55 protein-coding genes and 1 pseudogene (1 of these 56 cut by a window edge) are annotated in these 55,828 nt (G+C 62.7%); 31 read left to right on the top strand and 25 right to left on the bottom strand.

Features of this window, described 5'->3' with window-relative positions; translation table 11 throughout:
* Positions 1-216 carry the 3' portion of a hypothetical protein gene (locus KBY81_RS01275; RefSeq protein WP_254975319.1) on the top strand. 63 nt of this gene lie to the left of the window's left edge, so only the last 216 of its 279 coding nucleotides appear in the window; its start codon lies off the left edge, out of view; the stop codon is at positions 214-216.
* A 385-nt stretch (positions 217-601) separates the two neighbouring features.
* Positions 602-3,190 carry a DEAD/DEAH box helicase gene (locus tag KBY81_RS01270; RefSeq protein ID WP_315858457.1) on the top strand — a complete coding sequence of 863 codons (2,589 nt, stop codon included), beginning with the start codon at positions 602-604 and terminating at the stop codon, positions 3,188-3,190.
* A 374-nt stretch (positions 3,191-3,564) separates the two neighbouring features.
* Here the strand turns inward: KBY81_RS01270 and KBY81_RS01265 are convergent, their stop codons facing one another.
* A complete protein-coding gene (locus KBY81_RS01265) occupies positions 3,565-3,822 on the bottom strand; it encodes a hypothetical protein (protein WP_254975317.1) in 258 nt (85 codons plus the stop codon).
* A 527-nt stretch (positions 3,823-4,349) separates the two neighbouring features.
* Between KBY81_RS01265 and KBY81_RS01260 the strand changes: the two genes are divergently transcribed.
* Both KBY81_RS01260 and KBY81_RS16675 read left to right on the top strand, forming a co-directional pair.
* The gene (locus KBY81_RS01260; RefSeq protein WP_254975315.1) at positions 4,350-5,036 is read left to right on the top strand and encodes a thermonuclease family protein; all 687 of its coding nucleotides are present in this window, start codon (positions 4,350-4,352) and stop codon (positions 5,034-5,036) included.
* 272 nt (positions 5,037-5,308) lie between these two features.
* Complete coding sequence (locus KBY81_RS16675; protein ID WP_396103643.1) at positions 5,309-5,518, top strand: excalibur calcium-binding domain-containing protein; 210 nt, start codon at positions 5,309-5,311, stop codon at positions 5,516-5,518.
* 212 nt (positions 5,519-5,730) lie between these two features.
* Here the strand turns inward: KBY81_RS16675 and KBY81_RS01255 are convergent, their stop codons facing one another.
* Positions 5,731-6,900, bottom strand: a complete 1,170-nt coding sequence (locus tag KBY81_RS01255; protein ID WP_254975314.1) for a hypothetical protein — start codon at positions 6,898-6,900, stop codon at positions 5,731-5,733.
* Between the two features lie 409 nt (positions 6,901-7,309).
* Between KBY81_RS01255 and KBY81_RS01250 the strand changes: the two genes are divergently transcribed.
* Positions 7,310-7,456: a hypothetical protein gene (locus tag KBY81_RS01250; RefSeq protein ID WP_254975312.1), complete on the top strand. Its 147-nt coding sequence runs from the start codon at positions 7,310-7,312 to the stop codon at positions 7,454-7,456.
* A 287-nt stretch (positions 7,457-7,743) separates the two neighbouring features.
* Positions 7,744-8,373, top strand: a complete 630-nt coding sequence (locus KBY81_RS01245; RefSeq protein WP_254975310.1) for a hypothetical protein — start codon at positions 7,744-7,746, stop codon at positions 8,371-8,373.
* Positions 8,374-8,804: 431 nt separating this feature from the next.
* Here the strand turns inward: KBY81_RS01245 and KBY81_RS01240 are convergent, their stop codons facing one another.
* On the bottom strand, positions 8,805-9,296 hold the full coding sequence (locus KBY81_RS01240) for a hypothetical protein (protein WP_254975309.1): 492 nt from the start codon (positions 9,294-9,296) through the stop codon (positions 8,805-8,807).
* 873 nt (positions 9,297-10,169) lie between these two features.
* The gene (gene msrA, locus KBY81_RS01235) at positions 10,170-10,877 is read right to left on the bottom strand and encodes a peptide-methionine (S)-S-oxide reductase MsrA (protein WP_254975307.1); all 708 of its coding nucleotides are present in this window, start codon (positions 10,875-10,877) and stop codon (positions 10,170-10,172) included.
* Positions 10,878-11,514: 637 nt separating this feature from the next.
* Here msrA and KBY81_RS01230 point away from each other — a divergent pair.
* Positions 11,515-12,483 (top strand): diguanylate cyclase, encoded by a 969-nt coding sequence (locus KBY81_RS01230; RefSeq protein ID WP_254975305.1) that lies wholly within the window; start codon positions 11,515-11,517, stop codon positions 12,481-12,483.
* A gap of 135 nt (positions 12,484-12,618) precedes the next feature.
* Here KBY81_RS01230 and KBY81_RS01225 read toward each other — a convergent pair whose 3' ends face one another.
* From KBY81_RS01225 to KBY81_RS01215, 3 genes are all read right to left on the bottom strand, one after another.
* Positions 12,619-13,347, bottom strand: a complete 729-nt coding sequence (locus KBY81_RS01225) for a tRNA-dependent cyclodipeptide synthase (protein ID WP_254975303.1) — start codon at positions 13,345-13,347, stop codon at positions 12,619-12,621.
* Positions 13,348-13,495: 148 nt separating this feature from the next.
* Positions 13,496-14,197 carry a DUF4079 domain-containing protein gene (locus tag KBY81_RS01220; RefSeq protein WP_254975301.1) on the bottom strand — a complete coding sequence of 234 codons (702 nt, stop codon included), beginning with the start codon at positions 14,195-14,197 and terminating at the stop codon, positions 13,496-13,498.
* A gap of 3 nt (positions 14,198-14,200) precedes the next feature.
* Positions 14,201-14,677, bottom strand: coding sequence for a DM13 domain-containing protein (locus tag KBY81_RS01215; RefSeq protein WP_254975300.1), 477 nt, complete (start codon positions 14,675-14,677; stop codon positions 14,201-14,203).
* Positions 14,678-14,885: 208 nt separating this feature from the next.
* Here KBY81_RS01215 and KBY81_RS01210 point away from each other — a divergent pair, with 208 nt between their 5' ends.
* The gene (locus tag KBY81_RS01210) at positions 14,886-15,242 is read left to right on the top strand and encodes a cupin domain-containing protein (RefSeq protein ID WP_315858456.1); all 357 of its coding nucleotides are present in this window, start codon (positions 14,886-14,888) and stop codon (positions 15,240-15,242) included.
* Positions 15,243-15,737: 495 nt separating this feature from the next.
* On the opposite strand, the gene rppB is transcribed toward KBY81_RS01210, so the two are convergent.
* A complete protein-coding gene (gene rppB, locus KBY81_RS01205; protein WP_254975297.1) occupies positions 15,738-17,114 on the bottom strand; it encodes a two-component system sensor histidine kinase RppB in 1,377 nt (458 codons plus the stop codon).
* An 11-nt stretch (positions 17,115-17,125) separates the two neighbouring features.
* On the bottom strand, positions 17,126-17,830 hold the full coding sequence (gene rppA / locus KBY81_RS01200; RefSeq protein WP_254975295.1) for a two-component system response regulator RppA: 705 nt from the start codon (positions 17,828-17,830) through the stop codon (positions 17,126-17,128).
* A 123-nt stretch (positions 17,831-17,953) separates the two neighbouring features.
* Here rppA and KBY81_RS01195 point away from each other — a divergent pair, with 123 nt between their 5' ends.
* From KBY81_RS01195 to KBY81_RS01185, 3 genes are read left to right on the top strand one after another with little or no spacing between them, the layout of a single operon-like run.
* Entirely contained in the window at positions 17,954-18,547 is a 594-nt protein-coding gene (locus KBY81_RS01195; protein WP_254975294.1) for a hypothetical protein, read from the top strand.
* A 42-nt stretch (positions 18,548-18,589) separates the two neighbouring features.
* On the top strand, positions 18,590-21,730 hold the full coding sequence (locus KBY81_RS01190) for an efflux RND transporter permease subunit (protein ID WP_254975293.1): 3,141 nt from the start codon (positions 18,590-18,592) through the stop codon (positions 21,728-21,730).
* Positions 21,727-22,821: an EamA family transporter gene (locus KBY81_RS01185; RefSeq protein ID WP_315858455.1), complete on the top strand. Its 1,095-nt coding sequence runs from the start codon at positions 21,727-21,729 to the stop codon at positions 22,819-22,821. The genes KBY81_RS01190 and KBY81_RS01185 overlap by 4 nt, the downstream gene beginning before the upstream one ends.
* Positions 22,822-23,193: 372 nt before the next feature.
* On the opposite strand, the gene KBY81_RS01180 is transcribed toward KBY81_RS01185, so the two are convergent.
* Positions 23,194-24,117: a cation diffusion facilitator family transporter gene (locus tag KBY81_RS01180; protein WP_254975291.1), complete on the bottom strand. Its 924-nt coding sequence runs from the start codon at positions 24,115-24,117 to the stop codon at positions 23,194-23,196.
* A gap of 251 nt (positions 24,118-24,368) precedes the next feature.
* On the opposite strand from KBY81_RS01180, the gene KBY81_RS01175 reads away from it, so the two are divergent.
* Positions 24,369-25,289: an alpha/beta fold hydrolase gene (locus KBY81_RS01175; protein ID WP_254975290.1), complete on the top strand. Its 921-nt coding sequence runs from the start codon at positions 24,369-24,371 to the stop codon at positions 25,287-25,289.
* Positions 25,290-25,552: 263 nt separating this feature from the next.
* Here KBY81_RS01175 and KBY81_RS01170 read toward each other — a convergent pair whose 3' ends face one another.
* Positions 25,553-26,863, bottom strand: coding sequence for an Nramp family divalent metal transporter (locus tag KBY81_RS01170; RefSeq protein ID WP_254975289.1), 1,311 nt, complete (start codon positions 26,861-26,863; stop codon positions 25,553-25,555).
* An 89-nt stretch (positions 26,864-26,952) separates the two neighbouring features.
* The gene (locus KBY81_RS01165; RefSeq protein ID WP_261356991.1) at positions 26,953-27,906 is read right to left on the bottom strand and encodes a vitamin K epoxide reductase family protein; all 954 of its coding nucleotides are present in this window, start codon (positions 27,904-27,906) and stop codon (positions 26,953-26,955) included.
* A gap of 91 nt (positions 27,907-27,997) precedes the next feature.
* Here KBY81_RS01165 and cadR point away from each other — a divergent pair, with 91 nt between their 5' ends.
* Positions 27,998-28,414 carry a Cd(II)/Pb(II)-responsive transcriptional regulator gene (gene cadR, locus KBY81_RS01160; RefSeq protein WP_254975285.1) on the top strand — a complete coding sequence of 139 codons (417 nt, stop codon included), beginning with the start codon at positions 27,998-28,000 and terminating at the stop codon, positions 28,412-28,414.
* A 350-nt stretch (positions 28,415-28,764) separates the two neighbouring features.
* Here the strand turns inward: cadR and KBY81_RS01155 are convergent, their stop codons facing one another.
* The 4 genes from KBY81_RS01155 to KBY81_RS01140 form a co-directional block, all read right to left on the bottom strand.
* A complete protein-coding gene (locus tag KBY81_RS01155) occupies positions 28,765-30,867 on the bottom strand; it encodes a cation-translocating P-type ATPase (RefSeq protein WP_254975284.1) in 2,103 nt (700 codons plus the stop codon).
* A 197-nt stretch (positions 30,868-31,064) separates the two neighbouring features.
* The gene (locus KBY81_RS01150; protein ID WP_254975282.1) at positions 31,065-31,475 is read right to left on the bottom strand and encodes a hypothetical protein; all 411 of its coding nucleotides are present in this window, start codon (positions 31,473-31,475) and stop codon (positions 31,065-31,067) included.
* 73 nt (positions 31,476-31,548) lie between these two features.
* Positions 31,549-33,033: a multicopper oxidase family protein gene (locus KBY81_RS01145; RefSeq protein WP_254975280.1), complete on the bottom strand. Its 1,485-nt coding sequence runs from the start codon at positions 33,031-33,033 to the stop codon at positions 31,549-31,551.
* 10 nt (positions 33,034-33,043) lie between these two features.
* Positions 33,044-33,358, bottom strand: a complete 315-nt coding sequence (locus KBY81_RS01140) for a DUF411 domain-containing protein (protein ID WP_254975278.1) — start codon at positions 33,356-33,358, stop codon at positions 33,044-33,046.
* A gap of 343 nt (positions 33,359-33,701) precedes the next feature.
* Between KBY81_RS01140 and KBY81_RS01135 the strand changes: the two genes are divergently transcribed.
* The 5 genes and pseudogenes from KBY81_RS01135 (at position 33,702) to KBY81_RS01115 (ending at position 38,169) form a co-directional block, all read left to right on the top strand.
* The gene (locus KBY81_RS01135; RefSeq protein WP_396103642.1) at positions 33,702-34,439 is read left to right on the top strand and encodes a DUF305 domain-containing protein; all 738 of its coding nucleotides are present in this window, start codon (positions 33,702-33,704) and stop codon (positions 34,437-34,439) included.
* A gap of 55 nt (positions 34,440-34,494) precedes the next feature.
* On the top strand, positions 34,495-36,693 hold the full coding sequence (locus KBY81_RS01130) for a heavy metal translocating P-type ATPase (protein WP_254975276.1): 2,199 nt from the start codon (positions 34,495-34,497) through the stop codon (positions 36,691-36,693).
* Between the two features lie 44 nt (positions 36,694-36,737).
* Positions 36,738-36,989: a DUF2933 domain-containing protein gene (locus KBY81_RS01125; protein WP_254975275.1), complete on the top strand. Its 252-nt coding sequence runs from the start codon at positions 36,738-36,740 to the stop codon at positions 36,987-36,989.
* Positions 36,989-37,633, top strand: a pseudogene (locus KBY81_RS01120) (methyltransferase family protein). The gene KBY81_RS01125 and the pseudogene KBY81_RS01120 overlap by 1 nt, the downstream one beginning before the upstream one ends.
* Positions 37,634-37,701: 68 nt before the next feature.
* Positions 37,702-38,169, top strand: a complete 468-nt coding sequence (locus KBY81_RS01115; protein WP_254975273.1) for a hypothetical protein — start codon at positions 37,702-37,704, stop codon at positions 38,167-38,169.
* A 299-nt stretch (positions 38,170-38,468) separates the two neighbouring features.
* Here KBY81_RS01115 and KBY81_RS01110 read toward each other — a convergent pair whose 3' ends face one another.
* Genes KBY81_RS01110 through KBY81_RS01100 form a run of 3 tightly spaced genes read right to left on the bottom strand, consistent with a single transcriptional unit; the run spans position 38,469 to position 39,269 of the window.
* Positions 38,469-38,738 carry a hypothetical protein gene (locus KBY81_RS01110; RefSeq protein ID WP_254975363.1) on the bottom strand — a complete coding sequence of 90 codons (270 nt, stop codon included), beginning with the start codon at positions 38,736-38,738 and terminating at the stop codon, positions 38,469-38,471.
* A 14-nt stretch (positions 38,739-38,752) separates the two neighbouring features.
* Positions 38,753-39,007: a DUF3721 domain-containing protein gene (locus tag KBY81_RS01105; protein WP_197169814.1), complete on the bottom strand. Its 255-nt coding sequence runs from the start codon at positions 39,005-39,007 to the stop codon at positions 38,753-38,755.
* A 46-nt stretch (positions 39,008-39,053) separates the two neighbouring features.
* Positions 39,054-39,269: a DUF3721 domain-containing protein gene (locus KBY81_RS01100; RefSeq protein ID WP_254975272.1), complete on the bottom strand. Its 216-nt coding sequence runs from the start codon at positions 39,267-39,269 to the stop codon at positions 39,054-39,056.
* 64 nt (positions 39,270-39,333) lie between these two features.
* Between KBY81_RS01100 and KBY81_RS01095 the strand changes: the two genes are divergently transcribed.
* From KBY81_RS01095 to KBY81_RS01080, 4 genes are all read left to right on the top strand, one after another.
* Positions 39,334-39,750, top strand: a complete 417-nt coding sequence (locus KBY81_RS01095) for a heavy metal-responsive transcriptional regulator (protein ID WP_254975270.1) — start codon at positions 39,334-39,336, stop codon at positions 39,748-39,750.
* A 309-nt stretch (positions 39,751-40,059) separates the two neighbouring features.
* Positions 40,060-40,605, top strand: coding sequence for a DUF305 domain-containing protein (locus tag KBY81_RS01090; protein ID WP_254975269.1), 546 nt, complete (start codon positions 40,060-40,062; stop codon positions 40,603-40,605).
* Between the two features lie 18 nt (positions 40,606-40,623).
* Positions 40,624-41,016 (top strand): DUF302 domain-containing protein, encoded by a 393-nt coding sequence (locus KBY81_RS01085; RefSeq protein ID WP_254975268.1) that lies wholly within the window; start codon positions 40,624-40,626, stop codon positions 41,014-41,016.
* Between the two features lie 95 nt (positions 41,017-41,111).
* Entirely contained in the window at positions 41,112-41,609 is a 498-nt protein-coding gene (locus tag KBY81_RS01080; RefSeq protein ID WP_254975266.1) for a hypothetical protein, read from the top strand.
* Between the two features lie 192 nt (positions 41,610-41,801).
* Here KBY81_RS01080 and KBY81_RS01075 read toward each other — a convergent pair whose 3' ends face one another.
* Positions 41,802-41,984 (bottom strand): metallothionein, encoded by a 183-nt coding sequence (locus KBY81_RS01075; RefSeq protein WP_254975264.1) that lies wholly within the window; start codon positions 41,982-41,984, stop codon positions 41,802-41,804.
* Between the two features lie 326 nt (positions 41,985-42,310).
* Between KBY81_RS01075 and KBY81_RS01070 the strand changes: the two genes are divergently transcribed.
* From KBY81_RS01070 to KBY81_RS01055, 4 genes are all read left to right on the top strand, one after another.
* Complete coding sequence (locus tag KBY81_RS01070) at positions 42,311-42,781, top strand: hypothetical protein (protein ID WP_254975263.1); 471 nt, start codon at positions 42,311-42,313, stop codon at positions 42,779-42,781.
* A gap of 15 nt (positions 42,782-42,796) precedes the next feature.
* On the top strand, positions 42,797-43,624 hold the full coding sequence (locus tag KBY81_RS01065) for a trans-aconitate 2-methyltransferase (protein WP_254975260.1): 828 nt from the start codon (positions 42,797-42,799) through the stop codon (positions 43,622-43,624).
* Between the two features lie 86 nt (positions 43,625-43,710).
* Positions 43,711-44,340 (top strand): thermonuclease family protein, encoded by a 630-nt coding sequence (locus tag KBY81_RS01060; RefSeq protein WP_254975257.1) that lies wholly within the window; start codon positions 43,711-43,713, stop codon positions 44,338-44,340.
* A gap of 80 nt (positions 44,341-44,420) precedes the next feature.
* Positions 44,421-44,798: an AbrB family transcriptional regulator gene (locus KBY81_RS01055; protein WP_254975255.1), complete on the top strand. Its 378-nt coding sequence runs from the start codon at positions 44,421-44,423 to the stop codon at positions 44,796-44,798.
* Between the two features lie 201 nt (positions 44,799-44,999).
* Here KBY81_RS01055 and KBY81_RS01050 read toward each other — a convergent pair whose 3' ends face one another.
* Both KBY81_RS01050 and KBY81_RS01045 read right to left on the bottom strand, forming a co-directional pair.
* Positions 45,000-45,833, bottom strand: a complete 834-nt coding sequence (locus KBY81_RS01050; protein WP_254975253.1) for a hypothetical protein — start codon at positions 45,831-45,833, stop codon at positions 45,000-45,002.
* 722 nt (positions 45,834-46,555) lie between these two features.
* Positions 46,556-47,221: a Fe2+-dependent dioxygenase gene (locus KBY81_RS01045; RefSeq protein WP_106220990.1), complete on the bottom strand. Its 666-nt coding sequence runs from the start codon at positions 47,219-47,221 to the stop codon at positions 46,556-46,558.
* A gap of 54 nt (positions 47,222-47,275) precedes the next feature.
* Between KBY81_RS01045 and KBY81_RS01040 the strand changes: the two genes are divergently transcribed.
* From KBY81_RS01040 to KBY81_RS01030, 3 genes are read left to right on the top strand one after another with little or no spacing between them, the layout of a single operon-like run.
* Positions 47,276-47,512, top strand: coding sequence for a hypothetical protein (locus tag KBY81_RS01040; RefSeq protein WP_254975252.1), 237 nt, complete (start codon positions 47,276-47,278; stop codon positions 47,510-47,512).
* A 42-nt stretch (positions 47,513-47,554) separates the two neighbouring features.
* On the top strand, positions 47,555-48,829 hold the full coding sequence (locus KBY81_RS01035) for a hemolysin family protein (RefSeq protein ID WP_106220985.1): 1,275 nt from the start codon (positions 47,555-47,557) through the stop codon (positions 48,827-48,829).
* 35 nt (positions 48,830-48,864) lie between these two features.
* Positions 48,865-49,857 carry a Gfo/Idh/MocA family protein gene (locus KBY81_RS01030; RefSeq protein ID WP_015109659.1) on the top strand — a complete coding sequence of 331 codons (993 nt, stop codon included), beginning with the start codon at positions 48,865-48,867 and terminating at the stop codon, positions 49,855-49,857.
* Here KBY81_RS01030 and KBY81_RS01025 read toward each other — a convergent pair.
* Entirely contained in the window at positions 49,854-53,105 is a 3,252-nt protein-coding gene (locus KBY81_RS01025; protein WP_219904200.1) for a glycoside hydrolase family 15 protein, read from the bottom strand. The genes KBY81_RS01030 and KBY81_RS01025 overlap by 4 nt on opposite strands.
* 82 nt (positions 53,106-53,187) lie before the next feature.
* On the opposite strand from KBY81_RS01025, the gene KBY81_RS01020 reads away from it, so the two are divergent.
* Complete coding sequence (locus tag KBY81_RS01020) at positions 53,188-53,916, top strand: WecB/TagA/CpsF family glycosyltransferase (protein WP_254975251.1); 729 nt, start codon at positions 53,188-53,190, stop codon at positions 53,914-53,916.
* Positions 53,917-53,943: 27 nt separating this feature from the next.
* Here KBY81_RS01020 and KBY81_RS01015 read toward each other — a convergent pair whose 3' ends face one another.
* Together KBY81_RS01015 and tgt are read right to left on the bottom strand one after the other, a co-directional pair.
* Entirely contained in the window at positions 53,944-54,102 is a 159-nt protein-coding gene (locus tag KBY81_RS01015; RefSeq protein ID WP_106220981.1) for a photosystem II reaction center protein K, read from the bottom strand.
* Between the two features lie 33 nt (positions 54,103-54,135).
* Positions 54,136-55,257 (bottom strand): tRNA guanosine(34) transglycosylase Tgt, encoded by a 1,122-nt coding sequence (gene tgt / locus KBY81_RS01010; RefSeq protein WP_106220979.1) that lies wholly within the window; start codon positions 55,255-55,257, stop codon positions 54,136-54,138.
* A gap of 92 nt (positions 55,258-55,349) precedes the next feature.
* On the opposite strand from tgt, the gene KBY81_RS01005 reads away from it, so the two are divergent.
* The coding region (locus tag KBY81_RS01005; protein ID WP_254975250.1) for an adenosylcobinamide-GDP ribazoletransferase at positions 55,350-55,828 on the top strand (479 nt) is incomplete at its 3' end.

Genomic DNA, 55,828 nt, shown 5'->3' with positions numbered 1-55,828 from the left:
ATCAGCGGACCATTGCTCGATTGCATTGGTCAGACGGCTGCGGCGATCGAGCGAGCCGAGAACGAGTCAATCCACTCAAGTCAGGGCTATGAATCTGTCCAAAAGTTAAGAGTTCTGCATCAAAATAAGCAGTTGACACCTCTCAGCCCACATCCCAATGAACTAATGGAGAGCAAGATAGAGTCACAAGGGAGACGCCACCTAGAAGATGTGTAGAGGGCGAGGACCAAGCTGCCTTTCCATTGCAGGTTATGATCGAGTTAAAGTTCTCAAGGCATGATTTACTAATCTGCCATACTGCTCTGCTTGCCAGCCTGGAGCAGAGCGCCAGTAGATAGGAGTGCGATGTCTAGCAGCTAGCGCATCCGATATGTCTGTAATCTAAGCTAAATTCACTCGATAAGACTTCTGCAGGATGATAATGCTTGCATTCTGCTTCGCTGACTCCGCAGGGATTGAATTCAGAGATGAGGAAAGCAGAAGCACCAACCAGTAGGACTTATGTGCAATTAGAAAGACTACCCCTGGGGACGCCAACGTCTCCAGCCTGAATACAAGGACTTCTATGCTAGCATCTTAAGAGCTGATTCGACAAGCTACAATGGCATTTAACACGAAGAGGCGAGTCGCAAAATCGTATGACACACACGAAGCGTTGTTTCGCGATCGAAGGAACAGAATGGTGCAGGGTCTACTATCTCATCAATCTGATATCTTGCGCAAGTATCAGAATGAAGCATTAGAGAAGCCGAATGTTGCTATAGAACTTCCTACTGGAAGCGGTAAGACGCTTGTTGGTCTGCTGATAGCAGAGTACAAGAGAATCACTAATGGAGAGAGGGTGTTATACCTGTGTCCCACTAAGCAATTGGTGCAACAAGTCTGCCTACAGTCGATGCAGAAGTATGGAATTCACGCCATCCCGTTTATTGGACGAAAGAAGGACTATGAGCAGTCTGCAAAGGCTTCGTATCTCAACGCGGAGACAATTGCAGTGGCACCATACAGTGCACTTTTTAACACCAATCCCTTCTTTGTAAATCCCCAGCTAATAGTACTAGATGACGCCCATGCGGCCGAGAACTATATCTCCATGAATTGGTCAGTCAATATCTCAAGGGTGAATGATGCTTATGTCTACGATCAACTGTTAGGAATAATCCTTCGCCATATGCCATCAACTGAGATGACTAGATTCAAATCCAGTGCTGAAGACATGGCCAAGTGGGTCGAAGTGATGCCAGGCCACCTTCAAGCAAGATCCCAGGAAGAGATATGTGAATTCCTTAATCAGCATCTTGGAAGAGAATCTGATCAGTACTATTCTTGGAGCCTGATTCAGTCGTATCTTCATGCATGCCAGATTTATATTAGCAACAAATCCATTCTCATTCGTCCTTTAATCCCGCCATCTCTAACTCATGCACCCTTCGCTGATGCAGCACAAAGAGTTTATATGTCAGCAACTCTTGGCCTCACTGGCGACTTAGAGCGAATTACGGGAATTGATACCTTTTATAGGATACCAATCCCTCATGGTTGGGACAAGCAAGGAATCGGACGTAGACTGTTTATGTTTCCAGAGCTAAGTCTGGAATCCAACCAAGCTGAAGTGCTTGTAAGGACGTTGGCTGAGCAGGCTGGAAGAGCAGTCGTTTTGACTCCAGATACCCCCCGAGTTGAGAAGTGGAAGAAGGTGTTCAATCGACATACAATCTTTACAGCTTCTGACATCGAAGACTCAATCGATAAATTTTGTGCTTCGCCACATGCAATCGCGATACTTGCTAACCGGTATGATGGTCTAGACTTTCTCGATGAGTCTTGCAGACTTCTCGTCTTAGATGGACTTCCTAAGGCAGTAAACCTACAAGAGTCTTTCCAGATCACACGAATGATGGCAGGAAATCTGTTCAAAGATCGGATTAGGACAAGAATTGTCCAAGCTGTCGGTAGATGTACGAGAAGCGCAACAGACTATGCGGCTGTTGTCGTTGTTGGCGAGGACTTTTTTGATTGGCTTGTGGTGAATGAAAAGTTATCTCTTTTTCATCCTGAGCTGCAGGGAGAGCTGAAATTCGGAATTCAACAGAAGGATGTCGATAGTGTAGATGAATTCTCGGAGAACATGGCCATGTTCCTCACGCATGGCGAAGACTGGGATCAAGCAGACGCTTACATTCTTGAAATGCGTGATGAGACGACTCAGGCGACTATCCCAGGTCAAGATAAGCTCTTATCAGCTGCAGTCAAAGAGGTTCGATATGCCTATACTTTGTGGGATGGGAACTACCGAAAAGCTCTAGAACTGGCTGAAGCCGTGGCAGATACTCTCACCGGAAACGAGCTAAAAGGGCTGAGAGGACAGTGGTACTACCAAGCAGCAGTGTGTGCGGACAAGCTTGTCACAGACTCTAATGCAACTGAGTATCACCAGAAGACAATTGATCTCTACAGACGCGCTGCTGCCTGTCTGCCAGCCCTAGCATGGCTACATGCTCGGATAATAGACCTTACCGGCAAGACTGACAATGAGATGAGTTCTGAAAAGTCATGTAGCTTTCTAGAAGCCAATATTGAGAGAATGGAAAATGTGTTTGCTGATAGGGGGTATTCATCTATTCGAAGGTTTGAGCAGGATATCAAAAGTATTGGTGACATGCTTAGGTCTACAGATAGTGACCAGTTTGAAGAGGCTCATCGTCTTCTTGGTGAGATTCTTGGTTTTCAGTCTGAGAATTCTACTGGGCATGCTGCGCCAGATCCTTGGTGGATCTCCACAGCCGAACTCTGCATTGTATTTGAAGACAAAAGTGATTCGAACCCTGATAATGCCGTCCCTGTTAATACTGTTCGCCAAGCCGTCTCTCATCCGAAATGGATCCGTGGCAATACATTTGTGAACAACACAGCGGCAATCTACTCATCATTAATAACTACACAACGAAAGATACATAGGGATGTCCCTACATATGCTGATGAACTGGGATATTGGCACATTGACGACTTTATTGATTTCTCAAGTGAGGTTTTCAATGTACTTCGAGATCTTCGAGCAAGTTTTGTTGGGATAGGGGACACCTCATGGAGAGATGTGGCTCGACAGCTCCTAAAAGAGAAATGCCTAGATCCTGTCTCAATAATCAATAGAGCAACGATGAGAAAACTTCGACAGGTGACAGTTGAATGAGTCTGTCGTTGACGGAATTATCATCGGCGTAATTCGAGTCGATAGTCGCGAATTCTAAGCCTGATAACTTTGCTGCCTCTTAGGTGTTTCATTTGACGAGTGCTCGACTGAGAAACTACTTCCAGGGACCCGATGGAGAAGAGGCGGATTTCGTGAGTTTAAGTCTCACAAGACAGGATGACTTGGTTTGAGCATGACTGGACAAACAAGCATGGCCTGTCTACCGCGAGCGCTGCAGACAAATTCCACGCTTCCAAGACTATGTGCCTGAGCCTGAGCAGCCCCACATGTTATGAGGATAAAATGCTGCAATCGGATATTTATCCTGAATGGTATGTACATGTGATTACTTGAACGGGCTGCTGATGAGCGCATCATCCCAGCACCACCTTCGAGTGAACCACGGTCTTCCGCTCACGCCCGAATTTCAGAAGAGGGAGCAGGCGCTTGCTCAAGATCGACCGCATCATCACCCTAGTTCTGCCGAAGTCGAAAAGCTGGGAACCCAAAGTGTAATGGCTCAGCATGGCGCCCATGCCGGATTTGAAGATCGTCAGAGAGTTCAGCTCGTCTTCCGCGTCCTTGATGGCGGCGGTATCCCTCAGTTCATTGCCGACGGAACTCCCGTTCACTACGGCTTTGAACTTGTTAATTATCCCTTCCTCCTACGCAACAGCATTCCGCTTGTTCGCCGTCACCACCGAAGATCCATTCCACCCCCGAGACCTTGGTAATGGAGCAAGCTATTGGGCGCCCCCGCCGTCCTAGGGGTAGAGCGACTCCTCAGCCCCGCCAGTGAAGACGGGGACATGTTCGCCGGTGAGGGTGTCTATGCGTTCGAGGGGCCAGCAACCGGCATCGAAGTGCCAGAGGTAGCGGGGCATGATGATGGAGAGGCTGCCTACAGGGTTCCCTGGGGCGGTCAAGTCAGCGAGAATGGCCTGAGCCAACTTCTGCACGATGCGCTTCCCAGTCCTGCTTGCAACGGCCTTGGCCACCCTCACTCTGGTTCCGCCACCAGCCGGCGCAAAGGTGGTCGCCGAAGGAAAGCCCAGTCCCGGCGGCTTCTATTGGCAGAAGGTTCATAAAAGCAATGGCAGCACCCAGTACCTCTGCCGCTCGACCAAGGATGCAGCGATCCAGAAGAACGCGAAGTGTGATGGGGCGAAAGCAGCAAAGCCATAGTCGCATCCTTGGTCTGTGTGCCGCGTGGCTGGTCCTGGCTGGCCCTGCTGCAGCGGCCACGGTGATCTCAGTCGGTGATGGCGACACTCTGAGGGTGGAGGACAGAGGGAAGAAGATCACGATCAGGCTGGCCTGCATTGATGCGCCAGAAACTGCTCAGGCCCCCTTCGGCATGGCCTCCCGCCGCCTACTTCAGGAGCTAGCTCCGATCGGGGCGAAAGTGCAGCTGGTCATCAAGGACCGTGACCGCTATGGGCGCACCGTGGCCGACATCCAGCGCAATGGGCAGAGCATCAACATGAGGATGGTTCGCGCCGGTCAGGCGTTCGCGTATCGCCAGTACCTCGCGAAATGTGATGCAGCCGCCTACCTCAAGGCCGAGCGCGAAGCAGAGAGGGCGAGCCTGGGTGTCTGGGCCGTGCCAGGTGGAATCAACCGTCCATGGGACTTCCGCCGAGGAAGGCGAAGCGGGAGCACATCCACCAGCAAGCCACAGGCTCCAGCACCTTTGGGGACGATGCAACCGAGAGCTACGCCATCAGCCAGCCGCTACCGGTGCAAGGAGATCGGTAGCTTTGCCAGGGCCCAGGAACTGCTGCGGCACGGCCACACCTACCTCGATCGTGATGGCGATGGGGTGGCATGCGAGGCGCTGCGCTGAGTTGGCAATCATGATCCAGGGCCCTATCGTCTCCAGGTGCCGGTCCAGTTCCTCACAGTCTGAGGTGAACTGGGCGGGTCAGGGCCTTTACGAGCGGCACCCGATGGTCAACTGCCTAGTACCCCCCCAGAGCGACAAAACGTAGCCGCCGTGCAGATTTGATCATACCTATCGAGCAGAGGGGAGCACGATCAGAATTTTCGTGACCAAATTAGGTTGATGAGTGACAATGACTAGGTCTATAATGCCGTTGGTAATTCGTTGCTACACAAATGATCAACACAAAGGTCGCAATCCAAGTCCTGCTAGGGGCACTTCTAGTTGGCTCTGGAACTGCTCTTGCCCAGAATTGCTCATCTTTTTCGAACTGCGCAGAGGCGGTTAGATCTTACAACGAGGGTAACACCAAGCTGGATCGCGATAAGGATGGCATTCCTTGTGAAAGCATCTGCGGAAGCAATGGCGAGAACATGCCACGTTGATTCGTTGCTTACACGATTTCGAGGCAATCCCTTTTCGAAGACTGCGAGAAGGGATTGCCCGATAACCTTTTCGCTCAGGAAGAGATATAGAGACTGAAGTAGTTGAACTCATTTGATGTGCTTGGGACGATCGGCGAAAAAGCCTGAGGGATTAGCTTCTTTTCAGACTCCCCAGAATAATCTGCTTGTGCTGCTTCCTGAATCAAAGCAAGTTAATCCAAAAGCTCTGCTTTGAATTCTCCCTCATCGGAGCTCCAGTAGTAGTCTTCATATGATATGCCAAACTGCTCAGCCAGGAATCGGCTGATCCTTTCTTCAGCCTTCATGCTCAGTGTCATCCATTCACGAGGCATTCGCTTGTATCCTAAGTACCTCATTATTTGGTGTGCCTGCTCAAGATCAAGACGAAAATAGTAGTCGTCTATGTCCCTCTCGCATGCCACTCTGACGCTTAGACTAATTTCGTTGTCACCATCACTGCTGGATGTGTAAAATGCTTGCTCAGCTCTAGGCTCTCTACTAGTGTTGTGCGCAATTGATGGGAGGTCTGTCATGTCAGATAGAACTTCCTCTGCAAGTTGCTCCCATGAAACCGCCATAGAGTTAAGGCTTCGACAGGCAACTTCTAAGAACACATGTTTTCTCTCAAGATCTTTTGCAATTGCTACGATACTTTGTTTGATTGTCTCGTCGGTCTGAATCGAAGGAGCAGGGTTAAGTTCAGATTCGAACTGTTCTGCAATGGCTAGCTCCTGCTTCATTTCATGGATTTGACTTTGCCGCGTTCGCTCGGCCTCCTTAATGCTGTTCCAATTGTCGCGATTGAGGAGAAAGATGATTAACGCTACCAAAAAAAGCAAGCATCCTAGAAGTCGAGATCCGAACAGTGAAACAAGTCCGGCAATCAAAAAACTGATAGTGACGGTCTTGGCTTGCTTTGCTGACTTGATCTTGGTAATCTCTCGTTGATAAGTCTGGATATACCCTCTGGCTTCGTCTATTGAGACAAACCTAGATGCCTCTTGAAGTCTTAACTCCGCAGTTCTTCTCAACTCAGGAGCATTGCCACGAAGCCAGTCGAGCTGACTCTTCGTTCGATCTGAAGCATTAGAAATATCAGCATTAAGTGCACCCCTCATTGATGAAGCACCCTTATATCTGACGGATCTCACCGCTGAACGTTGATTCCGAACCCATGCAGCGAGGCATCGCTTTTCTTCAGAAATGCCAGAAATGCATTGGTCGCTGTGGTCAATAACAATTATCGAGCAAGCACCAACCTTAAGCGCTTGGTGCCGATCCAAGGGTTTCTCAAGTCGAGACAACTCGTTGCTGGAAGAAAGCAATTCATTGAATGGAACAACTTGGAACGCATACCCCATAGGTGTGGACGTAAGACTGTGCTTGTCACATCTTACAATGTTTTCTTGGTGGACTTGTTGGCAGGGATCCTGGCGGGTTGTATTGAGTATAGTTTCACTGGATTGAGATATCAAGCGGAGAGGAGTTTATTCCTAACTCAAGATATTGCGTACAATTCCGATCATTGATAATCTGTGGTTATTCTAGAATTAGATCTAAGCAACGTTGGTGTCGAAGTCTGATTTAGGACCAAGTTTACAGTTGAGCCCTGCAGCGACCATTGGAAGCAGGACTCATTCAGGCGGCTCAGCGGGAGCTTGTGTTCACACAATCCAAATTCCTCAGCACTGAGGTGGTCTGATTTTTCTGGACAGGCTCCATAGTCAACCTGTGAGGCGGGGCACAGACACTGAATGGGGGCTCCCACCGATGAGGAAACGCCGCATCCATGGCCTCGAGTTCAAGGCCACACTCGCCATGGAGGCGATCAGTTGTCGAAAGACGCTCCAGGAGATCGCCGCCGACTGCGCGGAGCGCCTGAGTCAGGTGGGCCGGTGGATGAAGCTGGGCAAATAGACAACGCTTGGTCGTCTCCGGCAACCAGATTAGGCGATTGACCACGGCGATCGGTCAACCCTTCTCCATCCTCATCCCCGGCAAGCCTCGCTGGTCTGCCCCTTCCCCTCCCCTCCTCCTAGAGCATCAGGGGAGCCGTATAAGTGATTCGGACACAACAGATGGAACACACACTTCGCCAGCGTACTCAGAAATCCAGATTGTCTATCTCATCAGCCTGGGTAGGATGTGAGTGGCTAAAACCTACTGGAATGCAAATTTCATCACGAACGCGCAGGGATGCCTTGATGGCCAGCTTTTTCATGGCAATTGCATCTTGCTTGGTTTTCCCGAACCCCCTGTTGGCGTTGCCCGGGGAGACCGGCAGTGAAATCGTGCGCAATTGGCGCGCAGCCACACATATCCTGCCTCGACCTAATCTCGTTAGAAAGCTGACAGATGGCTATCCGGACTTTGAATCCACGGGCGCTGCTGCAGGCGGCCGTCTTACCTTCAGTGCATTCCTGAATAGCAGTGGAATCTCCGAAAGCGAAACCATTGACTACAGGCCGGACGCCTGTGAAACGGAGCCCTATCGCTGCTCAGGTCAAGTTGTTTTTCAGAAGAGTGGCAATAACTTGGGCCACCTCCTGATTGCCGAGGTCTTTGGACCAGAGGTGCTGGAGGACTTTCTTAGCTCAGAAGCACTTAGAATAATCAATGATCCTGGGTGGGCCTCAGGTGCCGTCAACGTCTTTTATGCAGGTAAGCGTTTTAACTATTCCACTTGGGTTCATAGCGAGCCTGGTAAGGTGAGGGCTATTTCCCACTTCACTGTTCTCAAGAAGAATGACGCCGAGCTCCGTCGACGCATCCGATTGGCCGAGACTTGCTCAAGTCCGAGCATGAGGAGCGACCCTCTCTGCAGCTCCCCTTGAGGCTGCCTTTGGTCCCACTTCCCCGAGCACCTGATCTCACATATCCCGTCAGCCGGGGAGGTGGGATTCATCCACACTCCAGCTTGGACAGGGGACGGACAAAGCCATTGCTCAGCCCTACCTGTAGTTCTCACCTCATTTCTGACAGGTGCACGATGTTGAGTCTTCACCATGAGGCAATGTATCCCCCTCTCGGAGAGTAGACATACATCGACCAGGGCGACATCCTGCCTGGCTCAAGGTTTGAGCCTTTGAGCTCCAGCTGGCTTCGGCTAGAATACTGGCACTATTTCAAGGTCCACATTGAGGTTTCGGGCGAAGTAGACAGGCTGAGTACCTGCATTAAGGCGCATTTATTGAGGTGCCGTCACTTCTGAGGCAGGAGGCAAGCATATCATTCACATGATCTAAGTGCGATATCGCTCTAACCGCTAAAAGCCGGCAGGCGCCTTTGGTATTGGTTTTTGGCGGAATTTCTCGATTATTACGACGTCGAAATAGAATGCGTCCTGACTGAGCCTTATCCTGATCGGACTCGATGCCACACCATTGCTGCATGTGTATGTGGGTAAAAGGCCGTTGCTTGTCATTCCCTCAACTTCTTCTTTCATCCTGAACTCTTGCCCTGTCGCATCTTTGACAAATCCAGCTGTGCAAAGTGGTGATGAACAAGGAACCTCTACTTCAATTCTTACCGTTGAGCCATTAGCGCATTTGAGAACCCAGTAGATGTCGTGAAGGGCCGCATCTAAAATCCTGCATTCATGGACTTTATCATTCGATGTCCGAATAAATGCTTTGCGGCCAATTAATGCGTCTTGCCGAAATGGTGGCCTGCCGGCCGGTTCACATGCGAATGCATTGTTCGGCAGGATCATCCCGGCAATAGCTGTAGCGAGAGGAAGGCGAAAGAAGGGTGTCATCCTTGATCAGTCTGCGTACGCTTGTCTCGACCTGGAACTAGCGTGACCCCGTCAATAGTCCAGTGCCTATGAGAGCTGGTGGGGTTGGCCAGGCCACGTTCCGTTGCTGGAGTATTTCCCAGAGCATACGACCCTAGTGCGCCGACTGTTGACTGTATGTGTTGTACCCGATTCCGTGCTGCTCTGAGCTGGACTGGCTTGTCTTTACAGTGACCATCGTTGCCAAGTGTGCAGTACATCGCCCTGTAAAGTGCGCTCCCGCTCAAAAGGTAGCTCCGCGCCCAAGCTCCGAGCCCATGGCCAAAGTCATTTTGTAGGCTATCAGCGGTCGCCAGAACCTCCAGGAGATCTCCTTTGCGCCAGCATGCACTTGATCCAGGTAAGGCAATGGAGGCGCCGGGCATTTAGGAAGCGTCCTGTCGCCCTCATGCGAGAGGTCCCGGACAGGTGGTTAACCACGGAGATCGACCCAGCCAGTCCCTTCCTCATCCCCAGTCAGCCACGCTTGCCACACTCCCCCGAGAATTCGATCCCATTGGCCCCGTCAAGCTGTGGGGGCTCAATCAATCACTCTCCGATTCGGACGAGGGCGGACAGGGTCCGGACAGGGCTACGTCTCCCCCCTCTTCCCAGTTCTCACCTCGCCCCGGACTCCCCGGACGGGGGGCACTCCCCACTATCAGACTTTTGATGAGTCACCTCGTCCCCTGCTCAGCAGCCAGCGAAGAGAGGTGGCAACCGCCGCTGTTCGGCGCGTCCGGGTGTCCGGCTCAAAGGTGGGCGGGAAGCTCCGTTCGCTGGCACCGGTGGATGGCCCCCCCCCCGAGGGCGAACTATTTCAACCACCATCTGCACCAGCATTCGGCAAACCGCCTATCGGTACAACCCAGGGAACTCCGCTTCAAGCCGGGCCAACTTGGGCTTGTCGTGAAAGACCACGTAGGGATGGGTCGGGTTCCGGGCCACGAAGTCCTGGTGGTAAGCCTCGGCGGGGGTAAAGCCTCGCCAAGTCTCCACCGTGGTGGCGATCGGCTCCGTGAAGACCCCGGAACGGTTCAACTGGGCGATGTAGCCCGCAGCCACCCGCCGTTGCTCGGGGTTGGTGGGGAAGATCGCCGAGCGGTACTGGCTACCCACGTCGGGTCCCTGGCGATTCAGCTGCGTGGGGTCGTGGGCCACCGCGAAGAACACCTTCAGCAACTGGCCATAGCTCACCCGGGCGGGGTGGTAGGTGATGCGTATGCCTTCGGCGTGGCCGGTGTTGCCGTTGCTCACTCGTTCGTAGTCGGCGGTGTCCGCCGTGCCGCCCGCGTAGCCGGTCACTACCTCCCTGACGCCTTTGACGTGCTCGAAGACCGCCTCCATGCCCCAGAAACACCCCCCAGCCAGCACCGCCGTGGCGGTTCCGGCAGGAGTGCCGGCAGGGCTCTCAGCCAGGACCGGATTGGGGAGGTCCCTCGCGGAGGCGGCCTGCAGCCGAGGTACTGCGGAGGCTGCCAGGAATCCAGCTGCCAGTAGACCGGCGGCGATCAGTCCCCCGGCGGCGGCTCTGCGGGCCAGGGGTGGGAGAGGAGAGGGCATCGAACGAGGGGCACACTTCCCAATACCGGTGGAGGCGGCCATTGGATGGGCTGAAACGACATGGGTACCGTTCAGTCCCCTCTTGCGGGCCTGGGCGAGCGCGCTATGGGGGATGGCGCCCTCTGGCAAGCCTGGATTCTTGCCAATGTGCTGGCTCTCTCACCACCCCGAGCACATCGCCCTGCGCCGGCTGCAATCCCACCAAGCAGTAGTTCAGCTGCCAAGATCCCGACACTCCCATAGCACAGATGCGGGTCGCTCCACAGCTGTGCTTTCTAGGCATTCTGATCCTCACCCCCTTGGCCGCCGCTGCCGCTACGTTGATGTCATTCGGAGATGGCGACACGCTGCCCGTGGAGGAAGCGGGGAGGAAGATCACCTTCCGTGTCGCCTGCATCGACGTCCCAGAGGTTGAGTAGGTATCCTAAGGCCAGAAGGGTCACGGTGGAAGCGGATGAGGTTACACCCCTTGCGATTCTGCAGCCATCCATCCATCGAGTATAGGGAGACTCTGTACAGCTGGTTGCACTAGACTCATGCAAACGTGGTCAACAGAATAAAAGTCTAGCTGGCTCGTTCAAGCCGGGTTCACCAGACATCCTTTAGAATAAGACCTTGAAGCTTCCTGGAGTTGAATATGAAATCCCCCGCTATTCCAATCGATGAACAAGAGCGCCTTTCTCAGCTGAGGTCGTTGGCAATTCTGGACACCTCCCCTGAAGAGAGATTCGACCGCGTCACCCGCATGGCGCGACGGCTGTTCGGTGTTCCGATCGCCTTGGTATCCCTTGTGGATGAGAACCGGCAGTGGTTCAAGTCCTGTTTCGGCTTGGATGTCAATGAAACCGACCGCCGGATCTCCTTCTGCGGTCACGCGATTCTCAACCAGGGGACGCTGCTTATCGAGGACACACTAAAGGATGAGCGATTCGCTGACAACCCTCTAGTGATAGGTGCGCCGCATATCCGCTTCTATGCAGGCCAACCCTTACACACCCTGAGTGGTCAAGCGATAGGTACGCTTTGCATCATTGATCGAGAGCCCCGCAGCTTCGGGCAAGACGACCTATCGATGCTCAAGGATTTAGCCGGAATGGTCGAACGCGAGTTCATGGCAGTGCAGTTGGCCATTTCGGACGAACTGACCCGCATCTCGAATCGCCGAGGGTTTCTGGCGCTCAGCAAGTACAGCCTGGAAATATGCAAGCGGCAGAGTTTCCCTGCCACGTTGGTCTTCTTTGATCTGGACGGGTTCAAGCATGTGAACGATAGCTACGGACATGCCGAAGGTGATCGCGTCCTCAAGGAGTTTGCAGATCAGATGCGGGAATCCTTCCGCACGTCGGATTTGTTCGCCCGACTTGGTGGTGACGAATTTGTTGCCTTGCTGACCAACGTCAATGCCGACGCGATTGATGTTCTCATCGAACGCTTCGACACTGCGCTTCAAGCGCGCTTCGCCGCGTTGGCCCTGCCCTACAGCATCGGGTTTTCCTATGGGCTTCTTTCTTATGAACCACTGAAGCATTCATCGATCGAAGACATGCTGCATGCGGCAGATAGTGCAATGTATGCGAACAAGAGAGGTAAGCGCGGTGGGCTGTAAGTTGCTTTGCTAATAGCTAACCATGCGTCAATGTGGACCGCACGGCCTTAGGCCTACTCATTGAGACGTCAGTATCCCGCTCCTGTTCTTGGGAGTCTCTGTTGGCTGGGCGTGATCTGCCACAGCCGGTGATGGTTATGCAGCCTCTCGACTAAGTGAACCCACCGGTTCCGCCAGCTGCTGAGCGATCACAAAATGCTGCCCAGTCGACGGTCCGATCGAGAAGTCACCTGAGAAGATCCGCTCGAATAGCCGGAGCGAGCGGTGGTACACAAACGTCGAGGTCTGGACGTCGAAGAGCTCAGGCCCGTAGAGGATGAGTGGCAGCTCTGCCATTAGATAGTCTACCGCACCCAAGCGCTGGTCATGGCTCGGTTCATGTCCCTCCCGGCGCCGATTCTGAAGAACGTCGTCCGTTGCGGCAAGGCACTCCAGTTGAAACTCCCGGTCGGTGGCGAAGGCGTTGCGGCAGCGTTGTTCAGACGCGGCATAACGATCGAGCCGCGCCACCTGAGTCCAGGGAAGCAGACCCAGGCGGTTGGCAACAGTGCCAACGGCTTCGCGGGCTCGACCAATCTTGTTGTTGAGGTGGCGCACTTGTCGGCTGGTCTTACGGGCGGCCACTTCAGGGACATAGCCGCCCGCCTCCAATGTCCACACCGTCGGGGTGTCGGGAACGAACACATCGACGCGATCGAAATGTTCGTTGGCCCAGGCCAGCAACTCGGTGAGTCGACCCTCACTGTAATAACTGGTGAATGGGCTCGTCCCGACGACGGCATGGAAGCGCTCGCCGCGATCGGGTAAGCATCGCGACAGATAGGACGTGTTGCGATGAAGGTTCCCATTGCTGTAGGAGCTCAAGACGCACCCCTCCCCGGGGCGCGGCCGAATGACCATGCCGCAGTCGGGGCACGGGTGGGACACAACGCAGGCCGAATGCGCGATGCTCGTTGCGATCTGGGTTCTGCATCGGGGACAGGCCAACTCCATGGTCAAAGACGTTTCCAAGTCAACGGGGTGCCGGCGGCGGACAGGTTCGTGCCGTGTAGTCGCAGGCATAGATCGTTGGTTTCTGCCAGCTGAGGGGAATCTCCAGCAGATCGCGAGGGCCGCTGATGCCCTGGGCCAGGAAGATCAGAGCGGCCAGGAGGTTGGCGCTGACGTGCAGGCGGCGCCAACGTAGGTGTTTGTGGATCTCCGGCCGGCAGGCCACAGAGAACAGCATCAGGCCGGTGAGCCCGATGCCGCCCCAGAAGTGCGACTGCCAGAAGGCCAGCTCGAACGGGTTGTCGCTGAGGCGGAACACCTCTGGCTGCATCCCCAGGGTGATCACCCCCGCCCAGCAGAGCAGGCCGAAGCTGGCCCGGTAGGCGGGCCGCTTCACCCGCCAGAGGGCCGCCAGGGCGATCCCCGATCCCACAAGCACCAGCAGCAACAGCCCCAGCCGTTGTCCCCCCCCTTCGAAGGCCGAAAGGGGATGCTTGGTGGCGATCACCACCGCTTCGGCGATCAGCACGATCGCCACCACCGAACCGGCCAACAGCTTGCCGAGATCGGCATGGTCCCGGCCCACCGTGGCGGGATGTTTGGCCTGGGTGAGGCGGCGATCCCGGGTCTGCTGCGCCAGGCGCAGCACCATGCCCAGCAAGGGGTAGACGAGCACTACAGCCAGGGCCGGATGGAGCAGCCAGAGCCAGTCGACGGTCTGCATGGCTCAGGGCTTCAGGGGGGCCCAGGCCATGGTGGCGTTGAACGCCTCACACCAGATCATCACCGAGCCCTGCTGGCTGAGGTCGATCGAGGCGGGGATTACGTAGCTCTGGGCGCCGGAGGCGGATTTGAGCGGGGCGAGCACCGTGTAGGTGCCGGCCTTGAGGGGGAAGCTGGGGGGATTGGTGCTGGCCAGGGGCATCGCCGAAGGGCTGAAGATCACTTTCAGGTCAGGGGCGGTTTCCTTGGTTTTGAAGTCGCCGCTCAGCACCAATAATTGCTTGCCAGCCTTGTTCACGATGGTGTAGCTGCCGCTGACGGGGGCCTCGGCCATGCGGAAGCTCTGCATAGCCACTGGTGCCGCTTGGGCGATCAGGGTGGGGACGGAGCCCTGCATGGCTTCGGTCCGCCCGGGCGTTGCGGAGGTGCCGAGGAGCGTCAGGGCCAGGGCGCCTGCCAGGGACATCGAAAGGGGCTTCATGGGGAACGGTTCGTGGGGAGCGGCGTGGTTGGGATCCCGATCGGATCCGCTCACGCTTGTTGTCAATACCCGCAAGCCGCTTGATCGGATTGGGTGCCTGCCTGTCTGACCTTTCCGGGCACGGACAGGCCATTCAAGAGAATCGTTGTAGGGTGATAAGCCGCTTTCACTCCATCGTCAGCTGTAAACCTCATGCAAGGGATTTGCCATGGCTAGCGGCCGTCTTTTCCATGCCTATGCATTCATGCAGCCGTCCGACGATGAGCCGATACGGTCGGTCATCACGGAAACGGCTGAAGCGGCGGTCGTCGCCTGGTATGTCAAGCCAGGCCAGCGAATCGCGGCCCACCTTCACCCTGCCGGTCAGGACACCTGGACGATTCTCTCCGGGCAGGGCGACTACCAGACGGATGCATCAGGTTCTTCCCTTGCAATCACAGCTGGGGATGTGGTCGTTGCCCCCAAAGGGTGTGTGCACGGCGTCAGCAACAACGGAAAAGAGCCACTCACTTTCATTTCAGTCGTTACCCCTGCAGATGCTGGCTTTGAACCAGTCCGTAACTAGCTGGCCTTGATTCCTCCATCCTGCTATTGCTCATCGCATGCATCGCCATACAACAATGTGAGAGCTGAATCACAGCCAGGGTTATCCTCAATGATCTTAACTCTGAGCAGGGGACAGCAGTTTGGTGGCGCTCTAATCGCTCCTGGAGGTTGTGGACCGCAACAACTCCGATCGGGTGATAGGAGTGACACGTCTTTCGTCCAAGTACGAGGCAACTTGCGCTCATCTAGCCAAAAGTGAACCTCCCGTTGCTGGCTGGGACGAGGGAGGACCTCTCATCACTGATCAATCATTGAGATCCCACCATCCATTAGGTAACCAGACTCTGCGCTCATTGGGCAAGAATCCAATAGGTCGCTATTGACGTGGCCATCATATATGCTATATTCTTTCGCTAATCAGTCTGCCCGTACAGTGCAAATATCGGAACTATTGGCACAGACGACTCATGTACTGCTGATGCAGTTCAGTTTGATCAAGCTTCACTTGGGCGCATCACCCAGACATGGGAAGTCTCACGGTGAAGACACTCCCGGAACCCGGCTTGGAAGCCACGAAGATTTCGCCGCGATGGCGACGGACGATCGCCGCCACGATGGAGAGCCCCAGGCCTGTCCCGCCCTGGCGACGGGATCGCCCTGGATCACTGCGGAAGAAACGATCAAAGACGCGCTGCTGATCCACTGGGTTGATGCCGATGCCGCTGTCCTGGACCTCCAACACCGCCTGGCCTCTCTCGCGCCTCAGGCTCAGCACCACCTCACCTCCTGACGGTGTGTACTGAATCGCGTTGAGCAGCAGGTTGGACACAAGCCGATAGAGGTCAGATTCCGTGCCCTGCACGGTGATGTCCTGCTCACCCCCCACCAGTTGCTGATCCAGCCCTGCCGCCGCCGCCGCCTCGCCGGTTTCTTCGATCAGGTCCCGCGCGATCTGCACCAGGGAGCAGGGCTCCGATGGCCCAGCCGCCTCAGGAGCATCCAAACGGGCGAGCAGCAGCAGATCGCTGATCAGACGGTTCAGCCGTTGCCCTTGCCGGTGGACCACCCCCAGCATCTCCCTGGTGGCAGGCTGGTCGGCCGGGGCCTGGGTGCTGTGGGCCTCCACCACGGCCAGCAGGTTGGCCACCGGTGCCCGCAATTCATGGGCCGCATCGGCGGTGAACTGCTCCTGCTGCCGGTAGGCCGCCAGCAGCGGCCGCATCGCCAGGCCGGAGAGCCACCAGCTGGCCAGGGCTGCCACCAGCAGGGCGAGCACCACGATCGTCTGGGTGGCCCACCAGAGCCGTTCCCTCTCCGTCTCCAGCCCGCGCAGGCTGCGGCCGATCTGCAGATAGCCCCAATCCAGCTCCGTCGGCTTCGCGCCCTGATGCGCCGGCGTGTGGGAACGGTGCAGGTGAATCGCATACTGCAGGAAGCGCTCACCGCCCTGCCCCGTCACCACCGACCAGACGGTGTCGGGTCGGGCCACCTTCGCCCTGGGTGCGTCACCCGGAGAGCCGGGGGAGTGGGCGATCAGCACGCCACGACGATCCAGCAGACGCACGTAGAAGCGCTCTGGATCGGTGATGCTGACGGCATGGCGCGGCAGCAGGGAGGGCGGACTCGGACAGGGCTCACCCACCAGACAGAGCCCGGGGAGCACCCTGGCCAGCTGAGGTGAGGGCCTGGCTTCCGGCGGCAGCAAGGGTTTGAGGCTGTCATGCAGGGTGCCGGCCAGGGTCTCCACCTCCCGCTGGACGGCCGTCCAGTTGGCGCGCATCAACAGGCCGAACAGCCCATAGCCGGCGCCGTAGAGGATCACCCCGATCACCGCAAGATAGACCGACGCCAGCCGCAGGCGGCTGCTGGGAATGGGACCGGGCCAGGCCATGGCGGAGGTGCCTATGGTTCCGGTTCCGGATCGAAGCGATACCCCTTGGAGTGCACGGTCTCGATGGGAGAGGGAAGCCCGTGGCTGGCGATCCGGCGCCGCAGCAGCCGCACCTGGGCCGCCACCACATTGCTGATCGGATCCTCGTCCAGCGACCAGAGCTGGGACCGCAGCCGCGCTCCGGGAATGATCTCCTGCGGATGCTCCATGAAAAAGGCCATGAGCTGGAGTTCCTTCGCGGACAGGTTGATCCTGGTGGTTTCCTCTCCCCGCTGAACGGTGAGGCAGCCCTGGGCCGGATCCAGCACATAGGGCCCGGAACTGAGCAGTGGCTCGCGGTAGTTGGGCTGGCGGCGTTGCAGCGCGCGGATCCTCGCCAGCAGTTCCTCCATCGCGAACGGCTTGCTCAGGTAGTCGTCGGCGCCGGCATCAAGGCCTTGCACCCGGTGGCTGGTGTCGGCCAGGGCAGTGAGCATCAGCACCGGCAGGGTCAGACCGGCCCCGCGCACCCGACGGCAGAGTTCCGGGCCTGAAAGACCCGGCAGCATCCAATCGACGATCAGCAGGTTGTAGGTGGCCAGCTCGCTGCGCAGCAGGCTCCAGGCCCCCAGACCCTCCGTCACGTGATCGACGACATGCTGCTCGGCCCTGAGCACCGTCTGGATCGCCCCGACCAGCTCCGCTTCGTCCTCCACCAACAGGATGCGCAGGGGCATGGGCCTGGGCCAGAAGTCAGACATTGCGGCTGATCCTAGGTAGCGCAAGCGGTTTCACCTGTTTTTCATCCCCACTGCGGCATCCTCTGCGGGTCCTTGTCCTGCCCTCGCGGCAGCAGCAGCATGCGCGCCCTTCTTCTGGCCACCAGCCTCAGCCTCGGAACCATGACCCTCGGCAGCCTGGCCCTCGGCGGACTCCATCCGGCCGTGGCCCATGTGGGCCATGGCGATGAGTTTCAGCAGCAGGGGAACGTGCGCCAGGTGAAGGCCAGCGCCGAGATCGATTCCATGCTGGGCATCACCACCGCCCCCGCCACCGAGGCCGGCGGTGTGGTCTCCATTCCCGTCGCCGCTGTGGTGGATGCGGACGGCAAGCCGCTGGCGTTCGTGAAAAGCGGCACCACCTACGACCCGGTGTTCCTCCAGACCGGCTCCAGCAAGGGCGATCAGATCGAAATCACCGACGGCAGCATCTCGCCGGGAGACAACGTGGTGACCCAGGGGGCCCTCTCGCTCTACGCCGAATCGAAGAAGAGCCAAACCGCCGTGGCCGCCAGTGGGGAAACCCCCGCCGCTGCTTCTGATGCCCCAGCCACCCCAGCCGTGGCCGCGCCCTCGGCCGCCGCAGGCCTCAACCCCCTGGTGATCGGGGCCGGTGCTGCGGTGGTGGTGGTGGGCGGTGTGGTCGTGGCCTCCCGCCTGGGGAAGAAGAACTGACACCCGAAGCCTGCGCATTCTACCGCCACTCAACCCATTCCCATGTTTGAAAGCCTGCTCAACCAGACGCTGCGCACCTCGATCGCCAAACGCTGGCTGGTGGTTGTGGTCGCCATCCTGATCACGCTCTGGGGCCTTTCGATCCTCAGCCGCATGCCCCTGGATGTCTTTCCCCAGTTCGCCCCACCCCAGGTGGATGTGCAGACCACCGCCGATGGTCTGGCACCAGAAGAGGTGGAACAACGCATCACCGTGCCGATCGAATCGGCCGTCAACGGACTGCCGGGAGTGGAAACCGTGCGCTCCTCCTCGAAGGTGGGGCTTTCGATGGTGCAGGTGATCTTCGATCAGAACGCCGACATCAACCGGGCACGCCAATCGGTGGCGGAACGCCTGCAGCAGATCGAGGCGGAGCTGCCCGCCAATGCCAGCGCGCCGGTCATCTCCCCGCTCGTGTCGCCACTGGGCACGATCCTGCAGTACGCCTTCACCTTGAAGGGCGGCGGCCCGACCACGCTGATGGAGCTGCGCCGGATCGTTGCCACCACCTTCAACAACCAGATTTTGGCGGTGCCCGGTGTCTCCCAGGTGACCCTCTATGGCGGTGAAGAAGCCCAGCAGCAGATCCAGATCAATCCCCAGCAACTGCAGGCCCGCAATGTGTCGCTGCAGGCCGTGGCTGAGGCGGCTGCAGCGGCAAGCTCCAATGCACCCGGCGGTTTTTTGATCGCGGGCGGGCAGGAGAAACTGATCCGCGCCAGCGGCCAGGCAAGCAGCCCTGAGGAACTCGCCGATTCCGTGGTGACAGGCAGCAAAGGCCAATCGCTCCGGCTCGTGGATGTCGCCACCGTGCGGCTGGCCAGCGCCCTCAAGCGCGGCGACGGCAGCTTCAACGGCAAGCCGGCGGTGGTGCTGATGATCAACAAGCAGCCCGACATCGACACCCCCAGAGTCACCCGTGAGGTGGAGGAGCGGATCGCCGCCCTCAGCAAGACCCTGCCGGCTGACATTCAGGTGACGCGCACGTTCCGGCAGGCCAGCTTCATTGACACGGCGATCAGGAACGTCAGCAGCTCCCTGATCGAAGGCATCGCGATCGTCTCGGTGGTGATGGTGCTGTTCCTGATGAACTGGCGCACCGCCGTCATCACCCTCAGTGCCATCCCCCTGTCGTTGCTGATCGGCCTGATGCTGATGCGCGCCTTTGGGCTGGAGATCAACACCATGACCCTCGGCGGGCTGGTGGTGGCGATCGGCTCGGTGGTCGACGATTCCATCGTGGACATGGAGAACTGCTACAGCGGCCTGCGCCGCAACCAGGTGGCCGCCCAGCCCAAGAATCCCCTGCAGGTGGTGTACGAAACCTCGGTGGAGGTGCGCCAACCAGTGATTCTCTCCACCGTCATCATCGTGGTGGTGTTCGCGCCGATCTTCAGCCTCACGGGCGTGGAAGGGCGGATCTTCGCGCCGATGGGGCTGGCTTACCTGCTGTCGATCGCCGCCTCCACCCTGGTGGCGCTCACCCTCTCGCCAGCGCTCTGCGGGATTCTGCTGGCGAACACGCGGCTCCCCGCCGAGAACACCTGGATCGCCACCTGGGTCGAGCGGGCCTACAGGCCAATGCTGGAGCGGGTGCTGGTCTCCCCCAGGCGGGTGCTGGCCGCTGCCCTGGCCGTGGTGGTGATGGCCTGCGCCATCCTCCCCAGCCTCGGGCGGGTGTTCCTGCCGGAGTTCCGCGAGAAGTCCCTGGTGAATTCGATGGTGCTTTATCCAGGCGTGTCGCTGGAGATGACCAACCGCGCCGGGCTGGCGTTGTCCAACACCCTCAAGGCCAATCCACTGTTTGAGTGGGTGCAGGTTCGTACCGGCCGGGCCCCGGGAGATGCCGATGGGGCAGGCGTCAACCTGGCCCATGTGGATGTGGAGTTGAGCGATGCGGCGATGAAGGATCGCCCTGCCGCCATCGCCGCACTCCGCCAAGCCTTTCTTCGCCTTCCAGGCGTGGCACCCAACATCGGCGGCTTCATCTCCCACCGCATGGATGAGGTTCTCTCGGGGGTGCGCAGCGCCATCGCCATCAAGATCTACGGGCCCGACCTGGCCGAACTGCGCCGGATCGGGGAGCAGGTGCGTGACGCCATCGAACCGATCCAGGGGGTGGTGGATCTGCAGCTCGAACCCCAGTTGCCCATCCAGCAGGTGCAGATCGCTTTCGATCGCAAGGCCGCCACCGCCAACGGACTGACGATGCAGCAACTCGCTGATGCGGTGGAGATCGCCCTCAACGGCAAGACGGTGGGCCAGGTGGTGAGCAACGGCACCGATCGCACCGATGTGGTGGTGATGCTGCCCGAGCAATCCCGTAACAGCCTCGATGCCCTGCGCGCCATTCCGATCTCAACCCCCGCCGGCACCATGCTGCCGCTGGGATCCCTGGCCCGGATTGACAACGGAGTGGGCGCCAATGTGGTCAACCGGGAGGATGTGTCTCGCTTGATCGTGGTGTCCGCCAACGTCAGTGGCCGGCCACTGGGAACGGTCGTCGGCGACATCCAAAAGACGATCGACACCAAGATCAAGGTGCCCAGCGGCTACTTGATCCGCTACGGCGGGCAGTTCGAATCAGAGGAGCGGGCCACCGCCAACCTGGTGCTCTACAGCTTGCTGGCCACGGTGGTGATTGCCGTGTTGATGTTCGTGTCCGTCAAATCTCTGCCGGCCACGGTCGCCATCCTGATCAACCTGCCCCTGGCCCTAGTCGGTGGCCTGGTGGCCATCCTGCTCACCGGCGGTGTGCTTTCGGTGGCCTCCCTGATCGGCTTCATCACCCTGTTCGGGGTGGCGGTCCGCAATGGCCTGCTGCTGGTGGACAACTACAACCGCCGCCACGCCGAAGGGCTGGAGCTCAAGGAGGTGATCCGCGCCGGCAGCCTCCAGCGCCTCAATGCGATCCTGATGACAGCACTCACCTCGGCTCTGGGCATGCTGCCGCTGGCCCTGGCCTTCGGGGCGGGCAACGAGATTCTGCAGCCCCTGGCGATTGTGGTGCTCGGTGGTTTGCTCACCTGCACCAGCCTCACCCTGCTGGTGCTCCCCGCCCTCTATGCCAGTTTCGGACGCTGGTTGCTTCCCCGGCTCCGCAAGCCTGCGCGAGGCTTGAAGCCATTGGCGGCGATCCTGTGACGAGAGTGAGGGGTAACCCACAGCGGCAGGGGCTGATCGCTGGCCTGCTGGCCGCGGTGTTCTTCGGCCTCAGCGCTCCCTTGATCAGCTTCGTCAGCCAAGAAGGCTCGCCGCTGATGATCGCGGCGCTGCTCTACGCCGGAGCTGCCTTCGCGCTGCTGATGGTGCGGGGGTTCCGTGGTCAGCAGCAGCAGGAGTCACCGGTGCAGCGCCGTGACCTTCCACCGCTGCTGGGGCTCACCGTTCTAGGGGGGATGGTTGGTCCGATCTGCCTGGTCCAGGGTCTCACCCTGCTTTCGGCGGGCTCCGCCTCGCTGCTGCTGAACCTGGAAGCAGTGTTCACGCTGCTGATCGCGGTGCTGATCGGCCGTGAGCACCTCGGCCGCAGGGGGCTGATCGCGGCCGTGTTGATCCTCTCCGGTGCCGTGCTGCTCACGGAGGGCTCTCTTCACGGAGCAACTCTGCAGGGCACCCTGCTGATCGCCGGCGCCTGCCTGGCCTGGGGGATCGACAACAACCTGAGCCAGCGCCTGAGCCTGCGCGACCCCCTCCAGATCGCGATGCTGAAGGCGATCGGGGCCTCAACTCCCATGCTGCTGCTGGCCCTGGCGGCCGGCCAATCCCTGCCGGCCTGGCCCGTTCTTCTCGGACTGCTGGTGATCGGCGCGATGGGCTACGGCCTCTCGATCTGGCTTGATCTGCTGGCCCTACGCCATCTGGGTGCGGCGCGCGAATCCGTGGTGTTTTCAACGGCTCCGTTCGTAGGCGTCCTGTTCTCCGTAATGGTGCTGCGCGAGGCATTCACTAGCGGCATGGGGACGGCCTCAGCCCTGATGCTGCTCGGCGTTGCCGTTCTGCTCAAGGAAGACCATTCCCATTGGCATCGCCATGACGCCTTCAGCCATGCGCATCGTCACAGGCACGACCCGACCGGCGGAGACCCCCACCACAGCCACGACCACCCTCGGAATGACCAGCTCTCAAGCGATCCACAGCAGGCCTATTGGCATGCCCATGAGCATCAGCACGCACCGATTGAGCACGAGCATGCTCACGTCAGTGATGTTCATCACCGCCATGGTCATCGCTAGGGAGGCTGAGACGCATCGCTACTGCTGATACTGAGATTGATTGAACCATCTCAAGTGAGATTTTTACACGGCTTTATCATGGATCTTCAGGCCAAGTGTTGACATGAACCTGTGGGCGGCTTCTGTCCTTGTGGCGAAGTTAAGAATCAGCGCCAGAAGTTAAGCAGGAACCTTCTGAGTGCTGCTGAGGAGGGCCGCCCCCTCCCCCGCTGGTGTCTCGCCCAGAGCCCTCGGCGAAAAAGGGAGCCGTGAGGCCCATGGGGCTGGTCCTTTTGGGACTCAGATCACCGAGACGGTGCAGCCCCGGGTGCCCTGCAGCTTGCGGGCGATCGCGAAGGTGGCATGGACCCGAAGGGTGCATCTTCCACTGGTTCAGCAGTCGCCGGCTGTCTCCAGTTGCAGGGTGCTCTTCCGGATGCCCATCTCTGCCAGACGGCGGCGCGCCTGCTCAAGGAACTCGCCGGCGTCTGTGAACGTTGCCGCTCGACACAGAATGTGAGCGGTCAGCGCGGTCCGTGAGGTGCTCACCCCCCACACGTGTAACTCCTCCACCTCAACCACACCCGGGAGGTCAAGCAGGGCCTGGCGGATCCGATCAACATCGATGTGCCGTGGAGCGGCATCCAGATTGACGGCGATGGCCTCGGCCAGCAGGCCCTTGGCGCTCCAGATCACGGCCGCCCCCACACCAATGGCGGTGACTGCATCGAGCCAGAGCCAGCCGGTAACACCCACCAGCACGGCACTGACCAGCACCGCCACCGACACGGCGGCATCGGTGAGCAGATGCAGCACAGCGGCCCGCTGGTTGAGGTCGTGGTGGTGGTCCTGCCCGAACAGGCGAGCTGAGATGAGGTTGACCGCGATGCCGGCGGCGGCAGCCCAGGCGACCGGGCCAGCTACGAGGGGCACAGGATGCACCAGCCGTTGAATGGCTTCCACCACCACCACAACACCGGCAGAGAAAAGAAGAAGTCCATTCACCAGGGAAGCCATATGGGAACTGCGCCCGTAGCCATAGGTGAAGCGGCCGGAGGCGGGCCTTTGGCTGAGACGCTCAGCCCCCCAGCCAAGGAAGAGGCCCACCACGTCCCCCAGGTTGTGGAGGGCATCGCCGATCAGCGCCACTGAGCCAAAGCCAAAGCCGATCACCAACTGCAGGGCGGTGAGGCCACTGTTGAGCACGATGCTCCAGCGAAATGCCCCGGGGGCACTGCTGCGGTGACCATGATCGTCGTGGTGATCGTGAACGTGCACATGGTCGTGCCCGCTTTGGTTGCGGTGTCGATTACTCACGTTTATTCCTCTTGCTGGGCCGCCAGGTAGGCGGCGATCATGTCCTCCATCCCTTGCTGGGTGCGGCCATGGGGCCTCAGGCCCTTGGCGGCCCAGACCCGGTCCAGTTCCATCCGCAGAGCTTCTGGAATCCAGCAGGAGAGCATCACCTTCCCTGTCCGGCTGGAGGAGCAGCGACCTCGCTCTGGGGTCATCGCCTTAGTGTGTGAATGTGCACAATAGCCTTGATGAAGATAGCTTCCTCCTTGCCCATGGCCCAGGCTCCCCTTGGTCCCACCGAGGCTTCGGCGGAGGCGTCTCACGATCGGGATCTGACCTACGTCTGGTCCCATGAAGGCCAGACCATCCGCGTCGCCTACGGGATCTCAGGCGGCGATGGCCCTGCTTGGTTGCTACTACCCGCGCTGAGCACCATCTCCAGCCGCCAGGAGTGGCAGCCGTTCATCGAGGCGATCTGTGGCCGCTCTGGCGATGCCGACTCGTTACCCCGCCTGATCAGCGTGGACTGGCCGGGCTTCGGGGGGAGCGAGCGGCGGCGCCTTGCCTACGACGCTGATTTGCTGGCTGCCTTCCTTGTGGACTTCCGCCGCGACTGTTGCCCGGTGGATTGTGGTCTGCTGGCCGCTGGCCATGGAGCCGGCATCGCCCTACTGGCTGCCACACGCGGTCTGCAGACAAAGGAATGGGTCGTGGTTGCCCCCACTTGGCGCGGGCCGTTCCCCACCATGGCGGGGCGGCGGAGTCGGGCCTTCAACGCCATCCGTTTCCTGGTGGAAATACCCCTGATCGGTTCGCTGCTCTACCGCCTAAACACTTCTGCAGGAGTGCTGGGCTGGATGAGCCGGCGTCATGTGGATGTGGCCGGTCCGGGCCTGACGCAAGCTGGGTTGGAGGCACGGCAACGGATTGCCCGCCAGCCCGGTGCGCGCTTTGCCAGTGCTGCCTTCGTGACCGGGGGACTGGATCCGTTCGGTCGCCCCGATGGCTGGCTGATTGCGGCCTCCGCCCTGCAGCAACCCCTCACCGTGGTGATCGCTGATCAAACGCCACCGAAATCCCTGGCGGCGATGACAGCCCTGTCAGCGGTAGCCAGCCGGGTCCTCCATCTCCCCGGCCGGTTGGGATCCCATGAGGAATTTGGCCCAGACCTCGCCAAACTGCTCGAGTATTGAGCCATCGGACTTGGCTTGGATCTTCTGTCCCCTTTCAGGACTGATCAAGCGATGGAGCAGCTGATCGCTCAGCAACGCCAAGGCCAGCTGGCAGCCATCACTACCGCCGTCCTCTTCGGCTGCAGCGCCCCCCTAATCAGCACCCTCGCAGGGGAGGGTTCAGCCCTGAGCATCGCGGCGCTCCTGTACGCGGAAGCCACCCTCGGGCTTCTTGCTGTCCGCCGGCTGCGGCATGGGCCCTCGCAGAGGCTGCAGTCAACAGTTCAGCCGCCCCGCAGCACCGTGGTGAGCAACGAAAGGTTGATCATCACAATCACACTGGCGCACAGCCAGCCTGCTGCCTGAAGCCAGAGCGGCGCTCTGAGCTCGCCCATCAGACCGCGCCGCCCGCAGAACCACACCAGCGGGATCACCGCGAAGGGCAACTGCAGCGACAGCACCACCTGGCTCAGCACCAGCAGATTCGTGGTGGCCCGTTCCCCGAACAGGATCACCGTGGCCATCGCCGGGATCAGGGCCAGGCCTCGGGTGAGCAGCCGCCTTTTCCAGTCCGGCAGCCGGATCTGCAGGAACCCCTCCATGACGATCTGGCCGGCCATGGTGGCGGTGAGCGTCGAACTCTGGCCCGCCGCCAGCAGGGCCACGCCGAACAACACGCTCGCCAGCGAGGTGCCCAACATCGGCGTCAGCAACCGGTAGGCCTCGCTCAGGTCCGTCACCGGCTGCGGCAGTCGTCCGTAGAAGCTGCCGGCGGCCAGCACCAGGATCGAGACATTGATCAGAAAGGCCAGGCTGAGGGCGATCAGGGTGTCCAAGGTGCTGAAGGCCAGCGCCCTGCGCTGCGTCCCGCGGCCGCCGGCCCAGAGGCGGGTCTGCACCAGTGAGGAATGCAGATAGAGGTTGTGGGGCATCACCGTGGCCCCGAGAATGCCGGCGGCCAGAAACAACTGCTGGCCGTCCCTGAGGCTGGCGGCCTGGGGAAGAAAGCCCAGGCCCACCTGGCTCCAATTGGGCTGCAGCAAGAACATCTCCACCGCAAAGCAGCCGCCCACAAGGGCCACAAGGGCAATCACCAGGGCCTCCAGTCGGCGGATCCCGAAGCGCTGCAGCGCCAGCAGCAACAGGGTGTCGGCGGCCGTGAGGCCCACCCCCCAGGGCAAGGGAAGACCGAAAAGCAGCTGCAGGGCAATGGCGCTGCCCACCAGCTCGGCCAGGTCGCAGGCAATGATCGCCACCTCGGCCAGCAGCCACAGCGGAATCCGGCAGAACCGCGGCAGGAGCTGGCTGCAGGCCTGGGCCAGATCCAGCCGCGTCGCGATGCCCAGCCGGCAGCAGAGCGATTGGAGCACCATCGCCATCAGGCTGGAGAGCCCGATCACCCACAGCAGGCGATAGCCGAACTGGGAACCGGCCGCCAGATCGGTGGCCCAGTTGCCCGGATCCATGTAGCCGACGGCCACCAGGTACCCGGGTCCGAGCACCCGTAGGAACGTGCGCAGCGTGCCCAGGCCGGCAGGCACCTCCACGGCCTGCGTGTCGATGCGGGCGGCGGTGCCGAGCGGTGCATCAGGCATGAAGCGATGCCAGCGGAGCTGGAGGTTAGGGCGAGGGTGGCGTTGGTCCCTTATCGGGGAGTGGCTGGCCTGGCAGGGTGATTGCCTGCTCAGAAGTCGCGAGGACCCGTGTAGCCACTGAGATCGGCGAGGGTGTTCAGCGGCTTGACGCCCGAATCCATAACGCCCTTGATCTGCCAGCTGGGATAGCCCTGAACCCCCTGCTGCTTGCACAGCTGCGCCTGGGTGTTGGCACCGTCTTCGGCACATTCGATCACCTGGAGCTTGGCGGCAGCCTCCTTGCCGAAGGCCTCCTTCTGGTCATGGCAGTGGGGGCACCAGTACGCCGTGAACACCCGGGCACCGACGCTGCTCAGATGCTCCGCCAGGGCAATCTTGGCCGGCGAACTGGCGCTGACCACAGCTGGGGCCGCGCGCCCGCTTGCAGCGACAGGCTGGTCCGCCGAGGCCGCCCAGCCCAGCCCCATCAGACCGACAAGGAGGGCTGTCATCACTCCGCGAAAGATCAGCTGGCCGAGGTCGATCCAGCGACCTCCAACAAGGCTCAACAGGAACAGCGCCAGGCTGAGGGCGGCTGACACCACACAGAAGGTGCAGAAGGCCTTGATCTCGAAGACCAGGAGCCCCATGAGTACCAGGCTGAAGACGGCCATGCCGCAGCTGACGAGGAACAGAGACCACCAGTTGCCCTCCGAGGCAGGGGCCCGCCGACCCCCTCGCAGCAACGGCATCAGGGCCAGTAGGAGCACCGTGCCGTAGGCCAGGAATCCAAACAGAGATAGTGGCTGGCCCAGCAGCGTGCCCCAGGCGCTGCCGAGCACCTTGTCGCAGCCATCGCTACCGCCCGGACAGGACAGGCTGCCGATCCAACCCCAACGCTTGGCGGTGATCGAGCCGGTATCGATCATGCCGATCGTGGCGAGCACGGCCATGGTGAGGCGCACCCAGGGCCGGCCTGGCTCTTGGGCGGCCCGACGACTGGACAGGAGCTTGGATGGTGTAGCGCTGCTCACAGACTGAGAGAAGGGTGGAGATGCGGTCATTGAAAAGCCTGAAGTGGCTTCAGGGTCAAGGGCCTAGCGTTGCGCCAGGGAGGCTTGTCCGCCCGACTTGCCAACCCAAGGGGATGAATCCATGCAGATCGGCGAGTTGGCACGGTCCACCGGGGTCAAGATCGAAACCATCCGCTATTACGAACGCGAGCACTTGCTGCCGCTGCCACAGCGCACGGAAGGCAACTATCGCCTCTATTCGCCGCGGCATGTGGAGCAGTTGCGCTTCATCCGCTACTGCCGCAGCCTTGACATGAGCCTGGAGGAGGTGCGCCTCCTCATCGAGGCGCGGGACGCCCCAGCCGGAAGCTGTCTGACGGTGAATGCCCTGCTGGACGAGAAGATCGCCGAGGTCGATGCCCGCGTCAATGAGCTGCACAAACTACAGGATCAGCTGCGGCAGCTCAGAGGGCTCTGCCGGCAACCAGATCAGGGGGAGATCTGCGGTATTCTCGCCGAGCTTAATCGCTGCACCGAAAGCAGAAAGCCAGTCGTCTGAAAACCCGCAGTGGTTGATCAGAAGACTGGCGGAACTCAAAAACCTGGCGATGTCAATTCATGACGGGCTTGGATTCTTTACAACAAGCACATCCCCCATTGGCAGGCATGCCTCCCCCCATTTGATGTGGGACAGCTGCGAGAACTGCATTAGAATGCTGATTCCGCTCAGTAGTGGTCGATCTGGTGTGTTCGTTCGCGTGGCCAGGAGCGGCCATGGAGCCAAAGGCAATCCCAGCCAAAAGGAATATTGCCAGAGGAGTGATTTTCATCACACAGTCATTGAAGGACAACATCACCATACACCCTCCACTCGAGGGGAGAGTCAAGCCTGGGGAGATCCAGAGCTGCTTACCCGCGAAGGTTAAAGAGATTGGGTGTGCGGAGCAGCCGCAGGCCATTGGCGATCACGATCAGGCTGGTGCCCATGTCCGCGAAGACCGCCATCCACATCGTGGCATTTCCGGCCACGGTGAGCACAAGGAAAAGGGCCTTGATTCCCAGCGCCAGCGCGATGTTCTGGCGCAGGATTCGGAAGGTGCGTCGGGAGAGGGCGATCGTTTCCGGTACGCGCATCAGATCGTCGTTCATGATCACCACATCGGCCGCTTCGATGGCGATGTGGGTGCCCGCGGCCCCCATCGCGAAACCGATGTCCGCCTGGGCCAGGGCCGGGGCATCGTTGATGCCATCGCCGGCCATGGCCGCGAATCCATAGCGGGCCTGCAGATCGGCCACCGCCTCGAGCTTCTCCTGCGGCAGCAGGTTGCTCTTCACCTGCTCGATGCCGGCCACGGCCGCGATCGCACCGGCGGTGGCTGCGTTGTCGCCGGTGAGCATCACCGGGGTGACGCCCAGGGCCCGCAGGGCTTCCATGGCCGCCGCCGAGCTGGGCCGAACGGTGTCGGCGACGGCGATCAGGGCGAGCACGCCGCTGTCATCCGCGAGCAGGCTGAGGGAGCGGCCCTGGCGCTCATGGACCTGCATCGATGCTTCCAGTTCACTGGAGCAAAGCCCAATCTCCTCGATCCAGCGGTGGTTGGCCAGCATCAACGGCCGCCCCGCGATCACGCCGCGCACCCCCCTTCCGGGGAGGGCCTCGAAGGCCTCCACGGCCAGCCGCTCGCCATCAAGGCCTGACGCCACCGCCCGCGACACCGGATGGTCGGAGCGCTCCGCCAGGCTGCTGGCCCACTGTTTGAGAGTTCCAGCGTCTGCCCCTTCTTGCCGTGGGGAGAGGGCCACCAGCTGGGGCTGGCCCAGGGTGATCGTGCCGGTCTTGTCGAGGGCCAGCACCTTGATCTTGCGGGCCTCCTCGATGTACAGGCCGCCTTTGATGATGATGCCGCGGCGGGCGGCGGTGGCCAGGCCGCTCACCACCGTGACCGGTGTGGCGATCACCAGCGCACAGGGACAGGCGATCACCAACAGCACCAGGGCCTTGTAGATCGCCTGCATGGGGGTGAATCCCAGCAAGGGCGGCGCCAGCAGGGCAACGGCCAGGGCCACCACAAACACCGCCGGGGTGTAGCGGGCCGCGAAGCGATCCACGAAGCGCTGGATCGGGGCACGGGAGGCCTGGGCTTCCTCCACGGCCTGGATGATGCGCGCCAGGGTGCTGAGCGAGGCGGGCGCCGTCACCTGGATCTCCAGGGCGCCGCCCTGGTTGATCGTGCCCGCAAACACTTCATCACCAGGGCCTCTGTCAACCGGCAGGCTTTCGCCGGTGATTGGCGCCTGGTTGATCGCACTCTCGCCGCTGAGCACCGTGCCATCGAGCGGCAGGCGCTCACCCGGGCGGACGCGCACCACATCGCCGATGGCCACGGCACTGGCGGCCACGCGCTGCCAGCGGCCATCGCTCTGGCGGATCTCCGCCTCATCGGGGGCCAGGGCCATCAGGCTGGTGATCGCCTGGCGGGCCCGCTCCACGGCCCGCGCTTCGATCGCCTCGGCCACGGCATAGAGCGCCATCACCATGGCGGCTTCCGGGAAGCGGCCGATCAGGAAGGCGCCCGTGACCGCCACGCTCATCAGCGCATTGATGTTGAGCCGGCCCTGGCGCAGGGCGGCCAGGCCCTTGCGAAACACGGAGAAGCCCGCCAGGGCGATCGCGGCGATGGCGATCCCGATCTCCACCAGCTCATGGCCCGGGTAGGCGGGAACGACCAGATGCAGCAGCTCCGCCGTGAGCGCCAGTGCCAGGGAGCCCGCCAGGCGGAGCCGTTCAAGGCGCCGTTCGGCGCGGGTCTGGGCGGCAGAAGGCCGGTGATCGGAGCTGATCGGCTCCGGGTTGAATCCCAGCCGGCGGATTGCGGCAAGGGCGGAGTTGAGCGCGGCCGTTTCGGCATCGATCGCCAGAACGCGCTCGGCCAGCAGGAACCTCAGGCCGCGGATGCCGTCGACACCTGCGAGGGCATGGCGGATCTCGGTTTCTTCGGTGGCGCAATCCATGGCGCTGATCCGAAACCGCGCTTCTCTGGCGCTTGCCAGCTCCGGCTGCGGCTCCATGGTGGCTCCAGCGTTCTGCCCGCTGGTTCCGCTGTTGCAGCAATGTTCCGCCATGGTCAGGTCATCCAGGCCCCATCAAACAGCCTGTAGTCACTCCAGGGTCAAGGGTGGGTAGGGGCTGTGTGTGCACAGGCTGTTGATCAACGCAGCTGGGGACACTCCTGATCCTGCATCTGCTGCATCAGCCCATCGGCTTGCCGGGCCAGCTTGGCTCCAGCGGCCGTGTAGAACCTGAATTGTTGGGTGTTAACGTAGAGAACCCGCTGGCTGCGCAGCAGCTGTTCTTCCGTCTTTTGGCGGCAGTCGAGCAGGGCCTGGTAGTTGATGGTCTGCTCGTTGCGGTCGTTGGCATTGGCCCCATCGGCCTGCTGGCTGAGGACCGGGCAGATCCGTTCTTGGGTGGTTCGAACCAGGGCGATTTCGGCCTTCATGGCCTGCTCGGCCAGGGCATGGCGTTGCTCCAGCAGGTTCCGGCACGCCTCCGCTTCAGCCGCCATCACTGGAGCTGTAAGCCAGCAGCAGGCCAGCGAGAGGGTCAGGACGTGGCGCATTCACGGATCAATTCGAGTCCTGTGTCTTTGGCGGCTATGGGCGTGATCATCATGGGCAGCGTCAGACCATCCACTACTCGATCTGCAGCACCCCCATCAGCCCCAGATCCTCGTGGTCGAGGTTGTGACAGTGATAGACGGTGCGCCCCGGGAAATCCCTGAATGTGACGCGGATCCGCACCTCTTCGCCCGCTTTCACCAGCACCGTGTCTTTCCAGCGTCGCTGAGATTCAGGACGACCCGTGCGGCTGATCACCTGGAAGGGATTGACGTGCAAGTGGAAGGGGTGATCCATCACGTCGTCGTTGACGATCAGCCAGTCTTCCGTGCTCCCGAGGGCAACCCGAGTGTCGATGCGATCGGGATCGAAGGCCTGGCCATTGATCTGAAATCCCATGCCCATGCCGCCCATGGCCATGCCGCCACCGCCCATGGCGCCCATGTCGTGCTTCATCCCACCCATACCCGTTCCCATGGCATGGGCCATGACGAAACGGCGGGTGCGCTCCGGCTTCGGCAGGGCCGGCACAGGGATCAGGGCCTTCGGCAGAGGTAGTGGTGGCACCGTTCCGGCGTAGCTGAGGGTAGCCAGGGTCCGGGGAGCGTCCTCAGCTGCGGCCATCCCCATGTGGCCACTGCGCTGGTAGGGCAGGTTGAGCAGCCTGTAGCTGCCTGGGGTCTGGTTGCCTTGCACCAGCACATCGGCCCGCTCGCCGGGGGCCAGAAGCAGCTCATCGAGAGGCTCTGGGGTGGCGATCGCGCCGCCATCGGTGGCGATCAGAACCAGTGAGTGGCCCTCGAGGGCCACGCGGTACATCCGTGCATTGGAGGCATTGAGCAGGCGCAGCCGCAGCAGGCCGCCGCTGGGAATTGCCAGGCCTGGGTTGATCGCCCCGTTGACCGTCAGCAGGGGGCCTTCCCGGCCGAGCATGCGCCCCACGCCCATGGCGGCTTCCTGACCGGAGGCGCTGGCGAAATCCTTTAGCACCAGCACGGTTTCTTTGGCGGCCGCCACTTCCGGAATCCTGTCCAGATCGCCGCGTACCACCAGGGCGCTGCTGAGGCCGCCGAACACCTGATCGGCCGAGAGTCCGTGCTGGTGGGGGTGGACGTAGAACAGGCCGGCCGGGTGGTCTTTGGCGAGCGTGAACTCATAGTCGAAGGAGCCACCGGGCGGCACGCTCAAGAAGACGTTGTCGGCCGTGCCGGTGGGGGGGATGTGGAGCCCGTGGAAGTGGAGATTGGTGGGTTGCTTGAGTTCATTGCGCAGTCGCAGCCGCACCCGATCGCCGGCGTTCACCTCCAGCAGCGGACCGGGGGAGCGGCCGTTGTAGGTGACTAGCTCGGCGGGGCCACCGGGAACCATTCCAGGCGTGGCGCGGGCCACCAGCTCCAAATCAGCGAGGCCGCCACGGGAGGCCAACCGCGCCGCACCGGCCGGCTGGGCCCGGGCGGCGGAGCGCTGCACCCGGTCCCAGAGAACAGGACCGACCACGGCTGTGCCGAGGCCGGCGAGCCCCAGGCCCAGCACCTGACGGCGCCGAAGCGGAGTGGTCATGGTTGGTTCCTTATTTGGCGTGCTGGGAGAAGCTGCTGATGGCTCCGGTCCGCGTGAAGGCCATCACCGTGAACGCCTCTTTGCCGTAGGCCGATTCCATGCCTGGGGAGCCCAGGGGCATCCCCGGAAGGGCGAGGCCCGCCAGGGGCGGCCGTTTCTGCAGCAGCCGTTTCACATCAGCAGCAGGGACGTGACCCTCAAGGGCAAAACCGGCCACTTCGGCGGTGTGGCACGAGGCCAGGCGGGCGGGGACCCCCAGGCGTCGCTTGATCACGGCGACATCGGCCACCACGACATCGCGCACAGCGAAGCCATTGGCGCGCATGTGCTGTACCCAGCCTTTGCAGCACCCGCAGCTGGCGGATCGATAGGAGGTGACCGGCGTCAGGGCTGGAGCACTGGCGCGTGCCGCGAGCGAGCCGCCCCCTGAGACAACGGCAGCAACAGCGCCGACCCCCAGTAGCAGGCCCAGGAACCGCGAATGACCGCGGAAAGATGTCGGGTTCATGGCCTCTGATGCGGGGATGACTCCACCGTAGAACCTCCACTTAGGTGGAGAGTCAAGCCTGGGATGACCGGCTGCGGTCGTCGCAGATTTGCTGCGTCCTTGGCCCTTGACTCTCCTGCCTAGGGGAGACCATACGGTGAGGTGGTTCGACCCTTCCGCCATGCACCCATTCCGCTTCACCGCCACTTTGATCGGGCTCGCCTCTGCCCTCACCGTTGCGTCTCCTGCCCTCGCCCAGATGCCCGGTGGCATGAATCACGAAGGACACCAAGGCATGCCAGGGATGAAGGGCATGCCTGGAATGTCCGACCCTGCCGGATCGGCCCCGGCCCATGCAGGCCATGCCCATGACGTGGGACCTGCCGGCGCCACCTACGACCTGCGCTTCATCGATGGGATGGTGCAGCACCACACCGGTGCCCTGCGCATGAGTGAGTTCGTCTTCAACATCGGCCAACCCGGCGTGGGAGCCCTCGGCAAAACGATCTGGCGCGACCAGGCCAACGAAATCCGGGCCATGGGGCTGTGGCGCAAAGCCTGGTACCCCCAGGCGCCCGCCTACCCCGTGACCCTGGCCTCCGGAGGCGATCCCAACAGCCTCACCGGCCTGACCCGCATGAGCCAGTCCCAGATCGACGGCATGCGGATGATGGGCCAGATCCCCACCAAGGACAATCGGGTGGTGTGGTTCTTGGAGGGCATGCTCGAGCACCACGGCGGGGCGCTGATGATGGCCCACGACGCCCTGGCCAAGAGCACCAACCCCACGATCCGGCGCTTTGCCCAGGGAGTGATCCTGGCCCAGCGCGCCGAGATCATGGAACTGCGCCGGATGCTGGCGGTGGAGGGCTTACGCAAGCCGGAGTACCACAAATACGACGCTCTTTTTCGTCTTTGAGCAAAAACCTGGGTAGATCTTTCCTAACTAGCCCCACCGATCAGGAGCAGCCAGGATGAACGCGAAAACCGTCACCCAGACCCCTGGCCATTCCCACGGGAAGCCCGGAACCCACGGCCCGCCGCCCACCGGCGGCGGCAAGGGAATGGCCAAGGATCCCATCTGCGGCATGGTGGTTCCCAAGGCCACAGCCCTCAGCGCCCATCGCGGTGGCCGCGACTACTACTTCTGTAGCCAGACCTGCCTGCAGACCTTCCAGAATCCGGACCGTGAGCTGCGCGTGATGCGCCGTCGCGTCGGCTTCGTGATCGGTGGGGTGCTGGCGCTGGCGCTGTTCCGGGCCGGGGCCTTCATCGCCCTGGCCGCTGGGGTGAGTCTGGTGTCCTGGGCTCCAGTGTCCTTCCTGCCCTGGATGAGCTGGGGGAAGTGGCTGTTCGTGCTCGCCACCCCCGTGCAGTTCATCGGTGGCTGGTCGTTCTACACCGGCGCCTGGGCGGCCCTCAAGCGCCGCGCCCTCAACATGGACGTGCTGATCGCCCTGGGCACCTCCGTTGCCTACTTCTACAGCGTGGTGGTGGTCTTTGCGCCCACCTGGCTGCCGGTTGGCGTCAGTGAACGGGACGTCTATTTCGAAGTTTCGGCGGTGGTAATCGCCTTCGTGCTGATGGGCAAATACATGGAGGAGATCATCAAGAAACGCTCCTCTGCCGCCGTCCGCAAATTGCTCGATCTTCAGCCCGCCACGGCCACGGTGATCCGCGACGGCATGGAGATGACCGTGCCCGCCGATGCCATCGACACCGGCGAGACGGTGCTGGTGCGCCCGGGCGAGAAGATCCCCTCCGATGGGGTGGTGCTGGAGGGCAGCTCCTCGGTGGACGAATCCTTGCTCACCGGTGAATCCCTGCCAGTGGCCAAACAGGCCGGCGCCGAACTGATCGGCGGCACCGTGAATGGCAATGGCCTGCTCCGTTTTCAGGCCAGCCGGGTGGGATCCGACACCGCCCTGGCCCAGATCGTGCGCATCGTGGAAGAGGCCCAGGCCAGCACCGCCACGGTGCAGCGCCTGGCCGATCAGGTCACGGGCTGGTTTGTTCCAGCCGTGGTGCTGATCGCATTCGCGGCGTTTGCCCTCTGGACCCTGGCAGGGCAGTTCAGCAGTGGTCTGCTGGCCTTCATCGCCGTGCTGGTGATCTCCTGCCCCTGTGCCCTGGGCATCGCCACCCCAGCGGCCCTGATGGTGGGGGTGGGCAAGGGCGCGGAGCAGGGCATCCTGATCCGCAGCGGTGAGGTGCTGGAGCGGGCTGAGAAGCTCACCACCGTGGTCTTCGACAAGACAGGCACGCTCACCTTGGGCAAGCCGGTGCTCACCGATCTGGAGCCCCTGGCAAGCCAGTCAGAGCAGGAGATACTTCGGCTCGCGGGTTCTCTGGAGCATGGCTCGGAGCATCCCCTGGCAGCGGCGATTGCCGAGGCCGTTGCAGCGCGCCACCTGGAGCTGCTGACGCTGGAGCAGTTTGAGGCCCAGGTGGGCGAGGGCATCACCGCCAAAGAGGGCGGGGACGTCGTCTGGTTCGGCAACCGTTCCCTGGCGAGGCGCTTCCTGCCTCGGCTTCCCGAGCCTGTGGAAGGCCAGCTCGCTGGGCTCGAGGCCCAGGGGAAGACAGCCATGCTGCTGGGCCGCGCCGACCAGATCCTGGGGGTGATCGCCGTCGCTGACACGGTCAGGCCCGAGGCCGAGCAGGCCGTGGCCCTGCTGCGGCGCCGTGGGGTGCGGGTGATCATGCTCAGCGGCGACAACCGCACCACCGCAGAGGCGATTGCCGCCCAGGTGGGGATCACCGAGGTGATCGCCGAGGTGCAGCCTTCTGACAAGGCCGGAACGATCAAGTCCCTGCAGTTGGTGGAGCAGAATGTGGCCATGGTGGGTGATGGCGTCAATGACGCCCCGGCCCTGGCCACCGCCAACATCGGCATCGCCATCGGTTCCGGTTCGGATGTGGCCAAGGAAGCCGGTGACATCATCTTGATGGGCAACGACGTGCGGCTGGTCGTGACCGCCATCGGCCTGTCGCGGGCCACCATGCGCAAGATACGCCAGAACCTGTTCTGGGCCTTCATCTACAACGGGATCGGCATCCCGATTGCTGCCTTTGGTTGGCTCAATCCAATGATCGCCGGTGCGGCGATGGCCCTGAGTTCGCTCTCGGTGATCATCAACTCCTCGCTGTTGCGTCGCTACCGAGCGGCTTGATCATCGGTGCTTTTGTCCCGGTACGTCCCATTTAGCGAGATTCAATGGCTGATCCCACCTTCCTTTCCGGCTGGTTACCACGCCGGCGATCCCGGTGGGTGCTCTATGGCTTTCTCCTGGTGGCGGCCTTCTACTTGCTGCTGGAGCACACAGCGCACACCCTTGGTGCCCTTCCCTTCCTGGTGTTGCTGGCATGCCCGCTGATGCACCTCTTCATGGATGGCGGCCATGGGCACGGCCATCCCGGCGCCCCGGAGGGGCCGGACTCGCGATCGACCCCTACCCCCAAGCCGTGATGAACCAAAGTGACGCCCCGGCCTATGGCCTCTGGGGACTGGCGGTGGTGAATGGCGCTGTTTTCATCTTCTTTGCCTTCAGTTTCTTCTAGCCCAAGACGCCGCGTGACTGGCGCAGCTTTGGTGTATTCAGCACCTTCCTGGTGGCCTTGTTTGCCGAGATGTATGGGTTTCCACTGACGATTTACCTCCTTTCTGGCTGGCTTGGGAGTCGCTATCCATCCGTGAACTGGCTCTCCCATGATGTGGGGCATCTACTGGAAACGCTGCTTGGCTGGCGCGTGAATCCGCATTTCGGACCCTTCCATCTTGCTAGCTTCGTGCTGATCGGTGGTGGCTTCATGCTCATCGCCAGGGGCTGGGACACGCTTTATGCCGCCCAGCAGAAGCATGAACTGGTGACCACCGGCATCTATGCACGGCTTCGTCACCCCCAGTACCTGGGCTTCATTCTGGTGATGACAGGATTCCTTCTGCAATGGCCCACGTTGCTCACCCTGGCGATGTATCCAGTGCTTGTGGTGATGTACCTGCGCCTGGCAAAGCAAGAGGAGCGGGAGGCTGCGCGCGAGTTTGGAGATCGTTATCGGGCCTATCTTTCGGCTGTGCCAGCCTTTGTTCCATGGCGGCATCGCCATGGCTGAGAGGAGCCGCATCAGCGCATCGCATACAGCTTAATGGTTAAATGAATAGATTGGCGGAGAAAAGGCTTGTGTTCAAGAAAAGCAAACGAATTCTCGCTGCACCAGAAACAAACCTGTTTCTCTTTGCCTTTCTGCTCAATTTTGTCTACGAGGTTTGGCAGTCTCCCTTTTACGAGTTCTACGCAAGCCCATCATTAGGTGACAAAGTTATTGACTTGACCCACTGCGCCTTCGGCGATGGGGTCATCATTCTCTTCAGCAGTTGGGTTGTGAGCGCGTTGATGCGTTCACGGTACTGGGTGCTGACCTCAACCTGGAAGCTGACGCTCCTGTTTACCAGTGTCGGCCTTCTGATTACGCTTGTGATCCAAACCTATCGAGTCAATGTTTCCAAGGCCTATGGAGTGCCGGTGCTGGCAGTGCCCCTACTAGGCATGAGTGCACTTGCCGTCATTCAATGGATCGTCTTGCCTGCCATCATTCTCTACATGGCTCGCCGGAACATGTTGGGATATTCGGGGCAGAACTTGAACTAACTCATGGCATCTTTCGCAGCTCCTGCTTCCTCTTTTGATATTCGATGTGGTATTGCCTTTGATGGCGCAGATAATGTGCTCCCCATCAGTCGTTAAGTGTCTCCCAAAGCTGTTGGCATCACTTCACTTCCATCGACTCTGTGGCCTGATTACCAGAAGATTATCCGCCGCATTCCGGGCGGAGATGAATTCGATCTGATTCCAAGTATTTTGAAGTGATTGTGGGGGGATGGGCCCTCTGTTCTCATTACGTATCAGGCTCAGAATCCCCATTGATACCCTCCTCCTGAGGGGCCTGATCAAGTCGTCGGCGGCGCTTGCTTCGTGCCCTTGCGGCGGCCCAGCAGCAGTCCCATGCCGGAGCCGATCACGAACAGGGTGAGCAGCGCCAGGACCGAGGAGTACCAGGGCTGCAGATTGAGGAGGCCGAAGTTGCCCGTGTGCAGCTTCATCAGCCAGAAGGCCTCGATTCCCTGGGCCGATAGGGCGCCGTACAGGGAGCCTGAGAGCGCCGTGAGTAGCAGTGGCAGGGCTGCCAGGGGCACGAGGCTGCGGTGCACCCGGCGCATCAGGTGATGGTGCCTCACTCCTTATCCATTGCCTTGTGCAGATCCTGCATGTTGGCGCAGGGCATCCAGAGGGAGCCCATCGCAAAAGCCCCCTTGCACTTGAGTTCGGCGGCGCGTTTCTCCGCCTCCTGCTTGGTCTTGAACATGCCCTTCATGTGCGCTGCAGCGGGTGCGCTGACGAGCAGCGGAGCGAAGGTCGCCGCTACGAGGGCCGCCAGAAGAGCCCAACGGTTGGTCTGCTGGAAGGGGCCGGTGGAGTGCTGGGTCATTGAGATTGCGAGGGGATGGTCAGTGACAGAAAAGGGACCGTTGGAGTCACTTCTCCTTGGAGACGGCCTTCTCATAGACATCGAAGTTCTGGCAGGGCATCCATTCCTTGCCCATCGCAAAGGCGCCGCTGCACTTGAGTTCCTTGGCTCGCTTTTCGGCAGCGGCCTTGCTCGGGAACATGTCGTTGGCCTGGGCGCGGGCGGCACCGGGGGCCAGGGCAACCCCTGCGGAGAGGAGGAGAGCCAGAGCGATGGGGTTCACGGAATGCCGGACGGAAGAGCTCGATTCCACTGTAGAGTCTCCTCATGGCAGGAGAGTCAAGCCCATGGTCGCTGTTGGCATGAAGACCGGCATGAAGATCGGAGCGCTGGCCGGCCGCAGCGGCCTGCCGGTCAAGACCCTGCGCTACTACGAAGACCTGGGCCTGCTGCCGGCGATCGGCCGCAGCGAAGGCGGGTACCGCCTCTTCGCCGAGGAGAGCCTGCAACGCCTGGAGTTCATCCGCCGGCTCAAGACCCTCGGGCTCAGCCTGGAGGAGATCCTGGACTGCCTGGCGGTGCACGATGCCGGTGAGCTGCCTTGCGGCGACATCCAGGTCCAGCTGGGGCGCCAGGTCGAGCGGATCGATGGCCAGATCAAGGAGCTGCGGCAGCTCCGCAAGGAACTGCAGGGCCTGCTGGCGGGCTGGCAGAGCGATCCAGCCAAGGATGACGCGGTGATCTGCCCCAATCTTCACGTCTGAAGGCTGATCGTGACGTACGGCCCATACGCAACGAATGGGCACACCAATTCGATGAAGCCATGACCCGAATCCGCGTCCGACTCCCTCCTAAGTGCCCATGCTGAAGACAGGCACAAGCAAGGGAGAGAACTGATGGGCCATCACCATGCCGCGTTGGACCAGAAACGTTCGGCGGCGCTCAGGCTCGCGGCCGCTGCAGGGCTGGGAGCGCTCGTTCTGTCGCTGGAGGCTCTAGCGCGCTCAGTGCCGCCCCAGGTGCTGGCCCAAGACGGAAGCGGGATGGGAAGGGGACTAAGCGGTCCGGGGCGGATGGCCGCCCAGTCGATGGATCAGCACTTCATCGTGATGATGATTCCGCACCATGACGGGGCGATCGCCATGGCAGAACTCGCCCTCACCCGCGCGAAGCGACCTGAGATCAAAGAGCTGGCCAAGAGCATCAAAGCCAGTCAGACGAGTGAAAACACTCAGATGCGGACCTGGTACCGGCAGTGGTTCGGCGTGGACGTTCCCAGCTGGACGAGCGGAGGAGCCATGGGCATGGGCGGTTTGGGGATGGGCATGGGTATGGGCATGAGTGGTGGCATGGGTCCTGGCATGGGCATGGGCTGCTGCAGCGGAATGGGAATGATGGGCACCAGCCTGGCCGCCCTGAAGAACGCCCCTGATTTCGATCGTGCCTTCATCGAACAGATGATTCCCCACCACCGCATGGGCGTGATGATGGCCTCGATGGCCCAGACCAACAGCCAGCATCCGCATCTGCGCGAGCTGCAGCAGGCCATGGTTCGGGTGCAGAGCCAGGAGATCGAGCAGATGGCGCAGTGGTACCGCAACTGGTACGGAACGCCCTGACCTCTCATGAGATCTCCCATGGATCCGTTCTTCATTCGCGACACGCCGAAATCCTTCGAGGAGGCCAGTAACGCCCTCCAGGAGGCGGTGGTGGACCAGGGCTTCGGCATGCTGGCCGTGCATGATCTGGGCCACACCCTGCGCAGCAAAGGCCTGCCGTTCCCGGAGCAGTGCCGCATCTTCGAAGTGTGCAACCCCCAGCAGGCCGCTGCGGTGCTCAGCACCACGATGGCGCTCAACATGGCTCTGCCCTGCCGGATCTCCGTCTACACCGAAGCCGGCCAGACCCGCCTCGGGATGATCCGCCCTGAGGCGATGCTTGCGGGCCTCTCGGCCGATCCCTCCCTGCGGGAGGTGGCCCGAGCGGTGGAGACCTCCACCACGGCGATCATCGAGGCCGCTGCGGCTTAGCCGGGAAGCTCTGCAAAGGTGAGCCCACAGGCCACTCCATCCCTGGCCCCCCCGTCCTCCACTGAACCTGCCAAGGCATCACACAACCCAGCGAGGTGCAGGCGGGATCGATCAAGCGCGTCACCTTCCATAACGCCGAGAACGGCTTCTGCGTGCTGCGCATCAAGGCGCGCGGCCACCGCGACCTGGTGACAGTGGTGGGCCATGCCGCCGAGATCAGTGCCGGTGAATGGGTCACCGTGAGAGGCACCTGGGTGAACAGCCGCGAGCACGGCCAGCAGTTCAAAGCCTCCTTCCTCAGGACTTCCGCTTTAACCATCGCCGAGGGGATCGAGAAGTACCTGGGTTCGGGGATGATCCTCGGTATCGGCCCGACCCACGACGTTGACACCCTGGCGGCTGAGCCGGCGATCTTCCTACCCACTCTGCTCCGCGATGAGCGCCACAGGGAGGTAGCCAGAACCATCCCCTGGGCCTTGAGCTCACCCCCAGACAGAAGGCGCCGACCGGACGATCGAGCCACTCAGGCCCACCACCTCCACCAGCGTCTGCAGCCCGCTGATCTGGCGTGGCGGCCATCACAGAGAGGGTAGCGGTGGGAGCGGCCACAGCCGCAGACCATCACCGTGCTGGCTTGATCAAGCCGCAGCTCCCGTGACACCCAGCCAGTGCCGAGGTGGGCGCCATCGCAGATCCAGCCATGGCGGCTGCGGCCGCAGCTGCAGAGCTGGTGCACTCCCGCTGGCAGCTCCAGGGGAATCGGACCCGCAGAAGACGGAGCCGATTCAGCCATGGCCTTCGCAGCCACAGCCGGCGTGGCAGGGCTCACCGTTGGGGTGCCCTTTGGCGCAGACCTCGCTGCAGAACAGCAGGGCGCCCTTGCGGAACGGGCTGTCCGCCTGCACCGTGCAGTGGCAGCCCGGGCAGGCGCATTGCAGCGTGGAGGGTTCTACCAGGGTCGTGGTCATGGCCTCTCCTTGCTCTGTGCCGATGGGCCCAGTCTGGTGCACCCGGCGCCGGGGAGGAACGGCTTGCCGTACTGACAAGCCGGGCTGCTGGATCTATTAATGAATCAGAGGCCACGACCAGGGCAGCGCGAGCCCAGACCCTGCAACCGGCCCAAGGGCGCTCGATACGGGGCGCCCTACTCATTGGGGGCGTGGCCAGCCCTTCTGCAGCTGTGCTGAGATGCAGGACATTGGCTCTTCGCGATAAAGGTGTCCGGCTTTCCCGGCAGCGCCACGGTTGCACAGGTAGCCAGGCCTAGCGTTAAGGCCATACCGCCGGGTGGGCCATGGCCGTGGTGAACCGCTGCGCGGTGGGGATCTACCCCAGCGAGAAACTGCTTGCGTGGGCGCGGCAACACGAACTAGATGTCGATGCGGCTGGAGCCAGGGAACCCTGCCTGTATCTGATTCCCGACTACGAGACGGAAGAGGAGGCTGAGGCGATCCTCAAGGAGGTCTACGTGGCGATCTTCGAAGCCGAGCTCGACTATTGGCATCGCGACACCGGCACCTGGCCGGCGGAGCGCAGCTACGCGGAGTTCCGCAAATGGTTTGAGGTGCGCCTCTACCCCCTGATCCAGGACCTGGTGAGCGAGGAACTCACCGCCACCGAGGTGGATGAGGAGTTCATCGGTGAGCTGCACACGGCACTGGAGGGATTGCACTCATCCCCCCCCCCCTTGAGTCATCTGATTTCGTCATCTCGCCACGACGAGGGACTCCCGCGAGAGGCTGGGGTTGTCTGGCGTCACCCCTGAGGCTCTATGGATCCTGTGGCTGAGATCAAAAAAGCGATCGCCACCTATGCGGACAGGAGCGTGGAGCAGCGCAGTCGCTGGTACTCGCCGGCAGCTGAGGCCTATGCCGCCACCAGGCCCAGCTACCCGCAGCAACTGGTGAATGCGGTGGTGGCTCGATCGGGCTTGACGGCAGCATCCACGATGTTGGAGGTGGGCTGTGGACCGGGTACAGCCACGGTGTCCTTCGCGGAGCTGGGCTGCCGGATCGTGGCCATCGAGCCCAACCCGCAGTTCTGTCTGCTGGCTGAGGAGATCTGTCAGCAGTACCCGAACGTCGAAGTAGTGAAGACATCTCTGGAGGAGTGGGAACCTCAGCAGGAGCGGTTCGATGCCGTGCTGGCGGCCACCTCCTTTCACTGGATCCCGCCGGAGATCGCCTATCCGAAAGCAGCCGGTTCCTTGCGGGAGAACGGCTGGTTGATCCTGCTGTGGAACAAGGAGCTGCAGCCACCTCTGGCGACCCATGAGGCCCTGCGAGAGATCTATCGCCGCCATGCCCCTGAGTTGGAACGCCCCTACGAGGATGCCGCCACCGTGGCCGGGATTCTCACGGCCATGGGGCAACTCGTGATGGAGTCGCAGCTGTTTCATGGTGCCCAGCAGGGTCAATGGCTGGTGGAAAGCCTCCTGAACATTGACGACTACCTGACCCTGCTGACCACCTACTCCCCTTTTCTGGCCCTCGATCCGGATGTTCAGGCAGCCCTGACATCTGACTTGAAGCGAGCCCTGCAGCAGATCCACGGAGACACTGTGCCGCTGACTTACACCACGGCGTATCAGATGGCCCAAAGGGTCTGAGCACGAGCATCTGACGAGCGGCGATGACGTTCCCCCCCTTGCCGATATGCCTCCGCCTGGGCCAGACTCTTGGACTCGCCACTGGGTTGGCGGCAGTCCTCCTCCTGGGCTGCTCGATTCTGAGGCCTGGCCAGTCTGCGGATGGGCGCGCCACGGTGCTCTCGATCGATGACGGTGACACCATCCGCGTCCTGCAGGGCCAGCAGCGGATCACGGTGCGGCTGGCCTGCATTGATGCCCCCGAGATGGCCCAGGCTCCCTATGGCGCCCAATCCCGCGCCTACCTGCAAACGCGGCTGCGGATCGGTTCCCTGGTGACGCTGCTGCCGCAGACCGGGGAGCGCTATGGCCGCACGGTGGCGGAGGTGATCGGGGAGGTGAACCTCAACCTGGCGATGGTGGAGGACGGCCAGGCGTTCGCCTATCGCAAGTACCTGAGCCTGTGCAACGCTCAGGAGTATCTGGATGCTGAATACCGGGCCTCCCGCCACCGCTTTGGCGTCTGGCAGGTGCCTGGCGGCGTCACCCGCCCCTGGGACTTCCGCCGCGGCAGAACGTCGGGGCAATCAGGCAGCAGCAGCATGGCGATTCCTGGTGGCCGGATGGTTCGCTGCGGTGAGATCGGCTCCTTTGCCCGCGCCCAGGAGTTGTTGCGCCAAGGTCACACCTACCTGGATGGGAATGGTGATGGTGTGGCCTGCGAAAGCCTCTGCTGAAGGGGCGGACAACCGCACCTTGCTGCTCTAGCCGACATCAGCAGGTTCGTTATGGTCCAGCCAATCGATGCTGTACAAACATGGCCTTCACTGGATCTGAACTGCTCGCCAGAGTCAAGGAGCAGGGCGATGCCTCCAAGTCCGACCTGGTACGAGCTGCCGGCTACGTCAGCACCAAGAAAGATGGCAGCGAACGGCTGAACTTCACTGCCTTCTACGAGGCCCTGCTGGAGGCCAAGGGCGTCAGCCTTGGAGAAGGCAACGGCAACGGCAACGGGAAGGGAAAGGGTGGCCGCAGCCTCGGTTATGTGGCCACGGTGCACCGCAACGGCAACCTGCTGGTGGGCAAGGCCTACACTGCCATGCTCGATCTCAAGCCGGGCGATGAGTTTGAGATCAAGCTCGGTCGCAAGCAGATCCGGCTTGTGCCTGCTGGAGTGACGGAAGAAGACGAGTGAGAAGCAGCCAGTGATGGCTCAGTGACATCAGGCCGAGGTTCTCCCTGTGGATGCTTCACAGTGATCGCCGGTCAATTGAGACGTTGGAGAATTGGGCAACTCTGTATACCAACTAATCGTGTATCGCCACGGAGTAATTGGCATATTGAAGAGGAGATGCCCGGCATCGAGAATCTCTATTCCCCTGAATAGCTGGTGGAATCAGGATGCATCAGCTCTCTTGAGCCGCTGAAACATCCAGCCACAGCGTCTGCCACCACCACTACTGCCGCGCCCCACCACGTACCAATCCAGGTGTCCCTTCAGAGATTGTGGTTCAGTTCCTTCCTTCCAGCTATCAGCAGCTTTACGGCGGATGGTTGCTTCGTCATATCGAAGTTGTTCTGCTAGTTCCTTCGACGTGTATATTCTCGGTTCAAGATCAGGAGGTTTCCCCTGGGCTTGATTATTCGGTAAGGGAACGATCAGCCCGCTACTGAGTTTCTGGTGAGTGCCACTCGTTGTAGACAGTCCGAGCTCCCCCCGCAGAAAGCCAAGCACCATGAGATTGAATTGACGGCTTTTGTCTTGGTTGAGCTTGGACTTGTTCAGCTTCCACCAGGTGAGGATTCCGCCCAGTCCGTCTCGTGCATCGCATGGGATCTCCTCTTTCTCGACAAACTGTTTCAGCCGCTCCAGAAGCATTCGTTGATTGTTGTCAGCGTGGTTGTTCTCTAGCCACGTCGAGTGATCTTCCTGTGCCTCGGAGCCCAGCAATAGTGACGTGCTGGCCGAAGGGACCTGTTCGCAGTTCTCGTGTGATCCATTGTCTTCTGGGAGGCTCCATGGCAAGGACGAAATTCGGGACGGGAATAACGGGACGGCATGTATTTGCAACGGAACCTTCTGGCTGCTGATCGTCCCGAAATCACTGGGGGTCCAAAGGGCATCTGACGCGCCCAGTTTCAGTCTTATGCCCAGCGGTGGGAAATTGGGAATACTGATCGGATCGATTCGCCTGAGTGTCTCTCTACTGACTTCAACGACACGCTCCACTCCACTGGACTGTGACCGCAGGAACTCAATTAATATTTGGGACGGATTTAGACGCTCGGCGAGATGTGCCACTGCTTTCAGCTCCGCTTCTGCAAAGGATTGCAGAGTCTCTGACCCGCCTGCCTGTGCTCCAGCCCCCTTGATTCGCCCGTACGCAGCCTGGCTATTCCATCCGATCGCGGCTTCAGTGGCGATCGACTTGTCGATCCCTGGGTGGCACTTTGAAACTGGCGTGGCCTCACAGTCGCGTCTCGCCGGACCGCGGCTGGCGGCACCGTCTGGGGATTCATGCCTTTCGACTGCCGGCTGGGTTGAGCGGACCTCCTGGTTTTCCCAGGCTGGCCTGGAGAAAGGCCGGCGGCTCTGGGGTTGGCGGGCATTGCCGGTAGTCCGGTGTTCATTTGCTTCATGGCCAGTTGGGACTGGCTGCGGCGGGGCTCATTTGAGATGAATGATACAGAGATTTTCCGATCTGGTCCCTGGTGTTGCCACCAGCCACGGTGCCTACAGCCAGAAAATGGATCCACACCCCCTACCGGTGGGGGTACGAGGCGGTGAGACCGAGGCTTGCTCACCGTATGGAAGTGCACAATTGGGCCCGCGACCCACGGCCAGAAGGCATCCCGTAGGCACAACACCCCCGAGATCGATTGCACAGCAGCGTTTCCCGGCCTACTCATAATTCGCCTTAGGCGAGTTCGATCCTCGCGACCCCCATCCCCTCACTCACCCCACATCCGCAGCAGGTTGGTGTAGCTGCGGGTGAGCAGGTCGAAGATCTCGTCCTTGCCCTGCTTCTGGTAGAGGGCACGGCGGGCGGTATCGAGTTCGAACAGGAGTTCGCGCCGGTCGCTGCGGCGGACCCGGCTCTGGATCCAGCCCAGGGCCACCAGCCGCTCGCCCCGGGTCACGGGTTCCACCCGATGCAGCAGGGAGCTCGGATACACCAAGGCATGGCCGGCCGGCAGGCGCAGGGCGCTCTCGCCCCCCGGATCCTCCAGCACCAGCGCGCCGCCGTCGTACTGCTCGGGTTCGCTCAGGAACAGGGTGAAGGAGAGGTCGGAGCGGCCGCCGGCCATGAAGGCATTGTCGACGTGGCGGCCGTAGCCCTCACCGACGCCGCAGCGGCTGAAGCGCAGGCTGTGCAGACGCACCGGCAGGGCCGCCGCCTGCAGCAGCGGATGCTGCAGCAGGTGGTCGCTGAGGGCGGAAGCGAGGGTCTGGTTCAGGGAGGATGCCGGCTCCAGCTGGCGGTTGCGCTTCACCTCCCGGGCGTGCCATCCGGCCGTTTCGGCCCCGTCTCTCCAGGGGGCGTCCTCCGCCAGCAGGGCCAGGCGCAGCTCGCCGACCTGGCCGCTGCTCAGCAGAGGTTCAAGACGGAACTGCATCCTTCGGCACTCCGCTGCCCCAGAATTCTCGCCCCATCCATCACGGTGCAGGCCATGGCCCGATCGAGCATTGCCCTGTTCCTCGTCACCACCGGACTGATCACGGCCACCATGGGCTGTGCCCAGTCCCCCGGGTCGAAGGACCAGGAGGGCGGCGAGAACGGCGTCAGCGCACCGGCCCCGGAACGGCCGGCCGCCGGGGCACCGGAGGGGGCCGACAGGGACGGCGACCGGGATGGTGATAGTGACGCCGGCGAGGGAGGAGAGGGGGGTGAGGGCGGCGAAGGCTGAGCCGGGCGGCGGGGCCTAACCTTCAGCCACGACACCCCACCGATGCGCTTCCTGGTCCTGGCGATCCTGTTGGCCCTGCTGGCCTTCTTCGCTGCCGGGGAGCTTGCGCTGATCCGTCTCCGGCCCAGCCGCGTCCAGCAGCTCGAGGAGGCTGACGAGCCCGGCGCCCGTTCCGTCGCCCGGCTCCAGCACCGCATGCGCAGCGTCCTGGTGGCCACCCAGCTGGGCGTGGTGCTGGCGCTGCTGGCCATGGGCTGGCTGGCCAGGGGTCTGGCGGAGCAGGTGGCCGGCTGGATGGGCTCGGGGGAGCAGGCCTGGATCGATGCCGGGGTCTTCCTGGTGCTGGCCCTGCTGGCCACCCTCCTGGGCGGTCTGGTGCCCAAGGCCTGGGTGCTACACCGTCCCGAGGGCTCGGCCCTGCGGCTGGCACCCCTGCTGGAGTCGCTCACCCGCACCCTGGCACCGTTGCTGCTGCTGATCGAGCGCTTCAGCGGTGGTCTGCTGCGGCTGCTGGGGCTGCCGCGCAACTGGGATGAGCTGGTGCCGGTGCTGTCGGCCGGGGAGCTGGAGACACTGATCGAGAGCGGCAGTGTCACCGGCCTGATGCCCGACGAGCGCAGCATCCTTGAGGGGGTCTTCTCCCTGCGGGACACCCTGGTGCGGGAGGTGATGATGCCCCGCTCCGGCATGGTCACCCTGCCGCTGGATGTCACCTTCGCCCAGATGATGGAAGCGGTGCATGCCAGCCAGCACGCCCGCTTCCCGGTGATCGGCAGCTCCCTCGACGACGTGCGCGGCATGCTCGACCTGCGGCGGCTGGCCGAGCCGATCGCCCGGGGCCTCCTCCACCCCGATACGGCCCTGGCCCCCTGGATCCTGCCGGTGGCGCAGGTGCAGGAAAGTGCGTCCCTGGCGGATCTTCTGCCGCTGATCCGCAGCGGCCAGCCCCTGCTGGTGGTGGTGGATGAGCACGGCGGCACCGAGGGGCTGGTCACCGTGGCCGACCTCACCGGCGAGATCGTCGGCGAGGACGACAACCCCCTGGAAACGGCCCAGGACCTGCTGCCCCTCGTCGACGGCACCTGGTCGGCGGCCGGGGATCTGGAGATCGTCGAACTCAATCGCCAGCTGGGCCTGCAGCTGCCCGAAGCGGACGGCCACCACACCCTGGCCGGCTTCGTGCTGGAGCGGCTGCAGCACATCCCCTCCCCCGGGGAAGGGCTGCGCTGGCAGGGCGTCCGCATCGACGTGCTCACCATGGACGGCCCCCGCATCGAGCGGGTTCAGATCACCCTCGCCAGCACGGACGGAACCTGATCATCGATAATGCGCCCACCTGCTCTGCCCCTGCCATGAACCCAGTGCGCGTGGGTGTCATCGGCATCGGCAACATGGGCTGGCACCACGCCCGGGTGCTGAGCCTGCTGCGCGATGCCGAACTGGTGGGCGTCGCCGACCCCGATGAGGCCCGCGGTCGGCTGGCGGTGGAGCAGTTCGATTGCCGCTGGTTCCCCGCCTACGAGGAGCTGCTCGGCGAGGTGGAGGCCGTCTGCATTGCCGTACCCACCCTGCTGCACCACCGGGTCGGCATGGCCTGTCTGCAGGCGGGGGTGCACGTGCTGATCGAGAAGCCGATCGCGGCGACCCAGGAGGAGGCCGCCGACCTGATCGGCGCCGCGGAGGCGGCGGGCCGCCTGCTGCAGGTGGGCCACATCGAGCGGTTCAACCCCGCTTTCCGGGAGCTGCTGCGGGTGGTGGCCAACGAGGAGGTGGTGGTGCTTGAGGCACGGCGCCACAGCCCCAACGCCGACCGGGCCAATGACGTCTCGGTGGTGCTGGATCTGATGATCCACGACATCGACCTGGTGCTCGAGCTGGCCGCCTCCCCGGTGGTGCGGCTGGCGGCGGCCGGCGGCCGCAGCTCGGATGGCCCGATCGACTACGTCAATGCCACCCTCGGCTTCGCCAATGGCGTGGTGGCCAGCCTCACGGCCAGCAAGATGGCCCACCGCAAGATCCGCAGCCTGAGTGCCCACTGCCGCAGCAGCCTGATGGAGACGGATTTCCTCAACCGCAATCTGCGCATCCACCGCCGCTCCCACGAATCGGTCAGCGCCGACCACGGCGAGCTGCTCTACCGCAACGACGGCTTCATCGAAGAGGTGAGCACCACCTCGATCGAGCCCCTCTACGCCGAACTCGAGCACTTCCTCCAGTGCGTGCGCGGCCGGGAGACGCCGGCCGTGGATGGCCTGCAGGCCTCCCGGGCCCTGCAGCTGGCCGACCTGATCGAGCAGTGCGTCGAGCAGCCCAACCTCTGCATGGCCCTGGAAGCCCCGATCTAGACACCCGCCGCCGGGATCATCGCGGCAGGGGCCGCGTCCCTGTCGGCCAGCTCCTGCAGGGCCAGCAGCTGCCAGCGGCGGCAGTCGGCCGGGGAGGAGCGGTAGAAGAGATCCCAGGCCTCCGCCTTGTGGGGGCCGTAGGCCTCGCTCGGCACCTCGGGATGGCGCTGCTGCCAGCCCACCCGCACGGCGTGGCCGATCACCACGTCCAGGGCAAGATCGTCGTCGAACTGGACCTGGGGGTTGGCGGCCACGAAAGCCATCAGGGTGAGCAGGGTCTCGATGCAGAGCCGGCGGTACTCCGGCGCTTCGATCTTGCTGAGCAGGTGCTCCACCAGGATCGCGAAGTTCTTCTCCCCCGGCGTCTTCTCGCGCAGCAGGGGAGCGCTCTCCAGCCGGTTGCGCCGCTCCAGCTTGTCGCCGATCACCAGGCCCCGGCAATGGTGCAGCAGGTCCCAGATGCCGGGATAGAAGTCCTTCGGCACCCGCTGCAGGGCCCCGAGCCGCATGCGGTGCTGCAGCCAGCTGCCGTCCTTGGGCAGTTCCGCCAGGGGGTCGGGCACCTCCCAGCGCACCCGCCCGCGCAGGTGCAGCTGCTCCTTGCGCTGCAGGGAGGCGCGGGCGTGCTCCACGTCGGCCAGCACGGCCCGCAGCCGGCGGCGGATGGCATGGGGTGGCAGGGCGCAGAGGGCCTCGAAGGCCTCGCTGGGGCTGAGGTTGGCCTCCCCCGCCAGTTCGCCGGTGAGCAGCAGCAGGAACTGCCCGAGCTGCAGGGTGAGGCTGCCGCTGAGCAGATCCACGTCGGAGCGGGCCAGGGCGTCGATGGCCAGCAGCAGCTCCTGCTGCAGCATCCATTCCCGGCCGTCCTCACCGCTGAAGCGCCGCACCATCGCCGCGATCGCCAGGCTGCCCTCCGGATGGCTCAGCAGCGAATCGCGCGTGTAGTTGCGGCCCACCACCACCTGCTTCTGGCGCAGCAGCAGGTCGGTGAGGGCATCCTCCAGCTGGGGGTGCACCAGACCCATGGCACCGGCCGCCCGGCGCACCACGCTCCAGTCGGCGTCGGCCAGGCCGCGGCGGTAGACCTCCTCCAGCAGCACCATCAGCCGCACCCCGGGGCCGCTGCGCGGGCCCTGCAGGCGGGCATTGGGGCCGAGCCGGCGGCTCAGCAGCTCCAGCACCTCGGCCTGCTCCTCCAGGGAGCGGCTGGCCCAGAGCCTGTCCACCAGATGGGCCAGGGGCACGTCCTCCAGCTCCTGCTCCTGGCGGGCGGTGAGCGGCTGGTGGCTGGCGCTGGGCGGCAGCAGGGTGTGGCCGTCCGGCACCAGATCGCAGGCCGCCAGCGCCTGGGGCGGCAGGTCGACCAGGCTGGCCAGCGGCACCAGCTCCTCCAGCGACACCAGGCGTACCGGCACCGAGCCCAGCTGGCCCTGCTGCAGATCGCGGCCCAGGCTGAGGAAGGCGTCGGGGTCGCGGCGGAAGGGGCCGGCGGCGACCGGCACGAGCAGCACCGGGGCGCCGGAGCCCCGCCAGTGGCGCTGCAGCACCCGCACTTCGGTGGCCACCGTGTCCACCAGTACCTGGGCATCGTCGGCCAGATAGAAGGTGTCCTCCTCCAGGACCGCCGGCAGGAAGCCGATCAGCTCGCCGTCGTGGCGGTAGAGCCGGGCGGTGGCCTGGGTCTCCATACGCACCGGCGGGTGACCCGAAAGGCCCAGGCGGCCATTGGCGCCCACCGTCGCCAGACGCCGGGCCAGCTCGCGGGAACTGGCCACCCGCAGGGGGGCCGCCCCGTCCGAGGGCCGCCGCACCGGCAGGCCGGCCTCCGCGAGGGCCGCGGCAATGGCGTCGTCGGCCGGAGCCAGGGCCACCAGCACCTCCTCGGCCCCCGGCGGGCTGGGGTGGCGGCGCCCGCAGGGATCGAGATCCTCGGCGGTGATCAGGCCGTGCAGCAGCAGATCCGACAGCCAGGTGAGGCTCTGGGTCCAGAGCAGGGGGACGTTCTCGTTGGGGACACGGATCTGGGTGCCGGGCTGGCGCCGCTCGGCCTCGATCAGCCGCTCCGGCACCAGGTAGAGCTCCGGCAGCAGCGCCTCCCCGTCGACCGTCACGCTCAGCTCCTGGAGCTGCTCCCGCCAGCGGCGGGCTTCCTCCCAGCGGCCCTCGCAGCAGGCGGTGATCAGCTCGTAGGCCAGGAACAGGGGCCACTCGCACTCGATGTGCTCGAACTGGGCCAGTTCCTCCCGCTCGTAGTGGAGCCGGGTCACGTCCTCCAGCACCGTCTGGTGGCCGTCGCGCCGGAAGCGCTTGTAGCCGTAGGATCCGGCCAGCTCGCTGCGGATCTTCTCGCGGGTGCGCGCCACCAGCGCCGGATCCTCCACGGCCCAGGCGGGGTAGCCGATCACCGACAGGCAGGCGCTGTCGGCCTCCTTGCTGGCCGACTCCCGCGGCAGCAGGCCGCGCAGGGCACGCCGCAGCCGCACGATGGCGTCATGGGGGATGGTCAGGCAGCTGCTGCCGTCGCCGTGGGGGCCGTAGAGGTCCAGACCCACGAGGGTCTCCAGGGCGGCCTTCACCAGGCCGATCGAGCTGGCGTTCCGCTCCGGCTGGCCGTGGTTGCCCTTGTCGCCCCGCTCCCAGATGCCGTAGTCGGCCACCCGGTAGGCCCGGGCTACGTAGTAGACGAGGTTCTGGAGGAAATCGCGCTCGTGGCTGGTCTGCACGATCACCAGGCCCGAGCGGGTGAGCTGGGCGAGCTGCAGCAGGAACAGGGCCGTGGCGTCGAGCTGCAGATGGCCCCAGCCGTCGTCGGCCACCACCGGATCCCCCGTGGCGGTGTCGAACTTGGCGTGGATGGCGTCGAGGCGCTCGAGGCTGGTCTTGAAGCGCTCCACCTTCGCCGACTGGCGCATCATCGAGCGCATCAGCCCCCGCATCAGCTGCAGCACCCGCTGCTCCAGTTCGAAGCTGCGGCGGCAGGGTCCCGCCAGCCGCCGGTGGGCCAGGGACAGGCCCCAGACGCACTGGATGGAGTAGACGCAGTCCCGCACCCAGGCGTCGCCGTAGTTGCCGTGCACGGTGCTGGCGGTGCTGGCGGGCAGCAGACCGGTGATCGGATGCTGGCGCCGCAGGACGACGTGCTCGATGCCGCGGTCGAGCCGTTCGAGGAGCTCCCGCGCCTCCGCCGCGTCGGTGGGAGGGGCGGGCGGATCGCTCACGCCCCTGTCGCCATTGCTCGCCGTGCTCATGATGGTCGCGTCAGGACGGGGCGTGCCGGTGGCGGCGGCCGTGGAACCAGGCCATAGATTCTCCCCGCCGTCGTTGCTTCCCATGGCAGCCCTCGCGACCACGCCGGTCCGTGCCCGCGTCCTGGGCATCCCTGTGAATGTAAGCAACGACGTCTTCCGGGACGCCGTGGACCTGCACGCGGCCGGCGGCGGCCAGATCGTCACCCTCAATGCGGAGATGACCATGGCGGCCCGGGCGGACCCCGCCCTGGGGGCGGCGATCGAGGCGGCCCGGATGGTGATCCCCGATGGGGCCGGTGTGGTGTGGGCCCTGGGGCGCCAGTCGCACCGGGTGCGCCGCGCCCCGGGCATCGAGCTGGCCCGCCGCCTGCTCGACCATGCGGCCACCCATGGCTGGCGTGTGGCGCTGGTGGGGGCGAGTCCGGCGGTGATGGATCAGCTGCGCGACCGCCTGCTCCACGACCTTCCCGGGCTGAAGCTCGTCTTCAGCGTCCACGGCTACCAGAGCGCGGAGGCCTGGCCAGGGCTGGAGCGCCAGCTGCTGCAGTGCCGTCCCGATCTGGTGCTGGTGGCCCTGGGGGTGCCGCGCCAGGAGACCTGGATCCAGGCGATGCCCGAACCCCGCAGCGGCCTCTGGATGGGGGTGGGCGGCAGCTTCGACATCTGGGCCGGCACCAAAAAGCGGGCCCCCACCTGGATGGGGGCCCTGCATATCGAGTGGCTGTACCGCCTGATCAAGGAACCCAGCCGCTGGCGGCGGATGCTCTCACTGCCGGCCTTCGCCTGGGCGGTTCTGCGCGAGCGCCGCTGAACGGCTGGGTTGCAGGAACGCCGCTGATCAGCGGAAGCCGACCGAGGCCTGCCAGACGAAGGCCAGCAGCAGGAAGAACAGGGGAATGATCGGCAGGATGTCCACCAGGGGGCCGAAGGCCTGGTAGGCCTCGGGCAGCTGGGCGAGGGTGTGGGGGGCGGAGCCGGCCAGCAGGGAGAGAGCCATGCCTGGAGGAAAAACCATTGCTATGGCCGGAACCTACCACGTGTGAGCGGCCGGGGAGCCGGGCTCCCAGGGAGCGAAATCCTCTGCAAAACAGCCTTCGCTGATCGCCCGCGCCATGGCCGACGTGAAACGCAGCAGGGTGGTGAGGTTGTGCAGGCTCAGCAGGGTGCGGCCCAGCAGTTCGTCGCTGCGGAACAGGTGGTGCAGGTAGCTGCGGCTGTGGTGCCGGCAGGCCAGACAGCCGCAGCTGGGATCCAGCGGGCCGTGGTCGTGGCGGAAGCGGGCATTGCGCAGGTTCCAGCGCTCGCCCCCCACCAGGGCGGTGCCGTGCCGGCCCAGCCGGGTGGGCAGCACGCAGTCGAACAGGTCGAAGCCGTTGGCGACCGCGATCGCCATCTCCCGCAGGCTGCCCACCCCCATCAGGTAGTGGGGACGCTCCTGCGGCAGCAGGGGACCCACCTGGCGCACCACCCGGTGCATCTCCTCGGCGGGTTCGCCCACGCTCACCCCCCCCACGGCGATGCCGGGCAGGTCCATCGACGCCACCAGCCGCGCCGAGGCCTCGCGGAGATGGGGGAAGCAGCCCCCCTGCACGATCCCGAACAGGGCCTGGTCGCCGCCGCCGTGGCAGGCGACGCAGCGCTCCAGCCAGCGGTGGGTGCGCCGGCAGGCCTCGGCCACCGCCGCCTCCGTGGCGGGGTAGGGCGGGCACTGGTCGAAGGCCATCGCCACATCGGCCCCCAGGGCCCGCTGGATGGCCATCGAGCGCTCCGGGGTCAGGTCGATCCTTGAGCCGTCCCGGGGAGAGCGGAACACCACGCCGTCGTCGTCGATCCGGTTGATGGCATCAAGGCTGAACACCTGGAAGCCGCCCGAGTCGGTCAGCAGGGGGCCCTCCCAGCCCATGAAGCGGTGCAGCCCACCGGCCTCCGCCACCACCGTTTCTCCCGGCTGCAGATGCAGGTGGAAGGTGTTGGCCAGCACCATCTCGGCCCCGGTCTCCCCCAGCTGGGGCGTGCTGACCCCCTTGACGGTGGCGGCGGTGCCCACCGGCATGAACCGGGGGGTGTGGACGGTGCCGTGGGGGGTGGTGAAGCAGCCGCAGCGGGCCCGGGTGCGCGGGCAGCGGGCGGTGATCGTGAAGTCGAAGGCGATGAGGCCGCGGCGGCTCAGCGCAGACGCTAGGCGCCGCTGCTGCGACGCTGGCCGGGGTTCACGCCGCCACCCCCACCGCCGCCGCCCTGCCCATGCCCCGCCTCAGCGCTCCACCGTGGCTGCGGGATCTGGCCGGGGCCTGGATCTTCTATTCGGTGCTGCCGGCCTGGCCGGCGCCGGCGCCCCGGTTCGAGCGGATCGCCCGCTTCGCCCCCTGGATCGGCGCCGTGCTCGGTGCGCTCCAGGGCCTGCTCTGGTGGGGCCTTCAGGGGCGGGTGCCCCTGCTGGCCCAGGTCGTGCTGGTGCTGGCGCTCGGTCTGTGGCTGAGCGGTGGCCTGCACATGGACGGCGTGATGGACAGCGCCGATGGTCTGGCGGCGGGGGACCGCTGCCTGGAGGCGATGGCCGACAGCCGGGTGGGGGCGAGCGGCGTGCAGGCCCTGGTGCTGGTGCTGCTGCTGCGGGCCGGGGCCCTGGCGATGCTGGGGCCGGCGGCGCCGATGGCGCTGGTGTGGGCCGCGGTCGGCGGGCGGGTGGCGCGCCTGCCCGCGATGGCCTGGTTCCCCTACCG

The sequence above is a fragment of the Cyanobium sp. Lug-B genome (assembly GCF_024345635.1).
Taxonomy (GTDB): domain Bacteria; phylum Cyanobacteriota; class Cyanobacteriia; order PCC-6307; family Cyanobiaceae; genus Cyanobium; species Cyanobium minutissimum.
The sequence above is the reverse complement of the archived record's forward strand: the minus strand, read 5'-3'. Positions and strand labels throughout refer to the sequence as shown.

What these genes read in the sequence shown, in the direction of transcription:
- KBY81_RS01270 (WP_315858457.1), top strand. Translation starts at nt 602, where the DNA reads ATGGCATTTAACACGAAGAGGCGAGTCGCAAAATCGTATGACACACAC.
- KBY81_RS01260 (WP_254975315.1), top strand. Translation starts at nt 4,350, where the DNA reads ATGGGGCGAAAGCAGCAAAGCCATAGTCGCATCCTTGGTCTGTGTGCC.
- KBY81_RS16675 (WP_396103643.1), top strand. Translation starts at nt 5,309, where the DNA reads ATGATCAACACAAAGGTCGCAATCCAAGTCCTGCTAGGGGCACTTCTA.
- KBY81_RS01255 (WP_254975314.1), bottom strand. Translation starts at nt 6,900, where the DNA reads ATGGGGTATGCGTTCCAAGTTGTTCCATTCAATGAATTGCTTTCTTCC.
- KBY81_RS01250 (WP_254975312.1), top strand. Translation starts at nt 7,310, where the DNA reads ATGAGGAAACGCCGCATCCATGGCCTCGAGTTCAAGGCCACACTCGCC.
- KBY81_RS01245 (WP_254975310.1), top strand. Translation starts at nt 7,744, where the DNA reads ATGGCCAGCTTTTTCATGGCAATTGCATCTTGCTTGGTTTTCCCGAAC.
- KBY81_RS01240 (WP_254975309.1), bottom strand. Translation starts at nt 9,296, where the DNA reads ATGACACCCTTCTTTCGCCTTCCTCTCGCTACAGCTATTGCCGGGATG.
- msrA (WP_254975307.1), bottom strand. Translation starts at nt 10,877, where the DNA reads ATGCCCTCTCCTCTCCCACCCCTGGCCCGCAGAGCCGCCGCCGGGGGA.
- KBY81_RS01230 (WP_254975305.1), top strand. Translation starts at nt 11,515, where the DNA reads ATGAAATCCCCCGCTATTCCAATCGATGAACAAGAGCGCCTTTCTCAG.
- KBY81_RS01220 (WP_254975301.1), bottom strand. Translation starts at nt 14,197, where the DNA reads ATGCAGACCGTCGACTGGCTCTGGCTGCTCCATCCGGCCCTGGCTGTA.
- KBY81_RS01215 (WP_254975300.1), bottom strand. Translation starts at nt 14,677, where the DNA reads ATGAAGCCCCTTTCGATGTCCCTGGCAGGCGCCCTGGCCCTGACGCTC.
- KBY81_RS01210 (WP_315858456.1), top strand. Translation starts at nt 14,886, where the DNA reads ATGGCTAGCGGCCGTCTTTTCCATGCCTATGCATTCATGCAGCCGTCC.
- rppB (WP_254975297.1), bottom strand. Translation starts at nt 17,114, where the DNA reads ATGGCCTGGCCCGGTCCCATTCCCAGCAGCCGCCTGCGGCTGGCGTCG.
- rppA (WP_254975295.1), bottom strand. Translation starts at nt 17,830, where the DNA reads ATGCCCCTGCGCATCCTGTTGGTGGAGGACGAAGCGGAGCTGGTCGGG.
- KBY81_RS01195 (WP_254975294.1), top strand. Translation starts at nt 17,954, where the DNA reads ATGCGCGCCCTTCTTCTGGCCACCAGCCTCAGCCTCGGAACCATGACC.
- KBY81_RS01190 (WP_254975293.1), top strand. Translation starts at nt 18,590, where the DNA reads ATGTTTGAAAGCCTGCTCAACCAGACGCTGCGCACCTCGATCGCCAAA.
- KBY81_RS01175 (WP_254975290.1), top strand. Translation starts at nt 24,369, where the DNA reads ATGGCCCAGGCTCCCCTTGGTCCCACCGAGGCTTCGGCGGAGGCGTCT.
- KBY81_RS01170 (WP_254975289.1), bottom strand. Translation starts at nt 26,863, where the DNA reads ATGCCTGATGCACCGCTCGGCACCGCCGCCCGCATCGACACGCAGGCC.
- KBY81_RS01165 (WP_261356991.1), bottom strand. Translation starts at nt 27,906, where the DNA reads ATGACCGCATCTCCACCCTTCTCTCAGTCTGTGAGCAGCGCTACACCA.
- cadR (WP_254975285.1), top strand. Translation starts at nt 27,998, where the DNA reads ATGCAGATCGGCGAGTTGGCACGGTCCACCGGGGTCAAGATCGAAACC.
- KBY81_RS01155 (WP_254975284.1), bottom strand. Translation starts at nt 30,867, where the DNA reads ATGGATTGCGCCACCGAAGAAACCGAGATCCGCCATGCCCTCGCAGGT.
- KBY81_RS01150 (WP_254975282.1), bottom strand. Translation starts at nt 31,475, where the DNA reads ATGCGCCACGTCCTGACCCTCTCGCTGGCCTGCTGCTGGCTTACAGCT.
- KBY81_RS01145 (WP_254975280.1), bottom strand. Translation starts at nt 33,033, where the DNA reads ATGACCACTCCGCTTCGGCGCCGTCAGGTGCTGGGCCTGGGGCTCGCC.
- KBY81_RS01140 (WP_254975278.1), bottom strand. Translation starts at nt 33,358, where the DNA reads ATGCGCGCCAATGGCTTCGCTGTGCGCGATGTCGTGGTGGCCGATGTC.
- KBY81_RS01135 (WP_396103642.1), top strand. Translation starts at nt 33,702, where the DNA reads ATGCACCCATTCCGCTTCACCGCCACTTTGATCGGGCTCGCCTCTGCC.
- KBY81_RS01130 (WP_254975276.1), top strand. Translation starts at nt 34,495, where the DNA reads ATGAACGCGAAAACCGTCACCCAGACCCCTGGCCATTCCCACGGGAAG.
- KBY81_RS01125 (WP_254975275.1), top strand. Translation starts at nt 36,738, where the DNA reads ATGGCTGATCCCACCTTCCTTTCCGGCTGGTTACCACGCCGGCGATCC.
- KBY81_RS01110 (WP_254975363.1), bottom strand. Translation starts at nt 38,738, where the DNA reads ATGCGCCGGGTGCACCGCAGCCTCGTGCCCCTGGCAGCCCTGCCACTG.
- KBY81_RS01105 (WP_197169814.1), bottom strand. Translation starts at nt 39,007, where the DNA reads ATGACCCAGCACTCCACCGGCCCCTTCCAGCAGACCAACCGTTGGGCT.
- KBY81_RS01095 (WP_254975270.1), top strand. Translation starts at nt 39,334, where the DNA reads ATGGTCGCTGTTGGCATGAAGACCGGCATGAAGATCGGAGCGCTGGCC.
- KBY81_RS01090 (WP_254975269.1), top strand. Translation starts at nt 40,060, where the DNA reads ATGGCCGCCCAGTCGATGGATCAGCACTTCATCGTGATGATGATTCCG.
- KBY81_RS01085 (WP_254975268.1), top strand. Translation starts at nt 40,624, where the DNA reads ATGGATCCGTTCTTCATTCGCGACACGCCGAAATCCTTCGAGGAGGCC.
- KBY81_RS01075 (WP_254975264.1), bottom strand. Translation starts at nt 41,984, where the DNA reads ATGACCACGACCCTGGTAGAACCCTCCACGCTGCAATGCGCCTGCCCG.
- KBY81_RS01070 (WP_254975263.1), top strand. Translation starts at nt 42,311, where the DNA reads ATGGCCGTGGTGAACCGCTGCGCGGTGGGGATCTACCCCAGCGAGAAA.
- KBY81_RS01055 (WP_254975255.1), top strand. Translation starts at nt 44,421, where the DNA reads ATGGCCTTCACTGGATCTGAACTGCTCGCCAGAGTCAAGGAGCAGGGC.
- KBY81_RS01045 (WP_106220990.1), bottom strand. Translation starts at nt 47,221, where the DNA reads ATGCAGTTCCGTCTTGAACCTCTGCTGAGCAGCGGCCAGGTCGGCGAG.
- KBY81_RS01040 (WP_254975252.1), top strand. Translation starts at nt 47,276, where the DNA reads ATGGCCCGATCGAGCATTGCCCTGTTCCTCGTCACCACCGGACTGATC.
- KBY81_RS01035 (WP_106220985.1), top strand. Translation starts at nt 47,555, where the DNA reads ATGCGCTTCCTGGTCCTGGCGATCCTGTTGGCCCTGCTGGCCTTCTTC.
- KBY81_RS01030 (WP_015109659.1), top strand. Translation starts at nt 48,865, where the DNA reads ATGAACCCAGTGCGCGTGGGTGTCATCGGCATCGGCAACATGGGCTGG.
- KBY81_RS01025 (WP_219904200.1), bottom strand. Translation starts at nt 53,105, where the DNA reads ATGAGCACGGCGAGCAATGGCGACAGGGGCGTGAGCGATCCGCCCGCC.
- KBY81_RS01020 (WP_254975251.1), top strand. Translation starts at nt 53,188, where the DNA reads ATGGCAGCCCTCGCGACCACGCCGGTCCGTGCCCGCGTCCTGGGCATC.
- KBY81_RS01015 (WP_106220981.1), bottom strand. Translation starts at nt 54,102, where the DNA reads ATGGCTCTCTCCCTGCTGGCCGGCTCCGCCCCCCACACCCTCGCCCAG.